49 protein-coding genes (2 of these 49 running past the window's edge) are annotated in these 57,671 nt (G+C 59.2%); 9 read left to right on the top strand and 40 right to left on the bottom strand.

Features of this window, described 5'->3' with window-relative positions; genetic code table 11:
* Positions 1–2,089, bottom strand: partial view of an autotransporter outer membrane beta-barrel domain-containing protein gene (locus P8A25_RS00945; protein WP_102727631.1) — the 5' portion only. It extends 1,070 nt beyond the left edge of the window; 2,089 of the gene's 3,159 nt are visible here — the first part of the coding sequence; the start codon lies at positions 2,087–2,089; its stop codon lies off the left edge, out of view.
* 508 nt (positions 2,090–2,597) lie between these two features.
* On the opposite strand from P8A25_RS00945, the gene P8A25_RS00950 reads away from it, so the two are divergent.
* Positions 2,598–3,563, top strand: coding sequence for a hypothetical protein (locus tag P8A25_RS00950; RefSeq protein ID WP_215443254.1), 966 nt, complete (start codon positions 2,598–2,600; stop codon positions 3,561–3,563).
* A 46-nt stretch (positions 3,564–3,609) separates the two neighbouring features.
* Here the strand turns inward: P8A25_RS00950 and P8A25_RS00955 are convergent, their stop codons facing one another.
* The 8 genes from P8A25_RS00955 to kdsA form a co-directional block, all read right to left on the bottom strand.
* Positions 3,610–5,619 carry an ATP-dependent helicase gene (locus tag P8A25_RS00955; RefSeq protein ID WP_102731257.1) on the bottom strand — a complete coding sequence of 670 codons (2,010 nt, stop codon included), beginning with the start codon at positions 5,617–5,619 and terminating at the stop codon, positions 3,610–3,612.
* An 83-nt stretch (positions 5,620–5,702) separates the two neighbouring features.
* Positions 5,703–7,022, bottom strand: a complete 1,320-nt coding sequence (locus P8A25_RS00960; RefSeq protein ID WP_022396321.1) for an OmpA family protein — start codon at positions 7,020–7,022, stop codon at positions 5,703–5,705.
* Positions 7,023–7,046: 24 nt separating this feature from the next.
* Entirely contained in the window at positions 7,047–8,429 is a 1,383-nt protein-coding gene (gene mpl, locus P8A25_RS00965; RefSeq protein ID WP_102729855.1) for a UDP-N-acetylmuramate:L-alanyl-gamma-D-glutamyl-meso-diaminopimelate ligase, read from the bottom strand.
* A gap of 28 nt (positions 8,430–8,457) precedes the next feature.
* Entirely contained in the window at positions 8,458–9,342 is an 885-nt protein-coding gene (locus P8A25_RS00970; RefSeq protein WP_215443255.1) for a haloacid dehalogenase-like hydrolase, read from the bottom strand.
* A 20-nt stretch (positions 9,343–9,362) separates the two neighbouring features.
* Positions 9,363–10,109, bottom strand: coding sequence for an LPS export ABC transporter ATP-binding protein (gene lptB, locus P8A25_RS00975; protein WP_102721539.1), 747 nt, complete (start codon positions 10,107–10,109; stop codon positions 9,363–9,365).
* The gene (locus tag P8A25_RS00980; protein WP_022396317.1) at positions 10,106–11,074 is read right to left on the bottom strand and encodes an LptA/OstA family protein; all 969 of its coding nucleotides are present in this window, start codon (positions 11,072–11,074) and stop codon (positions 10,106–10,108) included. The genes lptB and P8A25_RS00980 overlap by 4 nt, the downstream gene beginning before the upstream one ends.
* Before the next feature lie 11 nt (positions 11,075–11,085).
* The gene (locus P8A25_RS00985) at positions 11,086–11,565 is read right to left on the bottom strand and encodes an LPS export ABC transporter periplasmic protein LptC (protein WP_022396316.1); all 480 of its coding nucleotides are present in this window, start codon (positions 11,563–11,565) and stop codon (positions 11,086–11,088) included.
* Complete coding sequence (gene kdsA / locus P8A25_RS00990) at positions 11,562–12,377, bottom strand: 3-deoxy-8-phosphooctulonate synthase (RefSeq protein WP_022396315.1); 816 nt, start codon at positions 12,375–12,377, stop codon at positions 11,562–11,564. Before kdsA ends, P8A25_RS00985 begins: the two co-directional genes overlap by 4 nt.
* A 324-nt stretch (positions 12,378–12,701) precedes the next feature.
* On the opposite strand from kdsA, the gene P8A25_RS00995 reads away from it, so the two are divergent.
* Positions 12,702–13,427 carry a CbiX/SirB N-terminal domain-containing protein gene (locus P8A25_RS00995; protein ID WP_215443256.1) on the top strand — a complete coding sequence of 242 codons (726 nt, stop codon included), beginning with the start codon at positions 12,702–12,704 and terminating at the stop codon, positions 13,425–13,427.
* Between the two features lie 79 nt (positions 13,428–13,506).
* On the opposite strand, the gene P8A25_RS01000 is transcribed toward P8A25_RS00995, so the two are convergent.
* The gene (locus tag P8A25_RS01000; protein ID WP_215458385.1) at positions 13,507–14,940 is read right to left on the bottom strand and encodes an MATE family efflux transporter; all 1,434 of its coding nucleotides are present in this window, start codon (positions 14,938–14,940) and stop codon (positions 13,507–13,509) included.
* Between the two features lie 276 nt (positions 14,941–15,216).
* On the opposite strand from P8A25_RS01000, the gene rpsB reads away from it, so the two are divergent.
* The 4 genes from rpsB (at position 15,217) to P8A25_RS01020 (ending at position 18,332) form a co-directional block, all read left to right on the top strand.
* Positions 15,217–15,912, top strand: coding sequence for a 30S ribosomal protein S2 (gene rpsB, locus P8A25_RS01005; protein ID WP_102721700.1), 696 nt, complete (start codon positions 15,217–15,219; stop codon positions 15,910–15,912).
* Between the two features lie 30 nt (positions 15,913–15,942).
* Positions 15,943–16,815 carry a translation elongation factor Ts gene (tsf, locus tag P8A25_RS01010; RefSeq protein WP_102727625.1) on the top strand — a complete coding sequence of 291 codons (873 nt, stop codon included), beginning with the start codon at positions 15,943–15,945 and terminating at the stop codon, positions 16,813–16,815.
* 97 nt (positions 16,816–16,912) lie between these two features.
* Positions 16,913–17,338, top strand: coding sequence for a hypothetical protein (locus tag P8A25_RS01015; RefSeq protein ID WP_215443258.1), 426 nt, complete (start codon positions 16,913–16,915; stop codon positions 17,336–17,338).
* A gap of 205 nt (positions 17,339–17,543) precedes the next feature.
* A complete protein-coding gene (locus tag P8A25_RS01020; RefSeq protein WP_215443259.1) occupies positions 17,544–18,332 on the top strand; it encodes an ATP-binding cassette domain-containing protein in 789 nt (262 codons plus the stop codon).
* A gap of 295 nt (positions 18,333–18,627) precedes the next feature.
* Here P8A25_RS01020 and P8A25_RS01025 read toward each other — a convergent pair whose 3' ends face one another.
* The 4 genes from P8A25_RS01025 to P8A25_RS01040 form a co-directional block, all read right to left on the bottom strand.
* The gene (locus P8A25_RS01025) at positions 18,628–19,041 is read right to left on the bottom strand and encodes a hypothetical protein (RefSeq protein WP_102729860.1); all 414 of its coding nucleotides are present in this window, start codon (positions 19,039–19,041) and stop codon (positions 18,628–18,630) included.
* Between the two features lie 141 nt (positions 19,042–19,182).
* A complete protein-coding gene (locus P8A25_RS01030) occupies positions 19,183–19,638 on the bottom strand; it encodes a hypothetical protein (RefSeq protein WP_146019474.1) in 456 nt (151 codons plus the stop codon).
* 751 nt (positions 19,639–20,389) lie between these two features.
* Complete coding sequence (locus P8A25_RS01035; RefSeq protein WP_404838731.1) at positions 20,390–21,928, bottom strand: hypothetical protein; 1,539 nt, start codon at positions 21,926–21,928, stop codon at positions 20,390–20,392.
* 199 nt (positions 21,929–22,127) lie between these two features.
* Positions 22,128–23,123 (bottom strand): hypothetical protein, encoded by a 996-nt coding sequence (locus P8A25_RS01040; protein ID WP_404838732.1) that lies wholly within the window; start codon positions 23,121–23,123, stop codon positions 22,128–22,130.
* Between the two features lie 670 nt (positions 23,124–23,793).
* On the opposite strand from P8A25_RS01040, the gene P8A25_RS01045 reads away from it, so the two are divergent.
* Positions 23,794–25,008, top strand: coding sequence for a M20 family metallopeptidase (locus P8A25_RS01045; protein WP_215443262.1), 1,215 nt, complete (start codon positions 23,794–23,796; stop codon positions 25,006–25,008).
* Positions 25,009–25,036: 28 nt separating this feature from the next.
* Here the strand turns inward: P8A25_RS01045 and P8A25_RS01050 are convergent, their stop codons facing one another.
* The 23 genes from P8A25_RS01050 to P8A25_RS01160 all read right to left on the bottom strand — a co-directional run bounded on the left by P8A25_RS01050 (position 25,037) and on the right by P8A25_RS01160 (position 53,174).
* Complete coding sequence (locus tag P8A25_RS01050) at positions 25,037–26,200, bottom strand: 3-dehydroquinate synthase (RefSeq protein WP_215443264.1); 1,164 nt, start codon at positions 26,198–26,200, stop codon at positions 25,037–25,039.
* Between the two features lie 36 nt (positions 26,201–26,236).
* Positions 26,237–27,817 carry a S1C family serine protease gene (locus P8A25_RS01055; RefSeq protein ID WP_102722098.1) on the bottom strand — a complete coding sequence of 527 codons (1,581 nt, stop codon included), beginning with the start codon at positions 27,815–27,817 and terminating at the stop codon, positions 26,237–26,239.
* Positions 27,818–27,822: 5 nt separating this feature from the next.
* Positions 27,823–29,394: a S1C family serine protease gene (locus P8A25_RS01060; RefSeq protein ID WP_022397724.1), complete on the bottom strand. Its 1,572-nt coding sequence runs from the start codon at positions 29,392–29,394 to the stop codon at positions 27,823–27,825.
* Positions 29,395–29,436: 42 nt separating this feature from the next.
* Positions 29,437–30,558, bottom strand: coding sequence for a hypothetical protein (locus P8A25_RS01065; protein ID WP_102729864.1), 1,122 nt, complete (start codon positions 30,556–30,558; stop codon positions 29,437–29,439).
* Between the two features lie 47 nt (positions 30,559–30,605).
* Positions 30,606–31,214: a 3-isopropylmalate dehydratase small subunit gene (gene leuD / locus P8A25_RS01070; RefSeq protein WP_215443266.1), complete on the bottom strand. Its 609-nt coding sequence runs from the start codon at positions 31,212–31,214 to the stop codon at positions 30,606–30,608.
* Positions 31,215–31,233: 19 nt separating this feature from the next.
* Positions 31,234–32,646 (bottom strand): 3-isopropylmalate dehydratase large subunit, encoded by a 1,413-nt coding sequence (leuC, locus tag P8A25_RS01075; RefSeq protein ID WP_102731266.1) that lies wholly within the window; start codon positions 32,644–32,646, stop codon positions 31,234–31,236.
* A 156-nt stretch (positions 32,647–32,802) separates the two neighbouring features.
* Positions 32,803–33,489, bottom strand: a complete 687-nt coding sequence (gene lipB / locus P8A25_RS01080; RefSeq protein ID WP_102727618.1) for a lipoyl(octanoyl) transferase LipB — start codon at positions 33,487–33,489, stop codon at positions 32,803–32,805.
* Between the two features lie 34 nt (positions 33,490–33,523).
* Entirely contained in the window at positions 33,524–34,510 is a 987-nt protein-coding gene (locus tag P8A25_RS01085) for an N-acetylmuramoyl-L-alanine amidase (protein ID WP_215458388.1), read from the bottom strand.
* A gap of 187 nt (positions 34,511–34,697) precedes the next feature.
* A complete protein-coding gene (recA, locus tag P8A25_RS01090) occupies positions 34,698–35,738 on the bottom strand; it encodes a recombinase RecA (RefSeq protein WP_022397718.1) in 1,041 nt (346 codons plus the stop codon).
* A 223-nt stretch (positions 35,739–35,961) separates the two neighbouring features.
* Positions 35,962–36,912, bottom strand: a complete 951-nt coding sequence (locus tag P8A25_RS01095; RefSeq protein ID WP_102722101.1) for a cell division protein FtsQ/DivIB — start codon at positions 36,910–36,912, stop codon at positions 35,962–35,964.
* A gap of 47 nt (positions 36,913–36,959) precedes the next feature.
* On the bottom strand, positions 36,960–37,895 hold the full coding sequence (locus tag P8A25_RS01100) for a D-alanine--D-alanine ligase (RefSeq protein ID WP_022397716.1): 936 nt from the start codon (positions 37,893–37,895) through the stop codon (positions 36,960–36,962).
* Between the two features lie 23 nt (positions 37,896–37,918).
* Positions 37,919–40,216 (bottom strand): UDP-N-acetylmuramate--L-alanine ligase, encoded by a 2,298-nt coding sequence (murC, locus tag P8A25_RS01105; RefSeq protein ID WP_215443270.1) that lies wholly within the window; start codon positions 40,214–40,216, stop codon positions 37,919–37,921.
* The gene (gene murG / locus P8A25_RS01110) at positions 40,209–41,333 is read right to left on the bottom strand and encodes an undecaprenyldiphospho-muramoylpentapeptide beta-N-acetylglucosaminyltransferase (RefSeq protein WP_102731268.1); all 1,125 of its coding nucleotides are present in this window, start codon (positions 41,331–41,333) and stop codon (positions 40,209–40,211) included. Before murG ends, murC begins: the two co-directional genes overlap by 8 nt.
* Positions 41,330–42,472: an FtsW/RodA/SpoVE family cell cycle protein gene (locus tag P8A25_RS01115; RefSeq protein WP_022397713.1), complete on the bottom strand. Its 1,143-nt coding sequence runs from the start codon at positions 42,470–42,472 to the stop codon at positions 41,330–41,332. Before P8A25_RS01115 ends, murG begins: the two co-directional genes overlap by 4 nt.
* Positions 42,473–42,499: 27 nt before the next feature.
* A complete protein-coding gene (locus P8A25_RS01120; protein ID WP_215443272.1) occupies positions 42,500–43,300 on the bottom strand; it encodes a LysM peptidoglycan-binding domain-containing protein in 801 nt (266 codons plus the stop codon).
* 23 nt (positions 43,301–43,323) lie between these two features.
* The gene (gene murD / locus P8A25_RS01125; RefSeq protein ID WP_180973673.1) at positions 43,324–44,634 is read right to left on the bottom strand and encodes a UDP-N-acetylmuramoyl-L-alanine--D-glutamate ligase; all 1,311 of its coding nucleotides are present in this window, start codon (positions 44,632–44,634) and stop codon (positions 43,324–43,326) included.
* Positions 44,635–44,645: 11 nt separating this feature from the next.
* Entirely contained in the window at positions 44,646–45,749 is a 1,104-nt protein-coding gene (gene mraY, locus P8A25_RS01130; protein ID WP_102731271.1) for a phospho-N-acetylmuramoyl-pentapeptide-transferase, read from the bottom strand.
* A 5-nt stretch (positions 45,750–45,754) separates the two neighbouring features.
* Positions 45,755–47,128, bottom strand: a complete 1,374-nt coding sequence (gene murF / locus P8A25_RS01135; RefSeq protein WP_102731272.1) for a UDP-N-acetylmuramoyl-tripeptide--D-alanyl-D-alanine ligase — start codon at positions 47,126–47,128, stop codon at positions 45,755–45,757.
* An 18-nt stretch (positions 47,129–47,146) separates the two neighbouring features.
* The gene (locus P8A25_RS01140) at positions 47,147–48,652 is read right to left on the bottom strand and encodes a UDP-N-acetylmuramoyl-L-alanyl-D-glutamate--2,6-diaminopimelate ligase (RefSeq protein ID WP_022397708.1); all 1,506 of its coding nucleotides are present in this window, start codon (positions 48,650–48,652) and stop codon (positions 47,147–47,149) included.
* 7 nt (positions 48,653–48,659) lie between these two features.
* Complete coding sequence (locus P8A25_RS01145) at positions 48,660–50,759, bottom strand: penicillin-binding protein 2 (RefSeq protein WP_102722107.1); 2,100 nt, start codon at positions 50,757–50,759, stop codon at positions 48,660–48,662.
* Between the two features lie 16 nt (positions 50,760–50,775).
* The gene (locus P8A25_RS01150) at positions 50,776–51,120 is read right to left on the bottom strand and encodes a hypothetical protein (protein ID WP_022397706.1); all 345 of its coding nucleotides are present in this window, start codon (positions 51,118–51,120) and stop codon (positions 50,776–50,778) included.
* 23 nt (positions 51,121–51,143) lie between these two features.
* Entirely contained in the window at positions 51,144–52,709 is a 1,566-nt protein-coding gene (gene rsmH / locus P8A25_RS01155) for a 16S rRNA (cytosine(1402)-N(4))-methyltransferase RsmH (protein ID WP_251828005.1), read from the bottom strand.
* Between the two features lie 9 nt (positions 52,710–52,718).
* The gene (locus tag P8A25_RS01160; RefSeq protein ID WP_022397704.1) at positions 52,719–53,174 is read right to left on the bottom strand and encodes a division/cell wall cluster transcriptional repressor MraZ; all 456 of its coding nucleotides are present in this window, start codon (positions 53,172–53,174) and stop codon (positions 52,719–52,721) included.
* A 157-nt stretch (positions 53,175–53,331) separates the two neighbouring features.
* On the opposite strand from P8A25_RS01160, the gene P8A25_RS01165 reads away from it, so the two are divergent.
* Both P8A25_RS01165 and P8A25_RS01170 read left to right on the top strand, forming a co-directional pair.
* Complete coding sequence (locus P8A25_RS01165; protein WP_022397703.1) at positions 53,332–54,111, top strand: MBL fold metallo-hydrolase; 780 nt, start codon at positions 53,332–53,334, stop codon at positions 54,109–54,111.
* A 52-nt stretch (positions 54,112–54,163) separates the two neighbouring features.
* Entirely contained in the window at positions 54,164–54,826 is a 663-nt protein-coding gene (locus tag P8A25_RS01170; protein ID WP_180971570.1) for a trimeric intracellular cation channel family protein, read from the top strand.
* Positions 54,827–54,832: 6 nt separating this feature from the next.
* Here P8A25_RS01170 and P8A25_RS01175 read toward each other — a convergent pair whose 3' ends face one another.
* The 3 genes in view from P8A25_RS01175 to mnmA are tightly spaced (at most 54 nt apart) and all read right to left on the bottom strand, a layout consistent with a single transcriptional unit that may run on beyond the window.
* On the bottom strand, positions 54,833–55,381 hold the full coding sequence (locus P8A25_RS01175; protein ID WP_022397701.1) for an HNH endonuclease: 549 nt from the start codon (positions 55,379–55,381) through the stop codon (positions 54,833–54,835).
* Between the two features lie 54 nt (positions 55,382–55,435).
* The gene (gene mnmE, locus P8A25_RS01180; RefSeq protein ID WP_215443274.1) at positions 55,436–56,785 is read right to left on the bottom strand and encodes a tRNA uridine-5-carboxymethylaminomethyl(34) synthesis GTPase MnmE; all 1,350 of its coding nucleotides are present in this window, start codon (positions 56,783–56,785) and stop codon (positions 55,436–55,438) included.
* A protein-coding gene (mnmA, locus tag P8A25_RS01185) for a tRNA 2-thiouridine(34) synthase MnmA (protein WP_215443276.1) crosses the window boundary here: on the bottom strand, positions 56,782–57,671 show its 3' portion. The gene runs 184 nt beyond the window's last position; only the last 890 of its 1,074 coding nucleotides appear in the window; its start codon lies beyond the right edge, outside the window — the gene reads right to left on this strand; it ends in the stop codon at positions 56,782–56,784. Before mnmA ends, mnmE begins: the two co-directional genes overlap by 4 nt.

Below are 57,671 nucleotides of genomic sequence, written 5' to 3' on the forward strand. Positions count from 1 at the left end.
GAGAACCGGCGGCCACGTTCAGGCGGTTGCTTTCCAGAGCGGCCGCTACGGTGTAAACGTTGCCGTTGTAGCCGGACATGGGACCGTCAATGCCCCTCATGTTCTGGGTGATGGTGGTGGTGCCTTCCGTCGTTCCCGGAGCCATGGTGGTGGTCAGGAACAGGTTGTTCAGCAGACGTCCGGAAATGTCCGTGCCGTTCAGCGTGACGTTCACGCTTTCCGTGCCCTTCTTCAGCTGGGCGATCGGGACGGGATTGCCGGTGGCGTCGGATACCTGGATGCCCACGCGGGAATTATCCGTGAAGGTGGCCGGGGTGCCGAAGTCAAGCACGGAGCCGTCGCTCAGGAGCAGGGTGGAATCGCCGCCGAAGGTGGCGGAAGCCCCCTTCATGGTGGAATTCTGCGCCAGGGTCACCTGGCCCGTCCGGATGTCGTAAACCGTATCGTCCGTGCCCATTACGGCGGCGCCGATGGACTGGAGGGGACCGACTTTTCCGGTAGCGGCGTCCACGGTTCCAAAGGTGGCGTGGCCGATGATCAGGTTGCCTTCAAGCTGCCGGTAGGTGCCTCCGAACGTGTCGGTGGCTCCGCCGCCGCCGTAGACGAGGGTGCCCGTGCCGGTCTTCGTCATGACGGTCTGGTCAGCGGCCAGAGGGGCGGCGTCAGCCGTGGGGGCCGCGGGAGCCGCGGTGTCAATGCCGTCATTGATGAAGGTGTAGGCGGTGCCGTCCGTATAAACGTTGATCTGGGTGTTCTGGCCCGCATGCACGGAACCGAGGACGCCGTTGGACGTGTTGTCGGAAAGAACTGCGCCGGAACCGATGTACAGGGTCTGGCCGTCGGCCAGGTTGATGGCGGCCTTGCCGGCGTTGGTGGCGGTGTTGCCCACGACCTGGGTGCCGTCTCCGATGGAGATCTGGCCTCCCGCAGTGATGATGCCGTCAGCGGCGGTATTGCCGGTGATCACGCTGTTGGTGCCGATGGCAATATTGTCATCCGCCGTCAGGGTGGAATTCCCCTTGACGGTGGTGTTGTTGCCCAGGGTGACGCTGCCTTCGATGGTGTCCAGCTTTTCCGTGCCCACAACCGTATTCCAGTTGCCGTCGTCATTGCTGTAAACCGTCTTGTTCAGGTCGACGGATTCCGCGGAAACGGTGGTGCCGTTCAGAACGGTGTTGTCTCCCAGGGAAACATTGCCGCCTACAGTCTTGATGGTGATGGATCCGGCCGTGGTTTCACCAAGGACGATGCCGCCGGAAATGCTGTCATCCATGGAATCGATGACGGTTTTGCTGTTCTGGTTGTTGGCCGCGTCAAACTGTTCCGTGGTCACGGTGCCGATCCCGGCCGTGGAGGTCACGTCTCCGTTCAGCGTAACTTTGGCCGCCGGATCACTGACGATCTGGCCGGTAGCCGTCACGGTGTCCTGCATGGTGACGTTGTTGCCCAGGACCACGGCCTGCTCGTTGGAATTGCTGTAGGTGTCGTAGGTCGTCCTGGTATAGGCCTGACCTGCCGGGGGCGTGGAGGGGTCCACCGTGTGGGCCGCCTGGCCGGTAACGGTGACGGCTTTTTCCATGGAAACGTTGTCGCCGATGCCTACCTGTCCGTTCGTGGAAGTGACGGTGGCGCCTACCGTCTTGGGATTGGCGGCGTCATTCGTTCCTTCGATGGCAATGTTCCTGCCGTCAATGGTGGTGGTGTCCGTGGCGTTCGTGACTACGATGTCATTGTCGCTTCCCAGGGGTTCGCTCAGCGTGATGTCGTTGAAGCTGACCTGTCCATTAACCAGATCATAATTGAAATTAACCAGTTTGCCGCTGGGGTCCGCCATCTGGACGGTAACGTTGCCCGTTCCGGAGATGGCGTTCAACTGGGCCCGTTGTTCCTGGGTCAGTGTGATGTTATCGGAGCCTGCCGGCACGGTGATAGTGATGGTTGACGCTTCATTCGAGGCGGCAGCCTGGTTCCAGGCCGTCACGAATGAATCGGCGCTGTTGGCCGCATAGTTAGCTGCCGTAGCAACGGAGAAACTGCCAAGGCAAGCGATAACTGCTGCCAGCAGCATATGTGGGAGTCTTAATTTCATGCTTTTTTATTTGTTTAATGATTAGGTGGTTATGCGTTCGTGACAATCACGGCGCCCGAGGTTTTAGATGATTCTCGTTCCGGGCTGTTCAGTGGGATGACATGGGAAGGTTTGATGGAGATGGGAATGAAAATGATTCAGGATAAGATGGTTGCGGTTATTGTCTGGCGGTCTTTGTCATGACAGGGTTTTTAAACCTGGAGCCGGAAAGGAATTCCAGAAAGCTTCCAGTAAATTCATTTTCCTGAGAAGAAAAAATATTTCATTGATGGTGAGGGATGTATGATGTTTTCTGGGTCCTCTTTTATTTTGCTGTTTCCTTCCCGGAATAATGACCGTGAAAATGGTTCAAACATAAATAAGAAAATTTGTTTCCGGCTGTGGTGGCAGTTTGGATGCTCCGTTCCGCCTCTGCAAGAATGGAGCCTCCCAAACAGGGATGTGCCCAAAGCTGTGCAATCAGGCGAATCTTCTTGACTGCCAACGGTCGGCAGCCTATTACCGGGGAATGACTACCCGATTGTTTACGGTCCTCGCGGCCGTGTTGCTGCCGCTTGTCCCGGCGCAGGAGGCCGATGTGCCGCACCAGCCGCGCGTGTGGACCAATACCGCCGGCAAAACCATCACGGCGGCTTTTGTCCGCTTTAACGCCGCCGGCAGGAAAGTTTCCCTTAAATTGGAGAAAGGCCGACAGGTGGAACTGCCTCTGGCAAACTTGTCCGGGAACGACGTGGACTGGATCAAGGAGCATGTTCCGGAAGCCATGAGCAACCAGGAGCGCATGCAGCGGCATACGGAAGGAAGGCTGGGGAAGATCACTAAAATCCCCGCTACGGATTCCTATCCGGAAGCCTTTGTCTATTATCCATCCACGCTGAAGGCGAAAACTCCGCCTCCCGTCATCATTCTGTTTAATTCCGTAGGCAATGGACAGCACATGGTCCAGAAATTCCGGAAGGCCTGCGAGGCCAACGGATGGGTGGCCCTGGGATTGACGACGTTTAAAAATTCGGAGTCCAAGGAACATGAAGCTGGACTGGGCAAGCTGTGGACTTCCACGAACGGGAGTTTGGAGAGAATGGCCTTTTTTGATGCGGACCGCATGTACATGGGCGGCATTTCAGGCGGAGCGTCCCGTGCCTTTACATATAGTGAGCGCAGGATTCCGCCCGTCCGCCCGTGGAAGGGGATTGTATCCATGGGCGGCTGGCTGGGAGGGAAGGACCGCCTCACGTGCCCCACGCGCATGGCGGTGGCTATTATTAATGGAGACAAGGACGGAGGGGCCAACAGTGCCGTCAGCCATGACGTCAAGGTTCTCAAAAGAAGGCAGTGCGCCATCAAGGAATTTCCCTTTCCAGGAAAGCATGAAATGCCGCCGGACGAGAATTTGGTGGAAGTCCTCAAATGGATGGAGGAGGTGTCTCCCCAGACCTCCGCGCAGCGTCTTCCCTCCCCGGCGGAAAAGGATTAAAGACCCGGTGCGCCCCGCATTTACCGCAGGAAGGGGGACAGGCTTCTTATTCTACCGCCCACTCCTCCACCAGGCTGGCCGGGAATTCATCCAGAAAGCGGGAGGGCATCTGCATGAAGGTTCCTCCCTGCGCGCGGCAGTTCCAGCGGGGGTAGGTCAGGTAAAGCTGGTCCTTGGCGCGGGTGATGCCCACGTAGAAGAGGCGGCGTTCCTCCTCAAGACCCGCCAGGTCTCCGTCGTCAATCACCCGCTGGTGCGGGAACATGCCGTCGCACAGGCCGATCAGGAAGACGACGGACCATTCCAGCCCCTTGGCCTGGTGGATGGTGGACAGGGTGACGGCGCCTCCGGAGAGATCCGCCGCCGCGCTTTCATCATCCGTATTGCCCAGCAGGGAAAGCTGGGAGAGGAAATCCTCCGTGGATTCAAAGCGTTCGGAGAATCCGGCCAGGTGCAGGAGGTCCTGCCTGCGCTGGTCGTAATTCTCAAAGGCGGCCTGCATGTACTCGTCATACACGGCTTCATTGATGGAAATGAGCATGGAGGCCGGCCCGGCGATTTTTCCGGCTGGGGCCAGTTCATCCAGCGTGTAGCAGAGCTGCGTCCAGGCCGTTTTGGACTTGGCCGGGACCGGAAAATCCAGCATCAGGGCGGAGAAGGATTCCGGCGGCGTTTCCAGCCGGCTTTCCGGGCATGCCGCCCAGCGTATCCAGAGCTTCTGGGCCATGCCGGGACCGATGCCGGGCAGCAGCATCACCATGCGGCGGAAGGAGAGTTCATCCCTGGGATTGACCACAAAGCGCATGAACGCCACCACGTCCTTGATATGGGCCTGTTCAAAAAACCTGATGCCGCTGGTGATGCGGAAGGGGATTTCCCCGCGGGTCAGTTCCATCTGCAATTCCATGCTGTGGAAGTGTGCGCGGTAGAGCACGGCTATTTCATTGGGGTCCGTGCCTTCTTCAATGAGGTCCCGGATGCGCTGGGCGACAAATTTGGCCTGCATCCTGTCGTCGTTGAGCGGAACGAGGGCCGGGGGCATTTCCCCGGTAGGCCGCACGGAGCGGAGCCTTTTTTCAATCTGCACCTCGTTGGCGGCGATGGCCGCGTTGGAGAGCTCCAGAATTTCCGGCACGCTGCGGTAGTTGGTCTCTATCTTGAAGGTCTTTGCCGCCGGGTAGCGGGTAGTGAAGCTGAGGATGTTCTCCATGTCCGCCCCCCGCCAGGAATAAATGCTCTGGGCGTCGTCCCCCACTACCATGAGCTGGCCGTGTTCCCGGGACAGCAGGTCGATGAAGCGGCTCTGGAGGTAGTTGGTGTCCTGGTATTCGTCCACCAGGATGTGCTGGAAGCGGGAGCCGTACAGGGCGCGCAGATGCTCCTGTTCCTGGAAAAGCCTCACGACGTTGAGCAGCAGGTCGTCAAAGTCCATGCTATTGGTTTCCTGCTTGCGGGCCACGTACTGTTCATGCACGTCCAGGATGGCGTCCAGGTGGTTGGAGAGGTACGGATAGGCGTTTTCCAGCGTTTCCTGGATATTGGCGCCCTCATTGTCCGCCAGGCTGAACAGGGAGGAAAGGACTTCCGGTTTGGGGAAGCGGGTGGATTTCTCATCCAGTTTGAGGGACTTGATCACGCTTTTAATCATGGATTTGCGGTCGTCGGAATCCATGATCGTGAAAGCCGGAGTATAGCCCAGGTATTCCGCGTGCTGGCGCAGGATGCGGTTGGCAATGGAATGGAACGTGCCGCTCCACAGGCGGGACAGGTCCAGGGGAATCAGGGAGCGAACCCGTTCCGTCATTTCCCGCGCCGCCTTGTTGGTGAAGGTCAGCAGCAGGATGTTCCACGGGTCCGTGCCATGATCCAGGAGCCACGCCACGCGGTAGGTCAGCGTGCGCGTTTTTCCCGAACCGGCCCCTGCAATGACGAGCGCCGGCCCCGGTTCCGAAGAAACGGCTGCATACTGTTCTTCATTAAGGGCCGTGCGGTAGTCGATCCCGGAGATGGGAGCGGCTGGTGCGGCATCCTGCTTGATGACGTAGCGGCGGGCCATGCGTTTCAGTTAATAGTTAATAGAGAATAGTTAATGGGATTGGTTGAAAAACTTTTCTCTCCACTCTCCACTCTAATCACTCTTTAAAAGTCCAGGTACATTTCCGCGCGGCGGTTTTCCTTGCGGGCTTCATCCCGCGTTCCTTCGTCCGCCGTGGGGGAGTAGGTGCGGCGCGGTTGTGATTTGCCGAATCCCTTCGTGATGATTCTTTCCGCAGGAACGCCGAACTGGACGAGCTGGGCCTTCACGGCCGCCGCCCGGCGTTCGGAGAGGCCCTGGTTGTAGCGTTCACTCCCCACATCGTCCGTGTGGCCGCTGATTTCCAGCTTCTTGCCGCTATCCGTCTTGATGGCCTCCGCCACAATCTGGAGCTGGCGTTCGGAACGCTTGGACAGAGAATCTTCATTGAAACCGAAGAACAGGGCCAGGGAATCGCCCCCCTGCGGATTCTTCACGATGGGGATGAAAATGTCGTCTCCGGCCCCCTGCCGTTTCGTGTAGGCTTCCAGCATGTTGTCCAGGGAGGCTTCCGCAATCAGCCATTGTTCATCCTTCTTGGCTACGGTCAGGCCCACGTTGCCGGCTTTCCTGCCCTGGGCGTCCTGCAGGTGGACGAAAAAGCCCGCATTGGTGGGCGCTTCATAGGCGGTTTTGATGGGAGCGTCCTCCCGGAGGCGGAAGGCGCCTTCTTCAAACAGGATGCACAGCCCGGCCACGGTGGCGTCCTGCACCTTGGTTCCGTCCACGAATTTCCGTGCCGTGCGGAAGTCCGCCTTGGCAACGGCGTCCATGAAGGAGCTGACGATGCCCATGGGATCGTTCATGGCCATGGGGGCGGCCTTGTCCTTGGCCAGGTCCTGCTTGCTGGGCAGCGTAAGGGTGTCCAGCGTCCACTGCTGCTTGTCATTGCGCTTCATGTCCAGGTAGCCGCGCGCGCCGCTGCTGAAGTTGAGCGTGTATCTGGCCGTGGGGTTGGCCCCCTGGTTATTTGCGCCGATGCTGGTGATGCCGGGGGTGGAAAGGCGCACATGGCGCGCTTCCATGAGTTCCCGGATGATGCGGCCCTGGGCCTCCGTGACGGCCTGCTGGATTTCCAGGGATTTCAAGGTGTCCGCGTCCCGGTCCTGAATAACCTTGGCAATCGCCTGCGCCAGCGTCTGGGGGGAGCTGAGGTTGACCAGGGAGGACGGCGTGGCCGTCTGCCGGCTGATGTCTTCCTTGGTGAGCGGGTCCACGGTGGGCTGGGGCGTCACCGTCTGGCGCGGAGGAACTTCCGTTTGCGCCGCGGGTTCAGCGGGAGCGGGCTCCTCCTCCCGGTTTCCCAGGAACAGGAAGACCAGGGCCAGGCTGCCCACGACCAAGAAGCTGATGATGAAGGCGGTGATGGTGGATGCGTTTTTCATTGGAGGTGAATGTATGAAAAAGGGTCAGGCGTTCAAGGCTTCCAGCAATTTGGCGTGAATGCCGTCAAAACCGCCGTTGCTCATTACCAGAATAACGTCTCCCGGCTGGGCTTTCTTGCAGACGGCGGAGACGATTTCCTGCGCCTGTCCGCCGATCAGGGCGTCCTTGCCCAGCGCGGAGAGGTCATTGGAGAGTTTGGTGAGGTCCAGGCGTTCCTCCAGGGCCACCTTGTCCGGATGGTCCACGGCGGCCACCACGGGGAAATCCGCCGTAGCGAGGGATAACGCCAGTTCATTCTGGAAGATGTTTCTGCGCGTGGTGTTGGAGCGCGGCTCAAAAATGGCCCAGATGCGTGATCCCGGGTAGCGCTGGCGCAGGCCCAGGATGGCCTGCTTGATGGCCGTGGGGTGGTGGGCGAAGTCGTCCACCACGGAAATGCCGTTGACCACGCCCTTGACTTCCTGGCGGCGGGCCACGCCTTCAAAGCGGCTCATGGAATCCGCCAGCTGCTTGACGTTCAGCCCCGCAAATTGTGCGGCGGCAATCGCCATGGCGGCGTTGCGGATGTTGAATTCCCCGATCATCGGCACGTAGTAGCGGGTTCCTTCCAGCGTGAAATGGCTGCCGTCCGTGGAGGTTTCCACGTCCAGGATGCGAATGTTGGAAGAGTCGGAAAAGCCCAGCGTCTTGACGGGGCAGGGGGCCCCCTTCACCACGTCCAGGCAGTTGGGATCGTCCGCATTGACCAGCGCCAGGCCGTTGCGGGGAATGATCTGGGTCAGGCGGCGGAAGCTCAGCTTGATTTCCTCCAGGGAATTGTAAATGTCCGCGTGGTCGAACTCAATGTTGTTGATGACCACCAGTTCCGGCAGGTAATGCAGAAATTTGGAGCGTTTGTCGAAAAACGCCGTGTCGTATTCGTCCCCCTCCAGCACGGAGAAATCGGAATCCGTAAAACGGCCGCCGCGGCCCAGATTACGGGCGATGCCGCCGATCATGAAGCTGGGGTTCAGCCCGGAGTCCTCCATCAGCCACGCCAGCATGGACGTGGTGGTGGTTTTGCCGTGGGTGCCGGTCACCACGTAGTTGCGCTTGCCGCGCAGGAAGTATTCCTTCATCGTCTCCGGCAGGGAGAGGTAGCGCAGGCGCCGCTGGAGCACGGCTTCCACCTCCTCATTGCCGCGGCTCATGGCGTTGCCGATGACGATGACGTCCGCGTCCGCGGGGATGTTGGAGGCCTTGTAGCCTTCAAACAGGGTGATGCCCTCCTCCTCCAGGAAGGTGGACATGGGGGGGTAAACGTTGGCGTCTGAGCCGGTGACGGTAAAGCCGCGGCGGGCCATGGCGGCGGCTACCGCACCCATGGCGGTTCCGCAGATGCCGAGGAAATGAAAATGGCTGTTCATGACGGGGGGAGAGGAATGGAGCAGGTTTTTATTTGGAAAAGGTGGGGGCCGCAATGCAGGAATCCGCCAGGGCGCGGTCACGGCGGCGCACGATGCCGTTGGCGATGTCCGTCACCATGCCGGACAGCAGGCGGGTAAGGTGGCTGCCGGGCGTGTAATCCGCCGGGGCGATGAAGTTCACGCGGTCGGAATTGGAGGCCAGGTTATAGCACTTGCGGAAGCTGCGGCCCGTTTCGTCCTCCGGATTGTACACGGCCACGGCGTGGCCGCCGTTCCTGCGCATGACGGTGAAGCAGGGCACGTCCGTGGGGCCGTCGCCGATGTAGATCATGTTGGCGAAGGGAATCGGGCGCATGTCCTCCGGCATGTGGTCGTTCACGTCCTGGTCGTAATCCAGCATGCCCTTGTTGATGCGGAAGAGGTACTGGGTCTTCGTGGTGTGGGAAATGACCCTCTTGGGAAAGTTGATGTAGCCGTTCTCCTCGCTGAACTCGCACCCGAACACGGCCTTGAAATAGGGGCGCAGGGCAGAGCCGTCAATCAGGGCTTTCAGGCCGGAGGAAATGATGTAGTATTCAATGTTGATGCCCAGGTCCGTATGAAGGGAGGACAGGGTCATGGACGGGAAGGCGTCAAAGAAATCCGGCAGGCCGGGGTAAAAGGTGAGGCGTTCCCCAAGCTGGGTGAGCCGGGTATTGCTGACGCGGTCCAGGGAGAGGGCGTCCAGCAAGCTTTTCATGTAAATCAGTTCCCCGTCCCAGCCTTCCCGTTCCCCGGTGGCGTTGCACCTGGTCCAGAACTCCTGCGGGGAGATGCCGAATTCCGGAAAAATGGCCTGATCCTGCATGTAGAAGGGGCTCAGGGTCTGGTCATAGTCGAACACCAGGGCGATCGTATTCTGCGGAGAGGACATGGGAGGGGCGGAAAGTGGCGTTACATGCGGAACTGGTCGCCCAGGTACTGCTTGCGGGCGATGGGGTCGTTGGCGATTTCCTCGGAAGTGCCGTGCTTGATGACCTTCCCTTCAAACAGGATGTAGGCGCGGTCCACGATGTGCAGGGTTTCCCGCACGTTGTGGTCCGTAATCAGGATGGAAAGGCCGTCCGTATCGCGCAGCTCCATGACGATCTTCTGGATGTCTGAAACGGCGATGGGGTCCACGCCGCTGAACGGTTCGTCCAGCATCAGCAGTTTGGGGCTGGTGGCGAGGGCGCGGGCGATGGTCAGCCGCCTCTTTTCCCCGCCGGAAAGCTGGATGGCCATGGAGCGGCGCAGCTTGGTGATGCCGAAGCGGTCCATCAGCTCCACGGCGCGGTCCTTCTGCTGGCGGGAGGTCATGTCCTTGCGGGTCTGGAGAATGGCCAGGAGGTTGTCCTCCACGGAAAGCTTGCGGAAGATGGACTCCTCCTGCGGCAGGTAGCCCATGCCGCGCCTGGCGCGCAGGTTCATCGGCAGTTCCGTGATATTCTCGCCCGCAAAAATCACGCGGCCTTCGTCCGGGCGCACGAGCCCCGCCACCATGTAGAAGGAGGTGGTTTTTCCCGCGCCGTTCGGCCCCAGCAGGCCTACGATCTCGCCATGGCCCACCGTCAGGCTGACCTGGTCCACGACGGTCCGCGTTTTATAGGTTTTGCAGATGCCTTCGGCTCTCAGCAGATGGGTGGATAGGGGGGAGCTCACGGCTTGCGGTTGGTTTTCTGTTTGTCCCGGTCGGAAAGCTTCTTGTCTACGTGGCGGAACGTGGTCTTGGTGCCGCGGCTGCTGTACATATTCCCGTTCGAGTACACGCGGATGAAGGCGTCCTTGTTCGGATTCTTGATGATGGCGTCCGGCGTAATAATCACCGGGGAGCCTGTCAGGATGATTTCCCCGGTTTTGGCGTTATAGGTGATCTTGTCCGCCTGGGCGTTGCTGGTTTCCCCCTCCTTGTTGGTATAGCTGGCTTTCACGTTGCCGGAGGCTGCGACCGTTTTAATGGAGTTATAGTCAAAATTGCCGCCGTTGGGGAGGGCCACCTGGGGCTTCTCCCCTTCTTTTTCCTTTTCCTTCTCTTTTTCCTGCTTGCGTTCGGAGGGCTTCTTGTCGCCCGGCTTCTTCGGCACGAACTCCGCATAAATTTTCAGGTGGTCCGCACAGTCCATGGAAAGATTGGGGTTGCGCACCCGGACGTTTTTCATGAACACCAGCACGCCTTCTTCCATGTCGAAGTACAGGTCCCCGTCACAATCTACGGAGTACAGGTTGTTTGAGGAATTGGCGCGCATGAAGTTCTCTTCCGGATTGGGCGCAGCGGGAGCGGTGTCCGCAGCCGGGGCGGCGGCATTGCCGGTGACCTGGTGCTGCTGGCGGAATTCCTGAATCTGCCCGTCAACGGTCTTTTCCTTCACGTTGTACGCTTCAATCGCCTTCTCACCGTCTTCCTTCAGGCCCGCGGTCGGAACGGGGGCCAGTTCCCGTTCCCTCCGGGCGGTTTCCTCCGCCGTCAGGGGACGCACGATGCCGGAGGGGGGAGCCAGGGGCGGCTCCAGGCGTGGATCCAGTTCCTTGGGCAAAGGCTGTACGATATGGGCGGGAACGCCGTCAGTGGCGCCGCAGGCAAGACCCCCGGTCAGGGCGAGCAGCAGCAGGGAGGAAAGTTTTTTCATAAAAGGAATGGTTACTTGTTGCGTTGATCCATGCGGATGGTGGTTTGAACGGGGCCAAGGATGATGCCCCTCTTGATATTGGTATCCATGTAAAGGCCGGTGCCCCTGGCGGAAAAGTTCTCTTCCTTGAGGGTGGTCTCCGTATGGGAGACGACCAGTTTTTTGTCCAGAAAGTAGGAGGCAGCCTTCGTGAAAAGATGGGAGGTCTGGTTGTTCTTCCCGTACAGGTACACGTTCAGGATGCTGGCGGCAATTTCCTGCGGGGCGGCTACGGTCACGCTTGAAGCGGTCAGCAGCATGGAAAGGCGCGGCCCTTCATACCGTGACAGGCTGACTTTGGGGAGCACCTGGCCTACGGGCAGAAGCTCCAGCATGGGCAATTTCTTGTCTACGCCGGCGAAGGGCGTGGCTGCGGGGAGGGTGGTATCCGCCTGCGCCGCCATGCCATGCATGGCAATTACCAGAAAGCATGTGAACGGTAACTTCATCATGACTGAACCGCCTGATGGATGGACTGAAGGCGTTTCAGCACGCCTTCAAGCAGGTGGAGGGGGATTTGGTTGGGCCCGTCGGAAAGAGCCTTGGACGGATCCTTGTGCACCTCCATGAACACGCCGTCAATGCTGCCGGTCGCCATGGCGGCGGACGCCAGCACGGGAGCCAGTTCGCTGTCTCCGCCCGTGGTTCCGCCCAGGCCTCCGGGCCTCTGGACCGCGTGGGTGGCGTCAAACACGACGGGGAAGCCTTCCTGTTTCATCCAGTACAGGGAGCGCATGTCCACCACCAGGTTATTGTAGCCGAAGGAGGTGCCGCGCTCGCACATCATGAACTCGTCACAGCCGAAGGCGCGCATCTTTTCCCCGATGTTCACAGTATCCCACGGAGCCAGGAACTGGCCCTTCTTGATGTTCACGGGACGGCCGCTCTTGGCGCAGGCTTCCAGAAGATCTGTCTGGCGGCACAGGAAGGCGGGAATCTGGAGCAGGTCCACGTATTCAGCGGCAATCTCCGCTTCCCGGGCCGTATGCACGTCCGTAACGACGGGCAGTTCCAGCTCTTTGCCGATTTCCGATAGGATGCGGCAGCCTTCCCGTACGCCGGGTCCGCGGAAGGACGTGATGGAAGTTCTGTTCGCCTTGTCGTAGGAGGCCTTGAAAATCAGCGGGATGTCCAGGTTTTCCGCAATGGACTTGATGGAGCGGGCCATCTCCCAGACGAAGGATTCGCATTCCAGAGAGCAGGGGCCCAGGAGGTAGAACGGCCGCGGGCCGCCGATTTCAACGGATTGAATGTAAAACGACATAAAACAAAACCTGTATGTCCTTATATCATGACGGTTTCAAGCCCTCCGGTCAAGCCGCTATCCTGCCTCCGCCGGGAGATTCGGCAAGAGGGGGTCATTTTCTCCGGACCCTTTCTTTAGAAGGTTCATAAGAAAATGAAAATCAGCGGAATAAAAGAATTTTTCCTGCCGTATTGCGGAGAATGGGCGGCCATGGAGGGAAAAGGCGGTTATGGTATTGCCGGAATCCGGCGTTTCTGTTACAAACGGCAGGCATGCACCGTCCCTGCGTCTGCAAGTGGGGAAGATGCTGAACGCCGCCTTCCCTCCGGGGTCTCACTTCACATGCCCAAAAAAATTTACAAGCTATGCGTCTCCTATGATGAGGCGGGGGCCGAACTCCGGCAGCATCTGGCGGATCGCATCAAGCTGCTGGGCATGGACGGCACTCCCGTCTGGCAGGCTTCCTTCCGGGACATGCAGGCGGACGACCTGCCTCCGGGCGACGGGGTGGTTCAGATTTATCCAGTCTTCATGCAGAGCGGCTGGACGGTGACGGAAGCGCTGCCGGAACAATTGAGCGCCATGTATGCGGAACGCGGCGTGTCTCCGGAATTCGAATTCAAGCCGGTGTGGGGAGCTGGGGAAGACGTGATGCCCTTCCTGACCGTCCGCGACGCCCTCGGGAAAGAGCTGGGGCCGGGAACGTCCCTGCTGGTGGTGGCCCATGGAGTAGTGGGAAAGGACCTTCCTCCGGAGCCGTTCGCCTTTTTACAGAAACTGCGGACCTTTTTATGGCCGCAGGAAACGGATATGGCCCTGGCCTATTTCGGCGCTTCCCCCTCCGTGGAGGAAGTATTTCCACGTTTGAAGGGAAACAGGGTGGTAGTGCTTCCGTTCCTGATCGGGGAGGGAAAGCACATGAGGGAGGACATGCCTTCTTCGGAATTGGCGGAGAAGTGGGGCAAGGAACTGGAAATATTGCCTCCCCTGGGCGCGTTTTATTTGCAGAAGGCGCGGGAATACTGGGGAAGGGAACGTTCCGGGATTTCCGCGAAGACCCGTGATTGACCCCTGGGGCGCTCCATGACGGTTTCCCTTTCCTCCGGGTGAGATACCGGTTCCGGTGCGGGGCGAATGCCAGCCGCAATCACGCGGCCTGCCGGACGGCTCCCGGCTCTTCCTCACGGCAGGGAGGGAAGCCCTGCTTCATGGACCGCGCCAGCTTTCTGCTGGTGAAGTAATAGGCGATGGCGAGAGGCACGCAGGAGCCGATCCAGGCGGCGGGGCTCGCCATGCTGGCTCCGGTGAAGCCCAGGCAGCGGGCCAGCACGATGGCGGCCAGGGCGCGCATGCACAGCTCCATGACGCCCGCGAAGGTGGGCACGATGCTCTGGCCCAGCCCTTGCAGCGTGTAGCGGAAGACAAAGAGGAGCGCCAGCACCCAGTACATGGAGGCATTGATGTTCAGGTAGGTCTGGGCCAGGCTGACGACTTCCTTCTCCCCGTCTCCCACGAACAGCCGGATCAGTTCCGGCCCCCAGGCAATATTGGCGGCGGCTACGGCGATGCTGAACCCCACGGACATCAGGTTGCACTGGAGGACGCCCCGGCGGATGCGCTCCAGATTCCTGGCTCCGTAATTCTGGGCCACGTACGTAGCCATCGTGATGCCGAAGGACATCATGGGCAGCGTCGCCACCATGTCGATTTTCTGGGCCGCGCTGAAAGCCGCTACTGACTGCGCTCCCAGCCGGTTGAGGGCAAACTGCACCAGAATGGCTCCAATGGCGATGATGGATGCCTGGAACCCCATGGGAAGGGCCACGCGGATATGCGCCCAGAGGTAGCGGCGGCTCATGTTCCAGTCCGCCCTGGTCAGCCGGAGAATGGGAAACCTTTTAAAAACGTAGGCGGTGCAGCAGAGGCCCGCAACCAGTTGGGAGGCTACGGTGGCGACGGCAGCCCCCGCGGGTCCCATACCGAACCGCAGGATCAGCGCCAGGTCCAGCGCAATGTTCAGTACGCAGGCCAGAACCAGGAAATAGAGGGGCGTCCGGCTGTCCCCGAGGGCGCGGAGAACGTTGGAGAGGAGGTTGAACAGCATGGCTGCGCCGATGCCCCAGGAAATGACGATGATGTAGGCGTGGGCCGCCTCCATGATTTCCGGAGGAGTTTGCAGCAGTTCCAGAACGGGACGAGCAAAGGCGACGCTGACGGCGGTCAGCAGGACGGTCATGACGGAACTCAGGACGATGCAGACGGCAAAGCTGCGCCGCACCGCCCGCCTGCGGCCCGCTCCAAAGCGCTGGGCCGTGATGATAGCCAGCCCCGCCGTGAATCCGATGACGAAGCCGAGGATGAAAAACATCAGGCCGCCCGTGCAGCCCACGGCGGCCAGGGCTTCCACGCCCAGCGTGCGGCCCACGATCAGGGTGTCCGCCATGTTGTAAAACTGCTGGAACAGGTTGCCGATCAGCAGGGGAATGGTAAACAGGAAAATCAATTTGGCGGGATTGCCGCTTGTCAGGGTCTTGGTCATCCGGAACGCCCGCATGGAACGCCTCTTCCATGTTTTTTCCAAGACTGTTTTGCGGCATGTTCCTGTTTTTTGTACGATAAGTATCAGGCAGGGGGTGAAAGCCGCTGCGGAGGCGCTCCTCCGGCGGGATGCCGTGGATGGCGGAATGGTTGCGTAAATCAATGATTTATGCTTTGACAAGAAGGGCGTCGTGAAGTATATTATTTGTCCCTCGCGTGATTCGGCGCAACCTGAACAATGGGGATCGGAGGGGTAGAAAGCGTCGAAGTCCCCAAAAACCGCTTTTCCTGCCGCAAGGAAAGCCACCTACATACATATATGATTAATGATCTGATTAACCAGATGGTTGAAGCCGGTGTTCATTTGGGCCACCAGACCCGCAAATGGCACCCCAGCATGAAGAAGTACCTTCTCAAAGACAAGGCCGGTATCCATATCATCAACCTTGAAGAAACGGAAAAATGCCTGGACAAGGCTTGCTCCTTCCTGGCCGATCTGGCACGCCGCAACAAGAAGATCCTCTTCGTCGGCTGCAAGCGCCAGGCCCAGGAAGCCGTCCGCGAAGCCGCGGAAGCCACTGGTCAGTACTACGTCAACCATCGCTGGCTGGGCGGCATGCTCACCAACATGAGCACCATCCGCAAGAGCATCGAACGCCTTTCCTACCTTGAAGGGATTGAAAAGACCCCGGAATTCAAGAGCATGTCCAAGAAGGAACTGGCCGCTCTGGACCGCGAACGCCAGAAGCTGGAACGCAACCTTCAGGGCATCCGCAACATGGGCGGCGCTCCGGACGCCATGGTAGCCATCGGCGCCGATCATGAAGACATCGCCATCCGCGAAGCCCATCGTCTGAACATTCCCGTCTGCGTTCTGGTTGACACCAACGCCGACCCGAAGGAAATCGATTTCCCGATTCCCGGCAACGACGACGCCGTCCGTTCCATCCGTCTGGTCCTTGACTGCATTGTCAAGGCCATCAACGAAGGCAAGGGCGCTCCCGCCGAAGCCTAAACCAACCCATTTAGAAAGAACAGAAACACTATGGCAGAAATTACTGCAGCTCTCGTCAAGGCCCTCCGTGACAAAACGGACGCCGGCATGATGGATTGCAAGAAAGCCCTCAACGAATGCAACGGCGACATGGAAGCCGCTGTGAAGTATCTTCGCGAAAAGGGCATTGCCAAGGCTGCCGCCAAGGCTGACCGTGACGCCAAGGAAGGCGTGATCCGCGCCGCCGTGGCTCCCTGCGGCTGCTCCGGCATCATCCTTGAACTCAACTGTGAAACGGACTTCTGCGCCAAGGGCGACAAGTTCCAGGGCCTGGTGAACGACGTTGCCAAGGCTCTCATGGATTCCAAGGCCTCCACGCTGGAGGAAGCCCTCCAGGTTGCCATGCCCGAAGGCACTACGGAAGAATACATCAAGGCCATGTGCAGCTCCATCGGTGAAAACATGGCTCTGCGCAAGTTCGCCCGCCTCACGGTGGACGGCTCCGGCGCCGTGGTCTCCTACATCCACATGGGCGGCAAGGTTGGCGTTCTGCTGTCTATCAAGGCCGGCAAGGAAGAAACCGTCAAGTCTGACGCGTTCAAGGCTCTTGCCAAGGATCTGACCCTGCACATTGCCGCCGCCGCTCCCAAGAGCGTCAGCTCCGACAGCCTGGACCCCGCCTTCGTGGCTGAGGAACAGGAAATCGCCAAGCAGCAGCTCATCCAGGAAGGCAAGCCCGAACACCTGCTGGAAAAGATTCTTCCCGGCAAGCTGAAGGCCCTGTACGCCCAGTCCTGCCTGCTGAACCAGGGATTTGTTAAGGATCCCAACGTCACGGTGGACGCCCTGCTCAAGCAGGTCGGCAAGGAACTCGGCGATGACGTCTCCGTCGTCTCCTTCGTCCGCTACCAGCTCGGCGCGTAAGCTCCGCGGCAGCATCAATCTCAGGAGCCGTTCCCTTCGCGGGGAACGGCTCTTTTTTGCTTGAGATGGATCCATTAAAGATTTATTCATAAACCATATGCATGGAGAAACCGGGAGTCCGGATATGGGTCATCAAAATGTGCGGGGAAGAAAAGATCCGGTCCTGCTGCTGATTATTGCCTCCACCGTGGTAGCTGGTTTCTGGAGCGCTCTTGTGTTGAGGAATGTCTTTGGCCTTGTGTGGGGGCCTTGGTATTTCCTTGCGGTGTTGTGGTTCTTCAAAAAGACCAATAGACGGTGGAAATGGGAAACAACTTCTTTTGTTGTTATAGGCCTCGTGTGTTACTATGAACTCTTTTGGTCCCGGGTGACTCCGGAAGATATGTGTGATGCCCAGTCGGGGCTGATTTTCATTTTTGGTCCGGTTTTTTCCGGAATAGCGGCTCTCCTTGGAGATGCCGGGGCAGCTCTTCTTTCCTTCCTTGTCCGTTCATCCTGCGGCAAAGATGAGAAGGAGAAGTAAAGTTGTTTTCGGTAGAAGGGCATCTATTGGTACAGGACGCGGCGGTAGTAAAAACAGACTAGATTTTTCCTGCGTATTCTTCAGGCCGGCCCCAGTGTTTTTTGGGGAAGGCATGAATGAGAGATGCGCGTGGATGTCTTGATATTGGCGGAGCTGGCACGGTTGGGGTCTTGTTTTGCCTCAGGAGGCTTGTTAGAGTGATGGTATGGCTTTTCTGGAACTGGATCATGTGAGCGTTGTCTTTCCTGCGGTGCAAGGGCTGCTCTCCTCCCTCAAACCGGCGTCTGTGGTGGCGGTGGACGGGGTGTCCCTGTCCGTGGAGAAAGGAGAAATCCTTGGGCTGGTAGGGGAGTCCGGCTGTGGCAAGTCCACTCTGTCCCGCACGGTGATGCTGCTCCAGAAGCCTACGGAGGGACGCATTTTTCTGGAAGGAGAGGAACTGACGGCTCTTTCCGCCTCCGAGGTCAGGAAGCGCCGTCCGGATTTTCAAATGATTTTCCAGGACCCCTACGCTTCCCTGAATCCCCGTTTCACGGTGTATGCGACGTTGAAGGAGGCGTTGGAATGCCGCAGCCGCAAAAGATCTTTCTCACAGATGAGGGACGAGGTGGCGGAACTGATGGAAAGGGTGGGCCTGAATCCCTCCCTGATGCGCAAGTATCCCCATGAATTTTCCGGAGGCCAGCGCCAGCGCGTAGCCATCGCGCGTGCCTTGGCTCCGGAACCCCGGCTGGTCATTGCGGATGAACCCGTTTCTGCGCTGGACGTCTCCATCCAGTCCCAGATTTTGAACCTTCTCATCGCTCTGGCCCGCGACTTGAATCTGACCATGATCTTCATTTCCCATGATTTGTCCGTGGTTCATTACATTGCGGACCGTATTGCCGTGATGCGCAAGGGCCGCATCGTGGAATACGGGGAGGCGGACGAAGTTTTTTCCTCCCCCTCCCACGAGTACACCCAGGCGTTGCTTGCCGCAGTGCCGCGGCTGTAGGTGAATGGAAGAAAAAAGAAGGGGGGGGAGGGATTCCTGTCAATGAATATGCTCGTTCCATCTATCTCCTTTCCAACGATCAGCAAAAGGGAAGTGCTCAGACTGTCCTGCATCACCAAATGGCAGATAAAGAAAGTTCGGTGTAGTCATAAAATCCTGGTCAGTAATTTGAGAATTTTACATTACTCTCATTTTTATTCGTCATTAGGTAATAAGGCATATTCTTTTTTAACTAGAATATCATGACAATTAAAGGTTAAAATGGTTAAGTGGGGATTGGGTCATATTTCCACTACTATAATGATATGTCCGGTCCAGCGTTATTGTTTTGGAAAAAACGGGAATGTTGCATGGGTTCCAAAGGTATGCTGATGCCAATTATTTTTAGAATGGAATGGAGGATTTTATTGTATTTAGGCCTGTAATAATGGTCGCCGTAAAATTGTTCAGGATAGATGATGCGGTCCGTAAATTCGACATGGAATTCTAAAGTTATTTTAATTTCATATCCGCATATTTGACTCATGTCTGAAAGTCGTTTGTTGATTTCGTTGATATTTTTGTCTGTAACCAGTATGTCTGACCAGTATTCTTTAAATACAAATAATACATGCTGGTTGCTGTTTATATCAAGAGAATCATTTTCCCACCATTCAACGATACTTATCAGCTGATGTAGATCAAGATCTGAAATGCCGTTTCTTTTCATCAGCCTTTTTCCATATTTTCGTGAATACCATTAAATTCTGAAAAATCACGTGATATTTATTGAAAATATTCTGAAAAGGATCAATCTGATTTTCATAAGAAATTTTTCTATTTTAAAATTAATCCCATAATGATTGGAGATCTATAATTCCGAAAAATGATTATTTTTAGTGAAAATATCTAAAGAAACTTCCATGGCGTTTTCAAAATTTAATATTTTCTTTTGTTCAATTATATATTCCGGATCTTCTTCAATTATTATTTTTGCGTACTGTGCTAAGCTATGTAGAAAGCAATGTTGAAAATAATAACCTCCGTAAAATACTCTCGTTTTCCCCGAAGGCATTTTAATAAGGATAATACCATTTGGTAATACTTTTTGGGTACTTGGTATACAAATACTCGTATAAGAAGATCCATCTACCGCGAGAGTTTCAACTTGTGTATATTTGCTCTTTATTTTTTCTAAAGAAGAAACATCGAAAAATCTTTTAAGACTCTTTGCACTTTCTCTATTGTTTAAAACATCAATATAATAATATAATAAAATAAAAGAAATTAAAACAAATAGAAGGAATATGATTTTTTTTGCATTCATTTATAAAAGAAAATAATTCTAATTGAATAGTTTTTGATATAGATACTGAAATCCATAAATAGCTCCATATCCAAATACAGGCGTGCCATATAATACAATTTCACAAGGAAACATACTCTGTAATGATGTCCGTAGTGCGTCATTTTGTCCCAAATAACATGAGCGTAACTCTACTTCACATTTTTCACAAAAGGGAATTTTTACATTTTTGAATACATCTGATATTTGCTGCCTCGTTCGAGTTTCCATCAGTCCAGCTTCTCTCCACTCAGCGCGTACATTCTGATTAGTTCCATAGGACATATCTGTCCCGTGCATCACAATAAGCAATTTTTTTACACATTTTCCACAACAACAGTGTTCACTGGGATTAAAACCATCTGGAGAAAATGTCTCATAAACCGGGTCTTTTCTTTCTAATCGCTTTTTGACTTCTTCAAATCCTTTATCTTTTTTTTGCTTTCCAGGATAAGCAATATAATTTAATGTTATTTAGTTGCTCTCTATTATAGAAGATTGTGGAATAGGAACTTCAACGATGCCAGAGGCACCTCCATTGTAGGGGGGTATTGTACCTAATAAATCCACTTCTATGTTAATTCTATTCCTAATAAATGCATACAAATTCCACCCTCTCTGTTCCTGAATGGAGCTTTCCACGGTTCCAAAGGAAGTGTCTTGGTCATGTGGCCGTAGGAATCGTAGGAGCATTCCCTGATGCCGGAGGCGTCCCGGACAGTGCTTATTTGACTCACGTCTCGGCGTGTTGATACCTTTCTTCCCGCTGAATCATAGCTGTAGGAAGTAATCGTTTCGGGTGTGTTTCGGTGGCCGAGCGAATCGTCTCCACCAGCTGCTTGGCCAAGTTGTAGCCGTAACCGTAGCCGGTCACGGTACCGTTTTTACCGGTTTCCCTCAACGGGCCGCAGCACATCCATTCCGTCGTGCTGATGCGCCCGTTGCCCCTCGTCGTTTTGATCAAACTCCGCTCGGCATCGTATTCGTAGTCCTCCGAGGCAATCAGCGACCAGCCTTCTCCGGTGTGAACGTATTGTTCTTTCCTAGTGGTCGTGCCGTTTTCAGCGATGTATTGCACGTTTCGTGTACTTTGTCCGGGAACGATGCTTCCGTTCGCCTGCACGGTCTCCGTCACTTGGTGAATGGCTCCGTATTGGGTGGCTGCTTCATAGGAATAGACCGTCTGGACGCCATTGACGCCCTGGCTCATCTTGCGCCTGCCCCGGGCGTAGGGGTATTCGGCAGCTTCCCCATAAGTCTCCTCTACACTCGTATGGACCTGGTCGCTTCCCAGGGCGGTTTCCGTCACGGTCGTGCGGCTGGCCTGCGGGCTGTCTTCATAGGTATAAGTGCGTTTGAGAAGCGCCGTTTCTTCTCCATTCTCGGCAATGACCACCTTAGTTTCCGTGGCTGGCCTGAAGTCGTTAAAGCGCAAGTCGGCGTAAGTCGTGCGTGTCCCCTTTTCACCTCCTCCGGCCCAGGGAGCAGCGGAAAGCACGGTTCTGCCCTGGTCATCGTACTCGTAGCGCGTGTACCCTTCATCGGGCTTGATCTCCAGGGACACCCGGAACTGGTCGTTGTAGGTATAGAGGGTGGTCCGGGCCAGAGGGGTGTTGTAACCCTGGGTTCGGCTGATGGTCAGCCAGCCCCCGTCGGTGTACTTCTTGACTGTACGCGTGCAGGAAGAAGGCTCTTCCTCGTTGATGCCCTGAATAGTTTCAATGCGCTCCCACTTGGAACCGGGCAGCACGTTTTTCTCCACCGTTCGCACGGTGCGCTCGTCTCCCTCTCCCTGAATGGTCGTCACCTTGTTGCCTTCCGTTCTTCGCTGCGTCCGGAAGACAGGCATCCCCTCCCTCTGTTCGGCGATGTCCATCACCTGCACGCCCTGGTCGTCACTCAGTTCATAGCTGACCGTCTTGTAGGGAGTTCCGGTGCCGGCAAAGCCGCGCGCATTCTTGCTCACCTGGCCGGGAGCGTACCATTCCAGGGTGAGCCTGTTGCCTTCCCCAACCGCCTGGAGCAGTCCCTGGGACTTGGACCAGATGCTCTCAATGGCTCCCGTGGAAGGATGGCGGTTCACCTTCATCTGACGGGAATAATCTTCAGCCGTGGTTTCCACGCCGGAGGCGGAAACCATGGAGACGACCTTTCCGGTGGCTGCCGAGAAGCGCAGGGTGCGCCCATTGCTCTGGACCATGTCCAGATAGGCGGGAGAGCCGCTGGTGCAGGGAGACTTGTCGGCATTCAGCTTCCGAACCTTGTAGTTCAACTTGCGCGAACTTCCGGAGACGGAGGCTTCGGAATGACCGTCAGAACTCAGGAAGGAGATGGAACTGCCCGTGGGTCGTTTGACGGAGATTTGTCCTGTTTAGGGATTGCAGGAGGCGGTCCATTCGAGAGGATGCTTGTAGCGCAGGGTGATGGAAGAGAGGGCGGAAGGTTCGGCAAGAGTGCGGAGAAGGGGGAAATTACTTCCTCCTCTCCCCTCCTGAGTCTCCGCTTCCTACTTCCAGTAAGCCTTCGCAGTCGTCGGCTCCATCCGGGTTGCCGCCGAAGAAATGGGAGGTGTTCTTGCTGCAATCGGACTGTTCGATGTCTTCGTCGCAACCACAGGAACAGGGGCATGGGCATCCTCCTTCCTCCGGCTCGCTGGAGGAAGAAGAGAGGGAGCTGGAACTACTGCTGGAAGAGGAACTGGAGCTGGAACTGCTTGAGGAACTCGACGACGAGCTGCTGGAAGAAGAACTGCTGGAACTGCTCGAGGAAGAGCTGGAAGACGGAGCGCTGCTGGAGGAATCCGGAGGCTCGGGAGCCGAAGAACTCGGCTGGAAACTGGATGAAGACGAAGAGCTGCTGGAAGACGAACTGCTCGAGGAGGAAGAGCTCGAACTGCTGCTGGGCTTGGGATCAAACTCAAACGAATCTCCTCCCCCTGTCGAACTGCTCGACGAATCTCCTTCTTCCACCTCCTGGTACAGGTTGACCAGAGTCAGGACGGTTTCTCCCTCCTTGCCGGCGGGAGTGTTTTCCGCCAGCAGGTAATAATCCAGGTCGGGCTCGCCTTCTTTGTCGCTAACCAGGGCAATGCAGAACTCGGGTTCCGACCCCTGGTCGGGCTGGTGTTGATGGACGATATGGCACCAGTAGTATCCCTGGTCGAACTGGATCTGGCGGCAGAGAGGGGTGGAAGATTCGGCCTCCGTGGAGAGTTCCATATCCTTGGCGGGAATGGAAAGGGAAATGGAGGAGTGGGCGTGAAGGTGGAGAAAACAGGTGGCGGGAGCCATGACCTTGAGGTATCCGAACCATTCGTGGCGGGTGGGGGAGGAAGCAGTTCGTTTGGGGATAAGGACGGGAGCGGAGAGGCCGTTGACCTGGAAGTTGCCCTGGGGCTGTCCGTTGGGGTACATGGGAATGAAGGGGTAGACGGTGTCCATGGCGCCGATGTTGAAAGTGTTGTTCATGATCTTGAAATTGAAGTTGCCAAACAAACACAGCCAGAATGGGGAACATTTCCTACCGGTGAAATACGCCTGTTACGTTATGGAAAAAAGATGAAAAGCTTCATGGAACAGTTGTTTCCTTTGATTTATTTCTATAATTACTGGGTACAGTAATATAAGGGAAATCTTCCAGAGCCGCCGCCCCGAGCTTGATTAATACCAGATCGCTTCTGATTAATTTCCAGAAATCTTGAATAGGGTATAGATGGAATCCGTGTTTAGAGTGAACATGATTTCAACTTTTGAGGTATTGTTAGATCGGACGAAAACGGTGATGGTTTCTTTTGCCGATTTTTTGTTGTTAAAAGTACACTCTAGAATTCGAATAATATGGATTTGTAGTTATTTCTTGTTACTGAGGGCAGGAAGACAAAGTTTTTTATTTTCAACTCTCCCATACTTTTTCTTATCTCTTTTGAAATCATCATATAAATAAATTCAATAATTTATATTTAATTTCATGAAAGCTCAAAGGTGGAGAACCTGCAAGGAGTGATTGGCTCGATTTTCCGGAGGTTATTGGCAGGGTTTATGTTTGATCTTTGAAAATTCTGAAATGATGGCACAGTTTTATGGAATGAAAGTCGTTGCGCGTTGTCTGACTAAAAACAGCCCTTCCCGTTTTAAAAACATGCAAATATCATTGTTGACCTTGCTGGTCCTTCTTCTCCAGACTTTTTCGGCCATGGCGCAGCAACCGGAGGTGCAGAGCGCCGCCAGGGACGCCGTGGAGTGGCGGCACCATATCCATGAGAATCCGGAATTGTCTTTTGAAGAATACAAGACGAGCAATTATGTGGCGGATCTGCTTGCCTCGTTCGGCCACATTGAAGTCCTGCGGCCTACGAAGACCTCCGTGGTCGGCATTCTGCGCGGCGGAAAGCCCGGGAAAACCGTCGGCTTCCGGGCGGACATGGACGCGCTTCCCGTGCAGGAGGAGACAGGATTTTCCTTTGCCAGCAAAACACCGGGCGTAAGCCATGCCTGCGGGCATGACATGCACACGGCCATGCTGCTGGGAACAGCCAAGGTTCTTGCCTCCATGCAGAAGGAATTGCCCGGCACGGTGTATTTCATTTTCCAGCCCGGGGAGGAAAAATCGCCCGGGGGCGCCCTTCCGATCATCAAGAGTGGAGTTCTCAAAGGCGTAGACGCCATCTTCGGTGCGCATGTGATGCCCAATGAACCTGCCGGGTCCATCGGCATTCTGCCGGCGGGGGCCGCCTCTTCCTCGTCGGACGGTTTTTTCCTCACCATTCAGGGGAAGGGTTCCCATGGCTCCATGCCGCAGCTGGGCGTGGACCCCATCGTCACGGGCTCTGAAATCGTGATGGCGCTGCAAACGGTCGTCTCCCGCAATGCGACGCCCGGGGACATGGCCGTGATCACCGTGGGAAAATTCCAGTCCGGCAACGCTCCCAACGTCATTCCGGACAAAGCGGTGCTGGGAGCCTCCATCCGTTCCGTAACGCCGGAAACCCGCAAACTGCTGGAAGAACGCACCCGGTCCGTCATCGACCATGTATGCAAGGCCAATGGAGCGCAGTACAAGCTGGATTACGTTCTGGGCTATCCGTCCATCCAGAATAACGCTGCCCTGCGGGAACTGGCGAAGAAGGCGGCCGTTGAAGCCGTGGGTGAGAAGAACGTTTTTGATTCTCCCAGAATACCGGCTAGTGAGGATTTCTCCTATTATGCGCAGGTAGCGCCCACTTATTTCATGACCATCGGTTCCGGGGACGGCCCTGCGAATCACAATCCCGGATTCAAGGCGGACGACGGAGCGATTCTCAACGGAATCAAGGCGGAGGTCCGGATTATCCTGGATTACCTGAACTCCAAATAAAAGGAGGAAGGCAACAACGGAAAGGCCCCTATTCCTGGCTGGAGCAGCGGGCGACCTCCTGCATTTCCCGGATGCATTCCTCCATTAGCGCGGCGTCTATTTCATGGACGTCCTTTCCCCGGCCTATCCCGGTAAGCATCAATACCGTCAAATGGCCGCCAAGGTGCTCACGGAAGGCTTCCAGGCCCTTCAGCACTTCGCATGCGCCATCCTCCGTCCTGCGGGAGAGCAGAGGGTGGAACACGGGCAGTCCCAGGGCTTTCAGTACGGAGACGATTCTTTCCGCCTCCGCAGCAGGCAGCCATCCCTTCCTGACGGAATAAAGGATATCCAGGCACATGCCCACGGAAACGGCTTCCGCATGGCCCAGCGTGTAGCCGGACATGGTTTCCATGTAATGGGCGGCCCAGTGTCCGAAGTCCAGGGGGCGGCTGGAACCCAGTTCAAAGGCGTCTCCACCTCCGGCGATGTGTGAGGCGTGCAGCAGCGCGGAACGCTCCACGGCATATTCCAGCGCGTCCTGCTCGCAGGCGGCCAGCGCGTCGGCGTTCGTTTCCAGCCAGTCAAAGAAGGAGGCGTCTTTTACCACGGCCACCTTCACCACTTCCGCCAAGCCGGCCCTTTTAAGGGAGAGGGGCTGGGAATGAAGGAACAGGAAGTCGTTAAGCGTGGCCCAGGCTACGGCGAAGGTGCCCAGGTAGTTCTTCTGCCCCATAAAGTTGATTCCGTTTTTGACGCCTACGCCGGAATCCGCCTGGGAAAGGGTAGTGGTGGGCACGCGCAGCAGCCGGATGCCGCGGTGGGCGGTGGCGGCGGCAAAACCCGCTACGTCCAGAAACGCCCCGCCTCCCACGGCAATGATGTAGGAATGGCGGTCGATGCCCGCTTCCACAATGTGGCGGAGGGCCTTTTCCCACGCGGCAAAGCCGGTTTTGGCCGCTTCCCCGCCCGGAACGGAACGGCAGCCGGCATAGGCCAGTTCTCCGGCGTTCTTTTCAAAATAACGGTCGATGTCCGCCGGGAGCTGCGGATAAAACCGTTCCAGCCCTTCCTCCATGAGGACGAGGACGCGGCCTCCGGGCCTCTGCTCCATCAGGCTGGCCAGCGCATCGTTTTCCGGACGGAAGGCTCCGTGGGTAAAGCCCGTTCTATAGGGAAAATCCAGCCGGATATTCAGCGTATGAAGGGACATTTCAGAAGGAATGCAATGGAATGGCTCGCGGCTTTCCTAATCCCTGCGGAGCACGGGAACAGCCCTCATCTGGATGAAGCGGTCCGCCTTGGCGGCCTCTTTCTGGGACATGTACATGGTGTACGGCTGCTGGGCCACCTCAATGCGGTGCGTGCCGCCGGGAGCGGGCAGGTCCAGAAGCTGGTTGAGGTGCTTGAGGCTCTTTACCTGGACGCCGTTCACTTTTTCCACAATGGAGGAGTTCATCTGGGCATAGCCCAGCGTGGCCTGGGTGGGCAGCGCCATCAGGAAGACCACGATTTCATCCACGCCTTTTTTCCGGATGTCTTCCTTTTTCTGAATAGCTTCCAGCAGGTTGAGAGGGGGGCGGTTCTTGCTGAGCTTATTGATTTCCCTCATCAGGGCTCCCGTCAGGGGGACGAACACCAGACCTCCGTAAATGCGGTAGGGGGGATTGGAAATAAAGGGGGCCGGATTGATCAGATCCCCCTCCAGCGCGCTCCGGTCAAGCTTGACATCCAGCGTCATGGGCTGGCTGACGCCGTCCTTATCCTTGCGGCGGATGCCCAGCGTGATGGTGTCCCCCGGCATGGCGGAGTCACGGAACAGGACGTTGGCGGAAACGGGGCCCAGCGCGGGGTCCCTGATCAGGCCTTTGCTGTCCAGCGGAATGCCGTTGACGCTTTCCACCACGTCTCCGGGACGCACGCCTGCCTTGTAAAAGGAACCGTAGACAGGCAGTTTCACCACGTAAAAGCCGCCGCCGGTTTCCGGAAGGCCCAGGAACTTGCGGAAAACGGGGTCCGTCAGCTCCGTGACCTGGGTGCCGTCCGCCGGGAAGCCGGTGTAATTGCCGGACCGGGCCTGTTGGAGGAACCGGGAAATCATGGTATGGGTCACGGCCAGCGCCTTCTGGGCGGAAGGATCGCAGCTGGCGCTGAGAGCCACCAGTTTATTATCCCTCATGATGGGGTTGCCTGCGCCGCCTTTCAGAGGCGTGACGGAGGATTTGACATTGTACAGGACAAAAGGTTCGCTGTTGGTGAAAGGGCTGGAGCTTTCCGTTGCCAGAAGGGTTCCGGACGTAGTGATGGGGAGGCCGTCGTCATTGAACTGCCAGAAGGTCACCTTGTCGCCCAGGCGGGGTGCGTTCCCCAGCGTGACGGGCACCAGCTTGTCCAGGAAGGCGGCGTCTGTCTCGTTTTTCAGGCGCAGCAGGGCAAGATTGGCTTCCGGGTCAAAGGCGGTCACGATCACGGGAACCGTTTGGGAGCCGTCCGCGGAGGTCACTTCCACGAAGCTGGCGGAATAAACGATGTTGGCCGCCGTCAGAATATTGCCGTCCCCCAGGTAAATGCCGAAGCCCTGGCTGTACGCCGGGTTTTCCTTGCTCCACGGCTGGACCATGGCATAGCCCTGGTTGGTGGCGTTAATGCCTACCATGGAGTTGGTGGGAGAAGGGAGCTGCGCCGGAGCGGCCGTTTCCTCCACCTGTTCAGGCGGTGTTTCCGGCTGCTGCCCGGGCTGGGGTTCGGGAGCGGTTCGTCCGGCTTCGCGCGGCTGGCAGCCGCCGAGCAGAATCAGGGAACCGAGGGCGAAAAGGGAAAGAATTTTCATGGCGGTTAACGGGCGGGGTTGGTGTTCCGGTCAGGCTGGCGGCCGGGAATGGCGCTGTCCAGACGGGCGTTTTTCGGGATGTTGTAGGTTTTGGAGATGCGCTTGTTGGCCGCCTCCATGGCCTTGCCTTCAAAGATCAGGGGGCGTTCCCCGTTTTTCAGTTCAATAATCACGTATTCCGGCATATTCTTCGGATAAAGGAGTTCGTAGGCGTGGGTGAGGCCCTTGACCTTCACGCCGTTGATTTTTTCCACGATGGCGTTGGAGATGGAGCCGGACAGGCGCGCGTTCACTTCATCGTCCAGCACCTTGGTGATGATTACCATGTCTTCATGGTCCACGCAGCCGCCGTCTTCCTGGTAATCCCGGATATCCAGGGCGACGTCCAGCATGGAGATGTCCGCCGCCGCAAGCACATTGCGCTGGATGGGCTGGAACACCAGGCCGCCGAAGACGATATAGCGGGGCATCTTGTCGTATTCCGCCATCAGCAGATCCTTGGAGAGAGAGGGCTTCATCACCATCTCCACCTTCATGGGCTTGCCGTCGCGGATGATATCCAGCGGGAGCCGGTCATCCTTGAAGCAGCGTTCAATGAGCTCTTTCATGCTGATTTTCTGGCCGTCCAGCTCAATCATGGCGGAGCTGTCCACGTCGTAGCCGTCCACCTTCATCAGCAGGTCCCCGTTGCGGAGCACTCCATCGGCGGAGGAGCCCTTGAGCACTTTGCCGATCAGGACGCCCTTCTCGTCGTCCGGCAGGCCGAACGCCTTGCGCATGGCGGGATTCAGGATGGGCGCGGCCTGGATGCCCATGTCCACGTAGCCGTCATAGACGCCGTCCTTGATGTCCTCCAGAAAGTGGCGGATGACGGGCGTGGGAATCACGTAGCCCGTGTTGTTGGCGTTGTTCAGGCCCTGGAAGGCTACGCCGATGACTTTGTCCCCCATCAGGGCGGGGCCCCCGCTGTTGCCCGGATTGATGGCGGCGTCCACCTGGATGGTCAGGTGCTCCGTGTTGCGGGGGTGGGCATATGTGGTGAAGTCAATGCGGGAGACTACGCCGCGCGTGACGGAAAGCCTGTTGCCGCCGATGGGGTAGCCGATCACCCTCACCTCGTCTTCCAGGTGGGGCAGGTTCTTGCTGAATTCAAAAGGCCGGATGCCCTTGAAGGGCTTGGGGTCGTCCGCTTCCAGCAGGGCCAGGTCCGCGTCATGGGCGATGAATTTGACCCTGGCGGGAATTTTGCGGGAATCCCCGTACATGGAGATGTAAATGCGTTCCGCGTTGCTGACCACATGGGCGTTCGTCATGAAGGCGTTTTCCCCGATCAGGAAGCCGGTGCCGATGCCGCCCTGGTAGCGGCCCGTATCCCATGGAGTGGCGTAGTCCGGCGTCAGGGAATCCACTTCGATCTTCACGACTCCCTTGTACTGGTCATTGATGGAAACGACGGGGCCGGACATAACCTTGTCCACCCCGAAGTCTGAAATGGAAACGGCCGGTTCATCCGCGTAGGAAAAAGCGGCGGCGGCCAGGACTGCACACAGTCCTTGGAGGCAGGTATGGAAGTGCATGATGGTCTGTAGTGAAAAGGTAATGTTGTGAAAGTAAGTTGGTTATAGATTGCTTTTCCGGCTTTGGGTTGCCAGGCTTTCCTGGAAGGAGTTGACTTCCTCCAGCAAGGAGGAAAAACGTTCCGTCACCTCGTCGTCCACCTGGCTGCGGCGGATGTCCAGCGCGGCTACCGTCTGGCGCGTCTGTTCCACGCACAGGGCCATGCGGGCGGCCATGGTGCAGTAGTCCGCATCGTTTTCCTTCTCCTGGAGCAGGCAGGAGAGAATGCGCGGGGTGATGTAGCGGATGCAGTAAAAAATCTGGTTCAGGGGTTCCGGCGGTTCCGTCCGGTTCCTCTGGGATTTGTTGATCTCCCGGCTGAACTGGCGCTGGCACAGGTCCGTCAGCTCCATGACCTGCTGGAAGAGGGGGTGGAACATGCAGGACTGCACTTCCTGGGCCTCCTGTTCGTTGAGGATGTCAAAGAGGCTGAGCATGCCGGTGCTTTTGCAGGAACACGGAGTGCCCGTTTCCTCCGACTGGGCGATGTTGTCAAGCACGTCGTCCCAGCCCATCACAAAGGCCAGGCGGATGTCTCCGGTGGGGTTCAGCCTGTATTTCTGGAACACTTCCTGGTAGGCGATGGCGATGGCTTCCGCCTCCCGCAGGCGCTTGTCCCAGTGGTGGTCGGGCAGGTTGCCGTCTTCCTGGGTATTGGCATAGGTTTTGGACCATTCCTTCACCTGGGTGCGCAGCATCTGCTGGTTCGCCATGATCTGAACCTGTTCCTCGCAGGAATCCATGATCCATTCGGGGAGGGAGACCTTGATGGAAAAGGCCGTGCTTTCCAGCAGCACCATGTCGTGGTGGCTGGTGAACCATTCCAGGTACAGGGAGTTTTCCATGGTTTTCTTCCCCTTGACGGGCATGCGGCGGCTGGCCGTCATGTCCCCCGCCACGCCCCGGATGTTTTCCGGGAGCTGGGTAAGTTCCGCAGGGAGCATCTGGGGGGAGGGGTTCCTGAAATCGACCAGGCATCCGGCCAGATCCTGGAGGCAGTCCCCCTGCAGGGTGATATTCACCGGATGGGGCATCCCCATAAGCTGCAGCGCAAGCTTGACGGTTCCGCGTTCACGGTTGTCCAGCGTGCCGTAGTGGACGTAGTCTGTAATTCTGAAAATCATATGGGGAGGTGGGGGATAGAGGGGGGTAGGGAGAGGTCAATGTTGAATCAGCAGGAGGCTGTTACCTGGGGCAGTTCCGCATTTTTCTTTTCCACGGCATCCATGTTGACAAGCAGTTCTGCAATAGAATCCCAGCGGCCCCGGCTCAGGGCTTCACGGGCTTCCGCCGGCATCCGGATGGGGAAGGAACCTTCCTTCCAGGAGGCTGTCATGTTCAGGAGGTCGATCGTCACTTCCGTTTCCGGATGATCGGAAATGTACCGGGTCAGTGCGGCAATGTCATCCGCGGACGCGTACACGCAAGGGAGGCCGATGCCGGTGCTGTTGCCGAAGAAGATTTCCGCAAAGGATTCCGCGATGACGGCTTTGATGCCGGAGCGTTTGATGGTTTGCGGAGCGTGTTCGCGGGAGGAACCGCAGCCGAAGTTGGAGCCGCCCAGGATGATGGAAGCCCCCTTGAAGCGGGGATCGTCCACCGGATGGGATTTGGACTGTCCGTTTTCGTCAAAGCGTTCGTCCCAGAACATGACTCCCGCCAGCTCGTCAAACGTGATGCACTTGAGGAAGCGGGAGGGGATGATGCGGTCCGTGTCCATGTCCGGTCCGGGAACGGGAACGCAGGTGCCGGTGATGGAGGTGAATTTGGTCAGAGACATAAAGGAAAAAGTTGGAAAGTTAATTCAGGGAAAACACGTCGCGCGCGTCGGAGACCTTCCCGGTCAGGGCGGCGGCGGCCACCATGGCGGGGCTCATCAGCAGGGTGCGCCCGGTGGGGCTTCCCTGGCGGCCCTTGAAGTTCCGGTTGGAGGAACTAGCGCAGAGCTGGTCCCCCTGGAGCTTGTCCGGATTCATGGCCAGGCACATGGAGCAGCCCGCCAGGCGCCATTCAAAGCCGGCTTCACGGAAAATGTCCGCGATGCCTTCCTCTTCACACTGCCTGGCAGTCATCTGGGAGCCGGGAACGGCCAGGGCCCGGATGCCGGGAGCCACACGGCGCCCCTTGATAAGGGCGGCTACTTCCCGGAAATCCGAGATGCGGCCATTGGTGCAGGAGCCTACGAAGCACACCTGCACCGGCAGACCCTTGAGGGGCATGTCCGCGGGGAATTTCATGTATTCCAGCGCCTCATTGATCATCTTCCGTTCGTCGTCGTTCCTGGCGGAGGAGGGGTTGGGCGTGCTGCCGCTGATGCCCGTGTTCTGGTCCGGGGAAATGCCCCATGTCAGCGTCGGTTCAATGGCGGCTCCGTCAATCTCCACGATCTCGTCGTACTCCGCATCCGCATCGGAAGCGAAGCTCAACCAGCGTTCCACGGCCTTGTCCCAGTCCGCGCCGGTGGGGGCGAACAGGCGGCCCTTGATGTATTCCACCGTGGTCTGGTCGGGATTCACGTAGCCGCAGCGGGCCGCGCCTTCAATGGACATGTTGCAGAGGGTCATGCGTTCGTCCATGCTCATGGCGTCTATTACGTTGCCGCCGTATTCATAGGCGAAGCCCAGGCCGCCCTTGGCGCCCAGAAGGCCGATGATGTGCAGGGCCACGTCCTTGGCGCGCACGCCGGGGGCCAGTTTCCCGTTCACGTTGATGCGGCGCACCTTGAGCGGGCTGAGGGCCATGGTCTGCGTAGCCAGCACGTCGCGCACCTGCGTGGTGCCGATGCCCATGGCAATGGAGCCGAACGCGCCGTGCGTAGCCGTGTGGGAGTCCCCGCACACGATGGTCATGCCCGGCTGGGTGATGCCGAGTTCCGGGCCTACCATGTGCACGATGCCCTGGAGGCCGGTGGGGAGGTCGAAAAAGCGGATGCCGTTTTCCGCGCAGTTCCGGCGCAGTTCCTTGATCATGGCGTCAGCCGTGGCGTCCGCGAACGGTTCCGCCTGGTTGTCCGTGGGGATGATGTGGTCCACGGTGGCAAAGGTGCGTTCCGGGTGACGCACGGTTAGGCCCAGGTCCCGGACCATTCCGAAAGCCTGCGGAGAGGTGACTTCATGCAGCAGATGTGTAGCGATGAACATTTGCGTTCTTCCGTCCGGTAGGATGCCGACGGAATGAGCGTCCCAGATTTTTTGGAAAAGTGTTTTCCCCATAACTGGTATAAGCATCCGTCCGTTCGGGAACCGCGTCAAGATGCAAGGACGTATTGCTGACACGGTCTGTGTCTTACAGGAAGTGTTTTTTTGAACATTTCCCCTGCATTCATGGTCTGAAATGGCCGCTTCCCAGCCTTTGGCGCATTTCCGTCTTCAAGGGAAGAAGGATTTTTCATGCTCCCCGGCACACTCTGCACCTTCTGAATTCCGGTGGAATTTTTCCTTCCACAGTGTTGCAAAAGCGTCTCCGAACCGGTCCAGCAGGTCGTCCTTCTGCCCGGATTCCGGCATTTCCTGTTCCAGGCAGGTCATCTGCACGCCCTGGATGCCGCACGGAGTGATTGCCTGGAAGGGGGGCAGGGATTCGCGGGTCACGTTGAAGGCGAAGCCGTGCATGGCAATCCATTTTTTCACCCCTACGCCGATGGAGGCTATTTTGCGGTCCTCCACCCATACGCCCACCAGCCCTTCCCGGATGCGGGCCTGTACGCCGAATTTGGCGCAAGCTTCAATCAAGGCGTTTTCCAGGGCGGTGACGTAGTTGTGCAGGTCCCTGCCGCAGCGGTTCAAGTCCGTGATGGGGTACCCTACGAGCTGGCCGGGGCCGTGGTAGGTGGCCTGCCCGCCACGGTTGATTTCATGAACGGGGAAGGGGAGCGCGGAACCGGGGTGCAGGCTGGCGTGGTCGCGCGTGCGCCCGATGGTATAAACCCCGGCATGTTCCAGCAGAAGCAGGTCATCTTCCCGTTCCGGGTCTTCCTGATGGGCCCGGACCAGTTGTTCCTGAAGTTCCAGGGTTTCCTGATAGTCTGCCAGGCCGGGAATGCGGATGATGTTCATGCTGCGGAGGGGCAACCCCCGGTAAGTGCGGGGCTTAACGCGTTCTGCGCACCTGCTGGCCCAGGGCGGTGCGGTACTGGCGCACGGCGGCGGCCAGGGAGGAGGCCATGAAGTTCTGGTAGCGCTCCGTGGAGATGAGCAGGGCTTCCTGCGGGTTGGACATGAATCCGCCTTCCACCAGAATGGCCGGGTGCTTGATGGTGCACAGCACGGAATAGCGGGCGCGCTTGATGCCCCGGTCAACCATGGAGATGCCTTCCTTGATGGCGAGCGGCCCTTTCAGCATGTGCCCCTGCACGGCTGTAGCCAGGGCGATGTTCATGCTGTCCTGGGAGTTGCCCTGGAGGGCGTCCTGGCGGATGTTGCGGGACATGGAGGAGGAAGTGCCCGCAGGGGCCAGCGTGAAGGTTTCCACCCCGCGGGCGGAGGGGCCGCCGTCATTGAAGTGGATGCTGATGAAGATGGCGTTGCTGTGCCTGTTGGCGATGCGGACGCGGTCCTGGAGGGTAATGAAATTGTCCGTGTCACGGGTCATCACCACCTGGTAGCCCATGCCCTTGAGACGGTCCCGCAGTTTCTTGGCGACGGAGAGGTTGATGTCCGCCTCCCTGCTGATGCGGTTGCGCGTGCCGCTGTCATGGCCGCCGTGGCCGGGGTCAATGACCACCGTGTTGAAGCTGCGGCGGTTGGTGATGTAAGTGGGGCGCAGGACCGGGTCAATGATTTTGTGCAGGTCCATGTTGGAGACCATCAGCCCCTTGGACGGATGGTCCGCCACGGGATAGGAAAGCACGAACTTCATGTTGTTCATGAACATGTCCTGGCTGTGCGCCTGCATGCGTATCTGGATCTTTTCCGGCACTTCGTAAACTTTCTGCCGTCCTTCCGTGCGTTCCCGTGTCAGTTTGTAATGGGTGCGCACCTCGGACATCGGAATGTACTGCACGCCGTTGATGGTTTCCGGGTTCCATCCGAAGGCCGTGGACAGCGTCAGCAGAAACATGCCCAAAACGCCGAGCACGGCTGCAAATGATGTGCGAGAGGTCGGATACATAGGACGATATCGCGTCCAGACTAACGGATTTTTCATGACGCACAAGAGAAAAGTTTCCGTGAAAAATTCTTTTGCGCCTGCCTCCGGAAAGGGAAAAGGCGGCTCCCGGAAGGGGGAGCCGCCTTGAATGAGTGGGAACAGGGAAGGGGCCGGATTATTTGGCCGCCTTCTCGTCCATCTTGGCCTTGACCAGTTCTTCGATTTCCTTGTACAGGTCAGGATTGGACTTGAGGGCTTCCTTCGCGGCGTCCCTGCCCTGGGCGATCTGGCTGCCGTTATAGCTGATCCAGGAGCCGCGCTTCTGGATGATGTCATACTCCATCGCCAGGTCCAGCAGGCTTCCCACGGAGGAGATGCCTTCATTGTACATGATGTCGAACTCGCATTCCGTGAAGGGGGGCGCCACCTTGTTCTTGACCACCTTGATCTTGGTGCGGTTTCCGGCTACGGAGCCGTCGCTGGCCTTGATCTGGCCGATGCGGCGGATGTCCACGCGCACGGAAGCGTAGAATTTCAGGGCGCGTCCGCCGGGAGTGGTTTCCGGGTTGCCGAACATGACGCCGATTTTTTCACGGATCTGGTTGGTGAAGACGCAGACGGTGCGGGCCTTGGAGATGAAGCTGGTGAGCTTGCGGAGGGCGGCGGACATCAGGCGCGCCTGGGCGCCCACCGTGGAGTCTCCGATTTCGCCTTCCAGCTCCTGCTTGGTGACCAGCGCGGCCACGGAGTCCACCACGATGACGTCAATGGAATTGGAACGCACCAGGGCTTCGCAGATTTGCAGGGCTTCTTCCCCGGAGCTCGGCTGGGAGACCAGCAGGTCGTCCAGGTTGACGCCCAGGCGGGCGGCGTACTGCGGGTCCAGGGCGTGTTCCACGTCAATGAACGCGGCCAGGCCCCCGGCTTTCTGGGCCTGGGCGATGGCCGTCAGGGTCAGGGTGGTTTTACCGGAGGATTCCGGCCCGTAGATTTCCACGATGCGGCCGCGTGCGAAGCCGCCCACGCCCAGCGCGCGGTCAATGAGAAGATTGCCGGTGGGGATGACGTCTACTTCCATCTTGACGTTGTCTCCAAGGCGCATGATGGCGTTTTCTCCGAAGTCTTTCTGGATTTGGGAGAGGGCCAGGTCAAGGTTGCGCTTGCGGGCCGCTGCCAGTTTTTCCGCTTCGGGTGATAAAGGTGTTTCGTTGCTCATAATATCGTGGAAAGTATAGCTTGCGCGGCGTTATTGGCAAGTGTTCAATAGGTCTTCGCGGCCTCATTTCCCGTTGAGAAAGAATAGAATTCTGACATGGGGGAAAACCTGTGAAAACCGGGTGTTTCGCTCGGGAGGAATTGAGGAAAATATGGGAGAACGTTCCTGGGAGAAGGCCGGGAACGGGGGAAAACCGCTTCCGGCAGGGGACGCCGGCACGGCGTCATTCCTCAATTGGTTCCGCAAGGGGGATGTCCTCGTAGGAATCGTCGAAAATGACGGGGATATTGTGCTCCGGAATCAGGTTGATGGCGCTGATTTTCCGGTGCGTCTGGCGTGCGTGCCGGAGAGCGCGGGACAGTTTTTCCACCTGGTGCTCCAGGCCGTAATGGCTGAAGGTGGCCTGGCAGTCGTTGGAGAAGCGCACGCAGAAGGACCAGTCGTTGGGCGTGGTGATGGAGACGATGCTGGGCAGGTATTCCGTCACCGTGCCGGAGAGCAGCTCAATCAGCTTCATGGGCGCTTCCAGCTCCCGGATGCCGACTCCGTAGCTGAGCTGGCCGGAGCTGGGCGGCCTGAGCGTGACGGAGGGCATGTGCCTGCCCTGGATGTAGGGCAGGTGGACCTGCTCCATACAGGGGAAGATGACGCCCTCCTTGTCCGCCAGAACGCCGTATTTGGCGTCTCCCGGGTGGACGCCCAGTTCCGGGCAGTCAATCCATGCCACGGGGATGCGCGCGTCAATGTCCACCAGCAGCGTGGGATTGGAGGATATCTGGCGCTTGACGGCCGCCCGGCGGATGGCCGGGCATTTTTCCAGCCGCTGTTCCAGTTCCGCGGCATCCATGGAAAAGATGTTGTCCTTCGGGCCTATCCCCATGACGGCGAAAGCCTGCTCGGAGTTGAAAATGCCGTTGCTTTTCAGCGTGACGGTGTCGATGGAAAGCCAGTCGTACTTGAGGATGTAATCCGTCCAGAGGAAGACGATGGCCCCGATAAGGCCGAAGATGAGCGTGTAAACGGTGACGATGTGGTACAGCTTGCGCCGGAAGAGCCAGAAACGGTAGTTCCTGCCCTTGCGCTCAATGGTTTCTTTTCTGGCCTCCCGTTCCAGCAGGAGCATTTCCGGCCTTTTGGCGGAGCGGGGGACTGGCGTTGTGGCTTTGTGCGACATCGGGGGGTGTGGGATGGGCGACTCCCCGCCCTCTGTCAAATATTACGCTATTTCCGGGGGGTGGCTAGCGATAATTCCGCTATTTTTTCGCAAAGGGCCTCGTAGGACCAGCCGGCGGCAGCCGCCGCCTTGGGGAGCAGGCTGGAGGGGGTCATGCCGGGAATGGTGTTAATTTCCAGCACGAAGGGGGAGTCGTCTACCTCGCGCAGCAGCACGTCCACGCGGCCGTACACCTCCACGCCGGCGGCGCGGTAGGCCTTCAGGGCGGCCTCCTGCACCTTGGCGGCGGTTTCTTCCGGAAGGTCCGCCGGGCAGATGTAGTCCGTGCCTCCGCCCATGTTCATCCACGGGTACTTGTTGCTCAGGTCATAGAAGCCGGAGCGGGGGCAGATGTGGATGACCGGGAGGGCTTCCCCGTCCAGAACGCCCACCGTAAGTTCACGGCCTTGAATGAATTCCTCCACCAGCACGGTGGTGCCGTGGGTAACGGCTTCCTCCATGGCGGGGAGCACGTCTTCCTGCTTGTGGACGATGTGGACGCCCACGCTGGAGCCCTCGCAGGGGGGCTTGATGACGAAGGGAAGGGGAAGGGACGGCATCACGATGCCGCCGGAGCAGTCCAGGATTTCCGCGCGGGGGGTGGGAACCCCGGCTTCCAGAAACACCTTCTTGGATTCGGACTTGTCAAAGCACAGGGCGCTGGAACGGGAACCGGCTCCCGTATACGGAACGCCGCGTTCCTCCAGAATGGCTTGAAGGGCTCCGTCCTCACCGAAGGTGCCGTGAATGATGTTGTAGGCCAGTTCCGTGCCTTCCGGCAGCCGGAAGTCCGGACCATGTACGTCCACCTCCGTTACGTCGGTAAACCCGGCCTGGCGCAGGGCGCCGTAAACGGACTTTCCGGAGACGAGGGATACTTCCCGTTCCGCTCCGGGGCCGCCAAGGAGAAGGGCAATCTTGAGGTCGCGCTTGAGAGTGCTCATGTTGAAATAAAATAATGAATGGGTTAAAACTGGGGTTCCCGGTCTCCGATGACCTGGGCTTCCGATTTCAGGTCAATGCCGCGGTTTTCCATGGCTTCCTTCCGGATCATGTCAATCAGGATGGTGATGTCCCGCGCCCTGGCATGGCCGCGGTTGATGATGAAATTGGCGTGCACGTCTGACACGCAGGCATCCCCCACGCAGGCGTTTTTCAGGCCCAGCTCGTCAATGAGCCTGCCCGCCGGGATTTCCTCCGGGTTCTTGAAGATGCAGCCTGCGCTGGCTCCTACGGGCTGGGAAAGCTTGCGCTTGGCCCTGGCCGCCGCCAGGAGCCGTTCCATTTCCTCCGCCGGGGCGGGCTGCGCTTCAAACACGGCCTGAAGCACAAAATTATGGGCCAGGTCCGGGATGGAGCGGTACTGGGCGTTCAGTTCCTCCTTTGTGTGACTGCGGATTTCCCCGTCTTCATCCAGGCAGACGACGGAGACGAGGTTTTTAATCATGTCCATGCCCATGGCCCCGGCGTTCATGCGGAGGCTTCCTCCCACATTGCCTGGAATGCCGTCCATCCATTCCAGGCCGCCCAGGCCGTTCTGGACGGCGGTGGAAACCAGCTTTTTCAGCCGCACTCCCGCGCCGGCGGAAAGGCGGTTCCCCTGAATTTCCAGGACGTCGAATTCGCCTCCGGAGGGGTGGATGACGGCGCCGCGCAGGCCGCCGTCCCTGACGATGATGTTGGAGCCGCGGCCAATGACGTGCACGGGAATGTTCCTGTCCCTGCAATAATTGACGGCCGTCTGCATGCCGGAGAAGGTGGAGGGCTCCAGCCAGTACTGGGCGCAGCCTCCCACCCTCATGGTGGTGTGGCGTGACATGGGTTCGTACAGCTTGCCTTCCAGGGATTCGCCCGCGGTGCGTTCCAGATCCTCCAGCAGAGCCAGGTCGCGCGCGATGCGCATGCCGCATTCGTGGACGTTTCCGGCCCCCAGCGTCAGGAACAGGTCTCCGGGTTTCAGCGCGTTGCCGATGGCGTGGTGGGCCGTGCCCAGGTCGGGAAGGTAATGGGTTTCCACCGGGCCGTGCCTGTGCATGGCGTCGATGATGGTCTGGCCGCTCACTCCTTCAATGGGCAGTTCGCTGGCGGGGTAAACGTCCGCCACAAAGACGAGGTCCGCCGCCTGGAGCACCTTGCCGAAGTCGTCCGCCAGCATCTGGGTGCGCGTGTAGCGGTGCGGCTGGAAGTAAACCACCAGGCGGTTCGGGTGGAGGGAGCGGGCGGTCTGGAGCGTGGCGGCTATCTCCGTGGGATGGTGGCCGTAATCGTCCACAATCCGGATGGTGGGGGAAAGGTATTTGGTCTCAAAGCGGCGCTTGGCCCCGGCGAAGGAAGCCAGGCCGCGCGTTATCGCCGGGAAGTCCACGCCCAGTTCCGTTGCCAGCGCAATGGCCGCCAGGGAATTCAGCACGTTGTGGCGTCCGGGAATGCCCAGCTCCACGCGGCCCAGTTCCTCTTCCCCTTTCAGGACGGTGAACAGGGTGCGGCCGCGGCGTTCCAGGATGTCCGTGGCGGTGTAATCCGCACCAGACCAGCCGTAGGAAACGGAATTGGGATAGCCGGCGCATACGTCCGCTGCGCCGGCATGGGCGCGGCAGTAAATGATCATGCCCCGCGTCTGGGAGCAAAGCTGGTCAAACACGGCCTTGATTTCATCCAGGTCCTTGTAATGGTCCAGGTGTTCCGGCTCAATGTTGAGGACGATGCTGTGCTCCGGGATGTAGTTCACCAGCGTGCCGTCGCTCTCGTCCCCTTCCGCCACCAGGTATTCGCTGTCCTCGTTCCAGTGGGCGTTGGTGCCCAGCACGGGGATTTCCGCCCCTACATAGTGGCACGGGCGCATGCGGCCTTCCCGCATCAGGTGAGCGCAAAGGGCCGAGGTGGTGGTTTTGCCATGCGTGCCGGAGACCACGACGCCCTTCTTCCCGTTCAGGATGGCCGCCAGGCATTCCGCGCGGCGCATGCAGGGAATGTTCAGTTTGTGCGCGGCGGAAAGGGCCGGATTGTCCTCCCGGATGGCGCTGGAATAAATGACGATTTCCGCGTCGGAGACGGCGTCCGCTGAATGCGGGCAGGAAAAAGAAAGTCCCAGGCTTTGGAGCCGTTCGGTTTCCGTGCTGGTCACCCGGTCGCAGCCGCTCACCCGGTGCCCCATTTCCATCAGCATGAGCGCCAGGCCGGACATGCCGGACCCGGCCACCCCGATGAGGTGGAGACGTGCCGGATGTTCCCTGTCCATCAGGCGTTTGCGTAAAGTCTCAATCATGGATGGCTGCATGGTCCGTGTTTTCAATGACATTGGCGATGCGGGATACTGCATCAGGCGTATCCAGACGTAAAGCACATTCATTCATGGAGGCCAGCAGGGAGGAATCCTTGAAGACTTCATTCAGAAAAGCCGCAATATCGTCCGGCGTAAGGGTGTTTTCACGCATCATGCGCGCCGCGCCGTGGGCCGCGAAGACGCGCGCGTTGTGCGCCTGGTGGTCGTCCGCGGCGAAGGGGTAGGGAACCAGCAGGGCGGCCTTCCCCATGTGGGCCAGCTCCGTCAGGCTGGACGCCCCGGAGCGGGAAATGACCACGTCCGCCGCGGCGTACGCAGTCGCCATGGCGGAACAGAATTCAATGACGTGCACATGGGGCATGTCCGCCGTCAGCTGGCTGACGCGCGCGAAGTCAGCAGAGCCCGTGATGATGAGAAAATCGCACAAGTCCGCGCATTGCCGTGCTGCTTCAATGACCAGTGAATTCAGGTTCCTGGCGCCCTGGGAGCCGCCCATCACCAGGGCCACGCGGCGTTCCCGGGGCAGGTGGAGCTCCGCCCTGGATTCATTCCTGTCCTTCCTGGCCACCATTTCCTGGCGCACCGGGGTGCCGGTGACAATGCATTTGGCGGGGTTGAAGTAATGCCTGGCTTCCTCAATGCCCAGCAGCACGTTCGTGCAGCATTTGGCGGTCATGCGGTTGGCCTTTCCGGGCAGGGCGTTGGAATCGTGCACGTAGGTGCGGATGCCCTTGCGGTGGGCGGCGTAAACGGGGGGGAAGGAAGTAAAGCCGCCCATGCCGATGACGACGTCCGCATTCACCTCGTCCAGAAGGCTGCGGCTGAAACGGATGGCCTTGTACAGCCTGAGCCCGAAGCCCAGCAGGGACATGGACGGGATTTTGGGCATCGCGATGGCCTCAATGGTGCGGAAATTGAGATCGCCGTAATTCTTGCTGGCCTGCGCATCCACCTTCTTCTGGGAAATGAGGAGGGTGACGTTGTGGCCGCGCTTTTTAAGTTCCTGGGCTACGGCTATGCCGGGGAAAAGGTGTCCCCCCGTGCCGCCGCAGGCAATCACGATGTTCAGGGTGGGACGCGAGGGAGAGGGTTCAGTCATAATCTTACGTCAATGGAGCGTTCGTCTTTGCGGGTGATTTCACAGTTGGGCTGTGCACCGGTGGAAAATCTCTGAATGCTGGTGAGCATGCCCAGGGCGGCCAGCGTGAAGACCAGGTTGGTGCCCCCGAAGCTGATGAAGGGCAGCGGCAGCCCGGAGTTGGGCACGGCGTTGGTCACCACGGCAATGTTCAGGATGGCGGGGCAGAAGATGATGGCGACGATCCCCACGGCCAGGAACCGGCCGTAGGCGTCCCGGCACTGCATGGCTACGCCGATGCCCGCATAGGTCATCAGGAAATAGCAGAGCAGGACGAACATGGTTCCGTAAAAGCCGAACTCCTCCCCAAGCGGGGCGAAGATGAAGTCCGTATGGGCGAAGGGAAGCGTGCCGTGCTTTTCCGCGCTGTTGCCCAGGCCCACCCCGTCCAGGCCGCCGCGGGACAGGGCGATGGAGGCGCGGTACTGCTGGAGCCCCGCGCCCAGGCGGTGGGCGTCCAGGTCCTTCCAGGCCAGGAAGCGTTCCAGGCGGTTGGCGTTGCTCTGTACCAGAACGTACAGGGCCGCTCCGGCGAGCGCTAGGGCGCCGCCCAGGTAAATCTTGCGCGTGCCGGCCACGAACATCACGCAGAACGCGGCCAGGGCCAGCGCTACGGAGGTGCCCATGTCCTTTTCAAAAAGAATCAGCGCCAGCGGAATGCCGAAGATGACGCCGGGCATCACGAACCCCCACCAGAAGGAGGTAGTGCGGTCCCGGTACAGGGCCAGCCAGTTGGCCAGCGCCATCATCATGCAGAGCTTGGCGCATTCACTGGGCTGGAACTGCATGCCGATGGTGATCCAGCGGCGTTCCCCGTTGATCTCCTTCCCGATGCCCGGCACGTAGCACAGCACCAGCAGGAAGCAGGCGAACCCCAGAATCCACCAGATATACTTCCGCCATATCCGGTAATCTATCCGGGAGAGGATCATGGCCCCCACCAGCCCCGCGCAGGCAAAGGCGGTCTGCTTGAACAGGGGCTCGTACGGGTGCTTGGTTTCTTCCGCCCAGGCCGCCGTGCTGGATACCATCACCAGGCCCACGACCAGAAGGCAGATGACGAAAAACCAGACCAGAATCATGCAGACTTTGGAAGACATGGCGGCAGGGGCGGGAAGAGAAAGAACTTACTTCTTGGGAATCATGATCTTTTGACCGATCTTGAGGCGTGCTACGTCCCGGTCGTTCATCTTGTTGAATTTCTGGAGGGAGCGCCAGTTCATCTTGTACTTGCGGGCGATTACGGAGAGGGTCTCACCCTTCTTCACGATATGCGCCACGCCGTCCGTTTCCGTTTCCGCGGCGGCGGTTTTTTCCGGCGCCATCTTGTCGCCGGGGCGTGCCGGAATGACGAGCGTGCTGCCGCTGACAAGGCGCTGCACCCTGGGATTGACGGCTTTCAGGTCATTGACGGCCACCTGGTTGTCACGGGCGATCCGTTCCCACGTATCCCCCGTGCGCACGATGTGGCGCGCAGGACCTGCCACCGGAGCGGCGTCCGGAATGTGTTCCTGCACGGCGGGAGCCGGCTGCCTGTTCGGGCGCGCGTCCACCACCTGTTCCGGCTGCGTGATGGTGACCGGAGCTGCGGGAGCGGCCTGGGGAGCCTGGGGCAGAACCGCCGGGGGAGCCGCAGGAACGGGCGTCTGGGAAACGGTGGGCGGCGCGGGAAGGGCGGTTGCCATTTCCACGGTCTCCGTCGTATTCCTGAACCAGGTGCTGCGGACATAGACGCCGCCGATAACAAGAAGATGGAGAAGAAGGAGGACGACGAGCCACCGCACGACGGTGCTGCTGGGAGCGTCATCTTCAAATTCGGAGACGCGTGCGCGGTATCTGCTGAGCTTGGCACGGAGCACGGTGCCCATTTTGCGTTTCGGACGGGTGCGTCCGGTCGGATTGTGATCGGGGGTCTTGGTCGTTTTCATGATGGTGGGTTTCTGGTGGGTTGTCAGGAAAGGGGGGAGAGGGCGTTCACCGCGTCCCGGAAGGCCTGGCCGCGCTGGACGTAGCCGGTGAACATGTCAAAGGAGGAGGTGCCGGGGGAGAACAGGACGGTGTCTCCCGTCCTGGCGCGAGCGCGGGCCTTGGCCACGCAGTCCGCCACGTCCGCTGCTTTTTCCGTGGGAACCACGGGGGAAAAGGCGTCCTGGAGCTGGTCCGCAATCTGGCCGAAGACGACGCACGCGCGCACCTTTTCCTTCAGCATGGGCCGCAGGGGCAGGTAATCCAGTCCCTTGTCCTTGCCTCCGGCAATGAGAACCACGGGGGAGTTCTGGGATTTCAGTGCCGCTTCCAGCGCGTGCAGGTTCGTGGCCTTGGAATCGTTCAGCCACAGCACGCCGTCCAGCGTGCGGACGGTCTCGCAGCGGTGGCCGGGGGGCGTGAATTCCTTCAATACTTCCGCGGCGGTTTCCGCTGGAATGCCCAGGTGGCGGCAGGCCAGGAGGGCGGCCATGACGTTTTCCGCGTTGTGGCGCTGGTTCAGGGTGGTATCCGCCAGGTTCAGCAGGGGCTTGTCTCCCTCCATGACCTGCGGTTCCCGGTAATAAAGGTCCGCCGCCGGATCTTCCGAACTGAAGGTGCAAACGGGTACGTCCAGGTGCGGAAGCCGCTCTTCGGAGCGTACCACGGCCAGGTCGTTTTCCGTCTGGTTGTCGAAAATGTGCAGCTTGGCGTGGTAGTAATCCTCCACGGACTTGTAGCGGTCCATGTGGTCCGGCGCAAAATTGAGCCATACGGCCACGTCCGGGTGGAAATCGCGGATGGTTTCCAATTGGAAGGAGCTGACCTCCAGCGCCAGCACGTCCGGCACGGAGTCCCGGAGCAGGATTTCCGCCATCGGGACGCCGTAATTGCCGCAGGCGACGGCCGCCTTTCCGGCGCGAAGCAGGATTTTTTCCACCAGGGACGTGGTGGTGGTTTTTCCGTTGGTGCCGGTGATGGCGATGATGCGGCCATGGTAGAAGCGGCAGGCCAGCTCCATTTCACCGATGGTTTCCACGCCTTCCCGCCGGAAGGCCCTGACAAAGGGGCTGTCCGTCTCAATGCCGGGGGAGATGACCACCAGGTCCGCGCGGAAGGCCCTCCCGTCTTCCTCCGTGGCGGCGGCGTGCAGCGGAATGTCTTCCGGCCAGTTGCCGATGGAGGGGGAGGCGTCAAACACGCGCACCCGGGCGCCATGCTTCATGGCGAGGCGCGCCGCGGCGCGTCCGCTTCTTCCCGCTCCCAGGACGGCGATATTGAGATTGTTGAGCTGCATGTTCGTGGTTGTCAGGCGGTGGTGATCAGGAAAAGGCCCAGGAACGCCAGCAGGAGGCTGATCATCCAGAAGCGGGCAATCACCTGGGTTTCCTTCCATCCCTTGAGTTCAAAATGGTGGTGGATGGGAGCCATGGCGAAGATGCGTTTGCCGTGGCGCAGCTTGAAGCTGCCTACCTGGAGAACGACGGATGTGGCCTCCATGACGAAAACGCCACCGATGACGATGAAAAGAAGCTCCTGCGCCGTGCAGACGGCGGCCATGCCGAATGCTCCGCCCAGGGCCAGGGAGCCGGTATCCCCCATGAAGACCCTGGCCGGGTAGCAGTTGTGCCACAGGAAACCCAGGCAGGCGCCCACCAGGGCCATCATGAAAACGCTGATTTCCCCTGCGCCGGGGTGGAAGGGGATGTCCAGGGAATCCGCCATCAGCCAGTTCCCGCAGATGGCGGCAATGATGGCGTAGGAGATGCCCGTGGTGACGGAGCAGCCGGAGGCGAGGCCGTCCAGTCCGTCCGTCAGGTTCACCGCATTGGAGGCGGACATGACCACCACGACGCCGAAGGGAATGTAAACGTACCACGGCAGATTCACCTGGCCGTAGAACGGAATGAACAGGGAGGAGACGTAGTCATGCAGTTCCACGCGGGGGCTGCCTTCCGGGTACAGGTACAGGAACATGACGCCCGCCAGCCCGGCCAGGAACTGGATGAAGAGTTTTTTACGCGCGGAAATGCCGTCCGAGGTTTTCTTGGCCACCTTCAGGTAGTCGTCCCGGAAGCCCAGCAGTCCCAGCGCCAGGGTGACGAACAGGCAGGAGATGATGAAGGGATTGTTCATTCTGGCGCACAGCAGGGTAGCCGCCGTCATGGAGCCTACGATCAGCACGCCGCCCATGGTGGGAGTTCCCGCCTTGGCTCCGTGGAGTTCCGCCAGCTTGTGCACTTCCTCCGCGGTCCTGATGGGCTGGCCGATTTTCAGGGAAATCAGCGCGCGGATTACCCGAGGGGCGAACATCATCGTCAGGACAAAAGAGATGAGGCAGGCCAGCAGGGCTCTCCCTGCCGGTTCTGCAAGCGCCCCCGCGGGGCTGAGCTGTTCAATGAAGGAATGCATAAAATTTACTGGGGCGGAAAGGTGAGGTTCATGACTTGCTCCATCCGGGCAAGGCGGCTGCCCTTGAAAAGGACGATGTCTCCCGGCGCCGTGTGGCTGCGGAGCCATTCGGCGGCTTCCTCTGCGGAGCCGAAGTTCAGTCCTTTGGTAGATGAGTTCGGAGAAATGACGTCCGTAATCCGGGCGGCGTCCGTTCCCACGCTGACCACGCAGTCAAAGCGGAGCTTTTCCGCCGTGCGTCCCACCAGCGCGTGCCCTTCTTCGGAAAACGTTCCCAGTTCCCCCATTCTGCCCAGCACCGCAAAGCGCCTGCCGGTGCAGGAAAGCTCCGCTGCGGTGTGCAGGGCGGCCTGCATGGAATCCGGATTGGCGTTATACGTATCGTCCACTACCAGAATGCCGTTGGACCGGGTGCAGTGGAGCCTGCCGCCCGTGAGCTGCGCCCGGTTGAGGCCGGAGACGATCTGCTCCTTCGCAAGACCTGCCACCCAGCCGGCGGCAGCGGCCAGAAGCGCATTGGCCACCATGTGGCGGCCGTGGACGGGCAGTTCCACCACCTCCCGGCAGAAATCAGGAATGGAAAGGGTGAAACGCGTCCCATTCTCCGTGGAGACCGGGTTTTCCGCGCGGACGGTTCCGGAGTCAATGCCGCACTCAATGCACGCGGCGCGGGTGGACCGGCGGATCATCTCCGCATAATCGCAGTCCGCCGGGAAAATCATGAAGCCGTCTTCCGGCAGGCAGCGGGCTACCGTGCATTTTTCCCGGGCAATGTTTTCCCGGGAGCCCAGGTATTCAATATGGGAAGTGCCGATGCTGGTGATGATGCCGATCTTCGGGCGCGTCATTTCACACAGGGGGGCCAGTTCTCCCGGATGGTTCATGCCCATTTCCCACACGGCGGCCTCGTCCGCCGGGGAAGCCCGGAGGATGCTGAGGGGAACGCCGATGTGGTTGTTCAGGTTTCCCTGCGTGGCGATGGTCCGGAATCCCTGGGAAAGAACGGAGGCGGTCAGGTCCTTGGTGGAGGTCTTCCCATTGGAGCCGGTCAGGCCGATGGCGGTGAGGGTCAGCCCGGCACGCCACCAGGAGGCCAGCTGCTGGAGGGCTTTCAGCGTATCCTCCACCAGGATGACGGCGCAGGAGGGGTCCATCCCTTCTTCCACGCGGCTGACGACGACTGCCGCCGCGGTGCGGGAGGCCTCCGGGGCAAACAGGTTGCCGTCAAACTTTTCTCCTCCCAGCGCGAAGAAAGCGGCATGGGGCGGCAGGGCGCGGCTGTCTGTGCACACGCCTCCGGAAGCGACCCTGTCAAAGGGGCCGCTGACCAGTTTTCCGCCGATGGCGTTGCAGATGCCGTGTGCCGTGAGGGAGGTCATGAAAGATGAAATGATGTGTTATGCCTGCGGGAACTCTTCCCTCTCCTTGATGAACATGTTGCGCCGCACTTCCTTGGCGTCGCTGAAATCGATGCGTCCGGTGGAAAGCTCCTGGTAATTTTCATGGCCCTTGCCCGCAATCAGGACGACGTCCCCCAGCCGGGCCTGTTCGATGGCCGTGGCGATGGCCCGGGCGCGGTCCGGAATGATGGCGTACCTGCCTTCCGGCATGCCCGCCGTAATCTGGCTGATGATGGAGAGGGGCTCCTCGCTCCTGGGGTTGTCGGAAGTGACGATGCAGGCGTCAGACAGGCGCGCGGCCACGGCGCCCATCAGCGGGCGCTTGCCCTTGTCCCGGTCACCGCCGCAGCCGAACACGGTAATCAGGCGGCGGGAGCAGATTTCCTTGAGCGTCCTGCAGACGTTTTCCAGGGCGTCCGGCGTGTGGGCGTAATCAATGAAGATCTGGGCGCCTCCGGGGTGGGTGAACAATTGCAGTCTGCCGGGAACCTGCGGAATGTTCTGGAGGTTCGCGATGGCGTCCCGTACCGGGATGCCGGCGCAAATGACGGCCGCCAGCGCGGCCAGGCTGTTGTACATATTGAATTTGCCGATCAGGGGCACGCGCACCAGGTAGCTTTTTCCCTTGTATTCCAGTTCGTATTCGCTGCCCTTGGCCGTGGCGTGGTGCACCAGCATGCGGAAATCCGCGCCCAGGGCGGAACCGTAGGTCTTGACGGCCATGCGGCCGGAGAACATTTCCGCCAGGCGGCGGCCGTAGGCGTCGTCAATGTTGATGACGGCCACGGGCTTGCGGCGGGCCCTGGTGTCCTGAGCCATCTGCTCGAACAACTTCGCCTTGGCCTGGAAATAATTCTCCATGGTGTGGTGGTAATCCAGGTGGTCCTGGGTCAGGTTGGTGAAAATGCCCACGTTAAAATTAATGCCGGCCACGCGTTCCTGGTCCAGCGCATGGGAGGATACCTCCATGGAAACGCCGCGGCAGCCGTTTTCAAACATCTCCTTCAGCAGGTGTTCCAGCTCCAGCGGGCCGGGCGTGGTGTGGGTGGAGGGGGTGATTTCCTCCCCGTTGTCATAGGCGATGGTGCCGATCAGCCCGGCGCGCAGCCAGGACTGCTTCAGCAGGGAATGGGCGATGTAGGCCGTCGTAGTTTTTCCGTTCGTCCCCGTCACGCCTATCATGGTCATGTGGCGGGAGGGATGGCCGTTCCAGGCCGCGCCCATCAGGCTGACGGCCAGGCGGGAATCGTTCACCTCCACCCAGCTGACTCCGGCGTCCCTGGCTTCCTTCGTGCAGGGCATTTCCGCGACGACGGCGCAGGCTCCGCGGCGGATGGCTTCCGGAATGAACTCGTGGCCGTCCGCCTGGGTTCCCTTCAGGGCAATATAGCAGGAGCCGGGCAGAACGCGGCGGCTGTCGCATTCCAGATGGGAGATTTTCACCTGGGGGGAGCCGGTGAGCGTATGGGCGGGAAGGTCTTTGAGCAAGGTAAGTAGCTTCATGATAGGATTATCTGCGCGGCGGTTTGGACGGGGAGGAAGAGGCTTGGGCGCGGGAGGCTTTTTTGTCCGCCTCCGCGGAAGGGGTATTCTTGGGAATGTTCATGGCCGCCGCCAGGCGGGTGGCCAGTTTCTGGAAGACCGGAGCGCATACGGTGCCGCCGCCGGGGTGGCAGTGCTTGGAGGTGGGATCGTCAATGACGATGAGGCAGACGAAGGCCGGGTCCTCCACCGGAAGCATCCCTACAAAGGAGACGGTATAGCGGTTGTCAAAATAGCCGCCCGTGGGCTTCACCTTGTGGGCGGTGCCGGTCTTGCCCCCCACGTTGTAGCCTTCAATCCGCGCCCTTTTGGCGGTTCCGTCCAGGTCCGTGACGTGGAACAGGGCGTTCCGGAGGTTCCGGGCTGTTTTAACGCTCATGACCCGGCATACTTCCACGGGGGGGGATGGCTGGAAATTCTTGTCGTCCACGTAAATGCCGTCCACCAGCCGGGGGCGCATGCGCACGCCGTCATTCGCGATGGCGGCGTAGGCCATGGCGACCTGCAAGGGGGAGACCATCAGGGAATAGCCGAAGCTGATGCGGGAGAAGTTGACGAAGTTGCTGCCGTCCTGGCACTGGCTGTTGGTTTCCCCCGGCAGGTCGATGCCCGTCTTGGAGGAAAAACCGTACAGGTCAAAATACTTTTTATACGTGGGCCAGCCCGATTTCAGCGCAATGCGGAAGGCGCCCGGGTTGCTGGACTTTTTCAGCACGCCCGCCACGGTCAGGCCGCTGTAGAAACGGGGGGCGTCCGTGACGGGGCGGGAGCCGGGCACCATGTAGGGCGTGCAGTTGATCATGGTATCGAACGTGGCCTTTCCGCTGTCCACGGCGGACGTGACGGAAACGATCTTGAAGGTGGAACCCGGTTCGTACAGGGACTGCACGGCGAAGTGGTAGGCGCCTTCCTGCAGGCCCTCGCGCGTATTTAAATTATAGTGGGGACGGCTGGCCATCGCCAGAATGCTGCCGGTCTTGGGCTCCACGACGATAATGCAGCCGCGGGGCTTGTGGGTCTGGTCCGTGTAAAAGGAAATGGCGGCGTCCAATTCCTCCTCCACGATCGTCTGGTACTCCATGTTCACGGTCAGGCGAACGTTCAGGCCGTCCACGGCGTCTTTGAAACGGGAATCCGCGGAGGGGATGATGCGGCCCCGGCTGTCCTTCCGGTACTCCCTGATGCCGTTGTGGCCCAGAAGCTGGTCGTCCAGCTGTTTTTCAAGGCCGGAAAGGGCCACGGGCCGCGGACCGCTGTCCTTCGTCTGGGCGATGTAGCCCAGAATGTGCACCATGCATTCCGGCACGGAATAAACGCGCTTGGAAGAAGTCTCAAACCGGAACCCCTGGACGCGGGCGTTCTGGATGGCCTGGCGCAGCAGTTCCGCTTTTTCCTCGGACAGGTTCTTGGCGATGACGATGCGCTTCTTGGGAATCTCCCCGTCCTTTTCCACCGTGTTGATGATGTCCTGCACGCTCATGTCCGGCAGGAAGGGGGCGATCACGCTGGCGGCGTATTCCAGATGGGCCTGCACGTATTTTCTCACCATCTCCGGCTCATAAAGCTCTTCCAGCTTCTTCCTGGCCATGTCTACCCCTTCCGGGCCGTCCTCAGGCTCTTCCAGCAGGATTTTCGCCAGATTGTGCTCCTTGCTGCCGTCCTTCTTGCTGGCCGCCTGTCCCAGGATTTTGCTGCGGAAACCGGAAACGAGCTTCTCTTTCTCCTTGTCCGTGGCGGCTTCTCCCCAGAAGGCGGAGTGGACGGCCTTGGAATAGGCAAGAGCCCAGCTGATGGTCTTGGGATCGTTCAGGTGGTAGCCGTCCGCAATCAGCTCGGAACTCTGCATGTTGTTGGTGAGGATCTCCTCATTGGCGTCCATGATGCGGCCGCGCTGGGGCAGGAGAACCTCCCGTTCAATAATGCCGCCGCTGGGGACTCCGCCCGTTTTCCGGGGGGAAACCAGTTGGAGGTTGACCAGCGTCAGCATCAGCCAGATGACCGCAGCGCCCGCCACGCCGCACAGGACGAGGCTTCTTCTGGCAAATCTGGACTTCGTGATCGTGGTCATGAACGGCTCGGCGCATTTAATTGCCTGCCGCGGCAATGCGGGAGGCGTTTTCGGAAGAAATGTATTCTACGGCTGAGGGCTCGATAGGCTGAAGGTTGGACTTGTCCTGGGCCAGCCTGTCGCGGATGGCCCAGCGGCTGGTCAGGGAGGAAGTCTTGGAACGGTAATATTCCTTCGTGAGTTCGCAGGAAGCGATCTCCTCGTTCATTTGCTTGATGTCGCGCGCGACCTGGATCTGGTCGTTTTTCAGCACGGCATAAGTGATGCCCGCCCCGCAGGTGAGGGAGGCGAAGGCAATGAGCCACATGATCATGCTCACGCTGATCTGGTGGCCGGTGAAACGCTGTTTGAATCTTTTCATGGCGGTGGCGAAGGAGAGATGGGTCAGATGATTTTTTCCACGCCGCGCAACTTGGCGCTGCGGGAACGGGGGTTGGTTGAAAGTTCTTCTTCTCCCGCAGTGACGGGCTTGCGGGAAAGCAGGCGGAAGCAGTAATCCGGGTTGGGGCGCGGAGCCGGCCATTCCGGACGGTCGATTTCCGGACGGCTCCGGAGGTCGAAGAACTGCTTGACCCTGCGGTCTTCCAGGCTGTGGAAGGTAATAACGGCCATGCGGCCCCCCTTGCCCAGCAGGCGCACGGAGGAATCCAGCAGCGCGTCCAGCGCGTCCAGCTCCCCGTTGACGGCGATTCTCAAAGCCTGGAACGTACGGGTGCCGGGATGCTGCCGCCCCTTGCGCGGAAGGACGGATTCCACCACGCGGGCGAGCTGGGCGGTGGTGGTGATGGGAGCCAGGGAACGCGCCTTTACGATGGCGCGGGCAATGGCGCGGGAAGCCCGTTCCTCTCCGAACTGCCAGAGGATGTCCGCGATCTCTTCTTCCGGGGCCTCGTTCACCAGGTTGCGGGCGGAAAAGGCGGCGCGGGTGTCCATGCGCATGTCCAGCGGGCCGTCTTCCCGGAAGGAAAAGCCGCGGGAGGCGGTATCAAGCTGGTGGGAGGAAACGCCGAGGTCCGCCAGCAGGCCGTCCACCTGGGAAACGCCCTGCTGGGCGAGGATGCTTTCCACATCCTGGAAATTGCCGGCGAGCACCTTGAAACGGGAGCCGAAGCGGGCCAGTTTCAGCGTGGCGGCGCGGCGGGCGTCCGGATCGCGGTCAATGCCCCAGACGGTAGCGCCCTGTTCCAGAAGAAATTCCGTATGGCCGCCGCCGCCGAGCGTACAGTCCACGATCAGTTTGCCGGGGCCTGCCGCCAGCATGTCCACCGTCTCATGCAGCAGAACCGTAACATGGTTGAAACCGTTGCCGGAAACGGCTCCGTCCGTTTCCGCGTCAGCGGAGGCGGAAACGGCGTCATCCCCCAGTTCGGAAACCAGGGCGTCCACTTTGGCTCTGGCTTCCGGAGCTTTCAGGGCTTCCGTGTGGTACACGCCTTCCCAGTTCATGGAGGGGGCAAGCGCCTTCCAGGAACAGACCAGCTCGTCCACCCCCTTCTCCTCCGTCAACTCCGCAATCACGTGCACATGGTTGCGGCAGATGCTCCATGCCAGCACGCGGCAGGACGTTTCCACCGCAAGGGCATTTGCCAGGGCCTGCGCCTCCTCCGTGCGGACATGCGTACCCGCGCCCGCGCGTAAAGAAAGCTCAACATGGCCGTCAAAAGCCCGGTCCAGGCTGGAGGACAATGCGCCCAATTTGCCATAAGCGCCCTTCTGTCCCGCCAGGGACATTTCCGCGGTGATGCGCGCCTTCTCCTGCTGCCAGGCGATCATGTCCTGCGCCGGAAGGGCGTCGTGCCCCCAGAAAACAATGGAATAAGCCGTAACCTCCGCATTCAGCCCGGTTCTGGCGCCGACGCCCAGGCCGGAAACAAGCCAGCCCGGGCGCAGCGCAAGCGTTGCGTAGGGATGGGCCTGATGCGTGGGCGGAATGGTAGGGTCTGGGGGCATGAAGGGAGATCAGAGAATGCCGTAGGATTGGTTGATATCGGAAATATTGGCGTTTTCACGCCGGGAGACTTCTTCATAGAGAGAAGGTTCCCATAATTCGAAATATCCTCTCCGAGCGGCGAGCCGGACGGAGGAACTGAGCTGTGCGTGTTCGCACATTTGTTTGGGTATCAGTAGTTTGCCCTGGGCGTTGATGATGGCCTCCACGCAGTTGGCATATAATCTGCCGATGAACAGGTCGATCTGCGCTTCCGTGTAGCCGGGCGTGGCTTCTATCTTGTCAATGAGTTGCTGGAATTTTTCCCGCGTATAGGCTTTAACGGTCGGCAATTCAAGGCGCCGGCCGGATAGCAGGAGCAGGGCGCAACCTTCGGTAGGCCTCCATTCAGCCGGAATCGCAATCCGGTTTTTGGGGTCCAGCTTGTGCGTGTATGCACCAAAAAGGTTGTCTGATACACTGCTCATCGCATGCAAGTACACTACGTAGTGACTTCAATACACTTTAATGCACCTGAAATGTCAACCCCGTACTGGAAAAAAGTATTTTTTCTTGTGTTCATGTCGTGAAAAAAAGCATTGATCCGCTCTTGCGCCGCTCCGGGACCGGTATTATATTCCGCGCATGATGCAGTTTTGCGTGTTGGGCAGCGGCAGCGGAGGAAATGCCACCATCGTCAAGGCGGGGGAAACCGTCCTGCTGGTGGATGCCGGGTTCAGCGCCGCCAGGCTGCGGGATAAAATGAAATCCGCCGGCGTGGAACCGGAGGAGCTGGACGCCATTCTGCTCACCCATGAACACACGGACCACATGAAGGGCGTGCATCAGTTCACCAGGAAATACACCGTGCGCGTCTATGCCACCCGCCATACGGCCATGTGCGTTCAGGAAAAGGCGCCGGAAGCCCCTTGGGCCTACTTTGAAAAAGGGCAGTCCTTTAAAATAGGGGATATCGTCATCACCCCCTTTGCCACCTACCATGACGCCGTGGACCCGGTGGGATTCAAGTTTGAAACGGAACGGTCCAGCCTGGGCTTCATTTCCGATACGGGGCAGGCCCCTGGCTGCGTGGCGGAACACCTCTCCATGGTGGACAGCCTGGTGGTGGAATCAAACTATGATCCGGACATGCTGGCGGCCACCCCCAAGCGGCCCTGGCCGTTGAAGCAGCGCATCGCCTCCACGCACGGGCACCTTTCCAATGAACAGGCCTGCGACCTGCTGAGGCGCATCGCCCATGACGCCCTGAAAAACGTAGTGCTGGCCCACCTGAGCGCAGAAAGCAATTCTCCGGAATTGGCAGAAAGCCTGATGCGTGCTACCTTGCATGACATGGGACTGGCTTCCACCTCCCTGTTCTGCGCCAGCCAGGACTCCTGCCTGCCGTGGATACGGGTCTGCTGAATCCGCCTCTTTCCTTCCTCCTGCCGCCATGTTCCTCTCCATCTGTGAAATCATGAGCACGATCATTGGAGCCCTGGCGGGATCCATTGCTTCTTCGCGCGTGAAAATGGACCTGTTCGGCGTGATTGTCTGCGGCACCCTGGCGGCCCTGGGCGGAGGGACCGTGCGCGACCTTCTGCTGGACATTCCGGTGTACTGGACGCTGCCCTCCGGGGAAATCTTTGTCCTGGCCGCCGTCGTCACCAGCCTGGGAACCTTTTACGTGGCCCAGAAATACCCGCCGCCCATGGGCACCATCCGCGTGGCGGACGCCATCGTTCTGGCCCTCTTCGGCATGATCGGCACGGAAAAATCCTACCTCCACGGCTATACGCCCACCGTTTCCGTGATGATGGGCATCTGCACCGGCGTGGCGGGCGGCTTGCTGCGCGACGTGCTCACCGGAAACGTTCCCTACGTGTTCCGCCCCGGGGAACTGTACGCCACCGCGGCTCTCCTGGGAGGCGTGGCGTACGCGGTTCTTTACTACTTCGGCATCGACTCCTCCACCTGCTTCGTGACGGGCTTCGTGGTCACGCTCTCCGTGCGCCTGGCGGCCATCCGCTGGAACTGGAACCTGCCTTCCTACATTCCCCTGTTCTCCCCGGAGGCAGAACCGGAAGCCATGGAGGAAGAGGAAAAGGAGATTCTTTCCGGGAAACCCGGCGGACGGTAATCCGCGCTACTTGTGGAAGCACCCTTCCATGCAATAGACGGAAAGCTTCTCCACCGTACCGTCCCGCTCGCAGCAGGAGCGCATGTTGCAGTGCGGGCACAGTTCGCGCACATTTGCTACGTCCAGGGTTCCCCGTTTTTCGTGAAGGGAATAAAGGTACTTCAGGTATTTCCCCTCCGCGATGCGGTGGTGGCTGTCCTTTTCCTTCAGCCCCTTCCATTCGTACAGGCGTTTCCCGCCCTTGGAGGAATTGCAGGACTTGCATACCCTGACAACGTTATCCATGATATCTTCTCCCCCGCAGTCGCGGGGCAGGATATGCTCCGTGGTCAAATTCTTTTTTTCGCCGCAATAAATGCATTCCCCGGGATGTTCCATTTCCCTGACCCATTCGCGAACGGAGGAAGACCAATGTATGGTCCCTGCGCAAAGCTCCTTCCACTTGCTCATAATCATGCCGTAATTGGCCTTTCCGAAGCCGGAAGAAGAGGCAATGATTTTGGCATATTGGTAATAAATGATCTGGCGGACGGATTTGACGGCGGGAGGAGGCATGATAAGGATATAAAAGCTGTTTGTTGAATGATGCTGTCCGGATTTTCCGGATCTTTACTTGCCCAGGCAGAAGGAGGAAAAAATGGCGCCCAGCACGTCTTCCGTATCCACGGCTCCGGTGATTTCCCCCAGGTGCGTCAGGGCTTCCCTCAGTTCCAGAGCCGTGAATTCCGGACTCTCCTGCCGGGAGATGGATTCAGAAGCCAGCCGGACATGCTCCAGGCACAGGCCCAGTTCATGCTGGTGCCGGGCGTTGATGGCTACCAGGGAGCTGCCCGTTTCACCGGGCAGGGAAGAGGCAAAGGCCTGGATAATGGCTTCTTCCAATTCCTTTCTGCCTTCTCCAGTGGCGCAGGAAAAACGGATGCCGGGAACGGCCTTCCAGTCCGGGTGGATTCCCAGGTCGCACTTGTTCAGAATCAGCAGCCGGGGCGCGGTACGGGCGGCCGTGGGGAAAGCCTCTGTCCGGGGCGCGGAGGCGTCCGCCACTTCCAGAACCAGGTCGGCGGTTTCCAGCGCCCGGTTGGTGCGGGTGATGCCGGCCTGTTCAATGACGTCGGATGATTCCCGGACGCCTGCCGTGTCAATCAGCCGCAGGGCCAGCCCGGCGAGCTGGATGGATTCCTCCACCGTGTCCCGCGTGGTTCCGGCGATATTGCTGACAATGGCCCGGTCATACCCCAGCAGGGTATTCAGCAGGCTGGATTTTCCGACGTTGGGCGGTCCGGCGATCGCCGTGCGGATGCCTTCACGCAGAAGACGGCCGCCCTCGGCGGTCCGCAGCAGCCCGGAAAGCTTTTCCTCCATGCTCCGGAGCCGCGCCAGCAAACTGGAGGCGGTGTCCGGGGAAATGTCTTCATCCGGAAAATCAATGTAGGCTTCGATATGGGCCAGAACATGAACCAGGCTCTCCTTCAGTTCGTCCACCTGGGAGCCGATGCCCCCGTCCAGCTGGCTTTGCGCGGCCTTCAGGGCCAGGTCGCTCCCGGCGGAAATCACGTCCATCACGGCCTCCGCCTGGGTCAGGTCCATCCGCCCGTTCAGGAAGGCCCTCTTCGTAAACTCTCCCGGTTCCGCCGGGAAGGCTCCGCACCGGTACAGGCGTTTCAGCAGGCGGTCCGTCACCAGCATGCCGCCATGGCAGGAGACTTCCACGGTATCTTCCCCCGTATAACTGGCCGGAGCCGGAAACCAGGTTACCAGCGCCTGGTCAATGGCAACTCCCTCCGCATCCTGAATGCGGGCCAGCGTTGCCCGGCGCGGCTGGAGGCGTTCCGTGAAGGCCGCGGGGGTGCATTGTTTCAGGACGGCCATGCAGCCGGGGCCGCTCATGCGGATGACGGCAATGGCTCCCTGTCCTGCGGCGGTGGCCTGCGCGGCGATGGTGCGTTCCGGCTCAATCATGGTTCTATGGATTCAAAAAAACCGCCCCCGAGCAACTTGCCTCCGTCGTAAAAGGCGCAGACCTGTCCCACGGCCAGCGCCCGGAGGGGCGTGTCAAAGCTCAGGCGTACCTTTCCTTCTTCCAGATATTCGCAGGAGGCCCATTCCGCCTTGGCGCGGTAGCGGGGCTGCGCCATCACGCGGGAGGGCAGGGGCGCCAGCGTATTGGAAATGCCGCCGACCACCGCATGGGCCGCATACAGTCCTTGCGTGGACGCGTCTTCATACCCCAGGATCAGGCGGTTGCGTTTGACGTCCTTCCCCACCACCACGTAGGCGATTCCCTCCCGCGGGGAGGCGACGCCGTGGCCTTTCCGCTGGCCCATGGTAAACAGGTGCAGGCCGTTGTGGGATCCGAGCGTCTTCCCCTCCGTATCCACGATTTTGCCGGGTTTGTCCGGCAGGTAGTGGCGCAGGAAGTCGCTCATCTTCACTTGGCCGATGAAGCAGATGCCCTGGCTGTCCTTCTTGCGCGCCGTGGGCAGGCCGTATTTGTCCGCCAGCACGCGGACCTCCGGCTTCAGCAGGTCCCCCAGGGGGAACACGGCGCGGGCTGTCTGGTCCGGGCGCATCAGGGACAGGAAGTAGGACTGGTCCTTGTTCGGGTCCCGCCCGCGCAGGATGAAGGAGCCTTGCGGCGTATCCAGCCTGCGGGCGTAGTGGCCGGTGGCTACGGAGTCAAACCCCTGTTCCAGGGCGTAATCCAGAAAGACGCCGAACTTCATTTCCCGGTTGCACAGCACGTCCGGATTGGGCGTGTATCCGGCGCGGTAGCCCTCAATCAGGTAATTCACAATACGGTCGCGGTATTCGTCCACCAGGTCGATGACCCGGAATTCAATGCCGA

This window comes from Akkermansia sp. BCRC 18949, from assembly GCF_045011645.1.
Lineage (GTDB): Bacteria > Verrucomicrobiota > Verrucomicrobiia > Verrucomicrobiales > Akkermansiaceae > Akkermansia > Akkermansia massiliensis.

Coding starts and splice junctions, on each gene's coding strand:
- mpl (WP_102729855.1), bottom strand. CDS start 8,429: ATGAACAGCCATTTTCATTTCCTCGGCATCTGCGGAACCGCCATGGGT.
- P8A25_RS01025 (WP_102729860.1), bottom strand. CDS start 19,041: ATGAAAAGAAACGGCATTTCAGATCTTGATCTACATCAGCTGATAAGT.
- P8A25_RS01060 (WP_022397724.1), bottom strand. CDS start 29,394: ATGCACTTCCATACCTGCCTCCAAGGACTGTGTGCAGTCCTGGCCGCC.
- P8A25_RS00950 (WP_215443254.1), top strand. CDS start 2,598: ATGACTACCCGATTGTTTACGGTCCTCGCGGCCGTGTTGCTGCCGCTT.
- P8A25_RS01015 (WP_215443258.1), top strand. CDS start 16,913: ATGCATGGAGAAACCGGGAGTCCGGATATGGGTCATCAAAATGTGCGG.
- P8A25_RS01175 (WP_022397701.1), bottom strand. CDS start 55,381: ATGCCTCCTCCCGCCGTCAAATCCGTCCGCCAGATCATTTATTACCAA.
- murC (WP_215443270.1), bottom strand. CDS start 40,216: ATGATTGAGACTTTACGCAAACGCCTGATGGACAGGGAACATCCGGCA.
- P8A25_RS01065 (WP_102729864.1), bottom strand. CDS start 30,558: ATGATTTTCAGAATTACAGACTACGTCCACTACGGCACGCTGGACAAC.
- P8A25_RS00985 (WP_022396316.1), bottom strand. CDS start 11,565: ATGATGAAGTTACCGTTCACATGCTTTCTGGTAATTGCCATGCATGGC.
- P8A25_RS01055 (WP_102722098.1), bottom strand. CDS start 27,817: ATGAAAATTCTTTCCCTTTTCGCCCTCGGTTCCCTGATTCTGCTCGGC.
- P8A25_RS01170 (WP_180971570.1), top strand. CDS start 54,164: ATGAGCACGATCATTGGAGCCCTGGCGGGATCCATTGCTTCTTCGCGC.
- P8A25_RS01045 (WP_215443262.1), top strand. CDS start 23,794: ATGCAAATATCATTGTTGACCTTGCTGGTCCTTCTTCTCCAGACTTTT.
- P8A25_RS00955 (WP_102731257.1), bottom strand. CDS start 5,619: ATGGCCCGCCGCTACGTCATCAAGCAGGATGCCGCACCAGCCGCTCCC.
- P8A25_RS00970 (WP_215443255.1), bottom strand. CDS start 9,342: ATGTCCTCTCCGCAGAATACGATCGCCCTGGTGTTCGACTATGACCAG.
- tsf (WP_102727625.1), top strand. CDS start 15,943: ATGGCAGAAATTACTGCAGCTCTCGTCAAGGCCCTCCGTGACAAAACG.
- P8A25_RS01150 (WP_022397706.1), bottom strand. CDS start 51,120: ATGAAAAGATTCAAACAGCGTTTCACCGGCCACCAGATCAGCGTGAGC.
- lipB (WP_102727618.1), bottom strand. CDS start 33,489: ATGAACATCATCCGCATTCCCGGCCTGGCAGACTATCAGGAAACCCTG.
- P8A25_RS01160 (WP_022397704.1), bottom strand. CDS start 53,174: ATGAGCAGTGTATCAGACAACCTTTTTGGTGCATACACGCACAAGCTG.
- P8A25_RS01020 (WP_215443259.1), top strand. CDS start 17,544: ATGGCTTTTCTGGAACTGGATCATGTGAGCGTTGTCTTTCCTGCGGTG.
- P8A25_RS01100 (WP_022397716.1), bottom strand. CDS start 37,895: ATGAGCACTCTCAAGCGCGACCTCAAGATTGCCCTTCTCCTTGGCGGC.
- P8A25_RS01165 (WP_022397703.1), top strand. CDS start 53,332: ATGATGCAGTTTTGCGTGTTGGGCAGCGGCAGCGGAGGAAATGCCACC.
- P8A25_RS01140 (WP_022397708.1), bottom strand. CDS start 48,652: ATGAAGCTACTTACCTTGCTCAAAGACCTTCCCGCCCATACGCTCACC.
- kdsA (WP_022396315.1), bottom strand. CDS start 12,377: ATGTCGTTTTACATTCAATCCGTTGAAATCGGCGGCCCGCGGCCGTTC.
- P8A25_RS00995 (WP_215443256.1), top strand. CDS start 12,702: ATGCCCAAAAAAATTTACAAGCTATGCGTCTCCTATGATGAGGCGGGG.
- P8A25_RS01095 (WP_102722101.1), bottom strand. CDS start 36,912: ATGTCGCACAAAGCCACAACGCCAGTCCCCCGCTCCGCCAAAAGGCCG.
- leuD (WP_215443266.1), bottom strand. CDS start 31,214: ATGTCTCTGACCAAATTCACCTCCATCACCGGCACCTGCGTTCCCGTT.
- leuC (WP_102731266.1), bottom strand. CDS start 32,646: ATGGGGAAAACACTTTTCCAAAAAATCTGGGACGCTCATTCCGTCGGC.
- rsmH (WP_251828005.1), bottom strand. CDS start 52,709: ATGCCCCCAGACCCTACCATTCCGCCCACGCATCAGGCCCATCCCTAC.
- recA (WP_022397718.1), bottom strand. CDS start 35,738: ATGAGCAACGAAACACCTTTATCACCCGAAGCGGAAAAACTGGCAGCG.
- P8A25_RS00960 (WP_022396321.1), bottom strand. CDS start 7,022: ATGAAAAACGCATCCACCATCACCGCCTTCATCATCAGCTTCTTGGTC.
- P8A25_RS01030 (WP_146019474.1), bottom strand. CDS start 19,638: ATGAATGCAAAAAAAATCATATTCCTTCTATTTGTTTTAATTTCTTTT.
- rpsB (WP_102721700.1), top strand. CDS start 15,217: ATGATTAATGATCTGATTAACCAGATGGTTGAAGCCGGTGTTCATTTG.
- mnmE (WP_215443274.1), bottom strand. CDS start 56,785: ATGATTGAGCCGGAACGCACCATCGCCGCGCAGGCCACCGCCGCAGGA.
- P8A25_RS01040 (WP_404838732.1), bottom strand. CDS start 23,123: ATGAACAACACTTTCAACATCGGCGCCATGGACACCGTCTACCCCTTC.
- mraY (WP_102731271.1), bottom strand. CDS start 45,749: ATGCATTCCTTCATTGAACAGCTCAGCCCCGCGGGGGCGCTTGCAGAA.
- murD (WP_180973673.1), bottom strand. CDS start 44,634: ATGCAGCTCAACAATCTCAATATCGCCGTCCTGGGAGCGGGAAGAAGC.
- P8A25_RS01115 (WP_022397713.1), bottom strand. CDS start 42,472: ATGTCTTCCAAAGTCTGCATGATTCTGGTCTGGTTTTTCGTCATCTGC.
- P8A25_RS00980 (WP_022396317.1), bottom strand. CDS start 11,074: ATGAAAAAACTTTCCTCCCTGCTGCTGCTCGCCCTGACCGGGGGTCTT.
- P8A25_RS01145 (WP_102722107.1), bottom strand. CDS start 50,759: ATGACCACGATCACGAAGTCCAGATTTGCCAGAAGAAGCCTCGTCCTG.
- P8A25_RS01050 (WP_215443264.1), bottom strand. CDS start 26,200: ATGTCCCTTCATACGCTGAATATCCGGCTGGATTTTCCCTATAGAACG.
- P8A25_RS01120 (WP_215443272.1), bottom strand. CDS start 43,300: ATGAAAACGACCAAGACCCCCGATCACAATCCGACCGGACGCACCCGT.
- murF (WP_102731272.1), bottom strand. CDS start 47,128: ATGACCTCCCTCACGGCACACGGCATCTGCAACGCCATCGGCGGAAAA.
- murG (WP_102731268.1), bottom strand. CDS start 41,333: ATGACTGAACCCTCTCCCTCGCGTCCCACCCTGAACATCGTGATTGCC.